At 40.5% G+C, this 57,671-nt stretch carries 39 protein-coding genes and 2 tRNA genes (2 of these 41 cut by a window edge); 35 read left to right on the plus strand and 6 right to left on the minus strand.

What is annotated here, in order from left to right:
* Window positions 1-4,750 carry the 3' portion of a GA module-containing protein gene (locus GAVG_RS01520; RefSeq protein ID WP_048653118.1) on the plus strand. Its footprint begins 1,520 nt before the window's first position, so only the last 4,750 of its 6,270 coding nucleotides appear in the window; its start codon lies off the left edge, out of view; the stop codon is at window positions 4,748-4,750.
* 705 nt (window positions 4,751-5,455) lie between these two features.
* Here GAVG_RS01520 and GAVG_RS01525 read toward each other — a convergent pair.
* The 3 genes from GAVG_RS01525 to GAVG_RS01535 all read right to left on the minus strand — a co-directional run bounded on the left by GAVG_RS01525 (window position 5,456) and on the right by GAVG_RS01535 (window position 8,627).
* Window positions 5,456-6,286, minus strand: a complete 831-nt coding sequence (locus GAVG_RS01525) for a carbohydrate ABC transporter permease (protein ID WP_004115716.1) — start codon at window positions 6,284-6,286, stop codon at window positions 5,456-5,458.
* On the minus strand, window positions 6,286-7,230 hold the full coding sequence (locus GAVG_RS01530; protein ID WP_004112250.1) for a carbohydrate ABC transporter permease: 945 nt from the start codon (window positions 7,228-7,230) through the stop codon (window positions 6,286-6,288). The genes GAVG_RS01525 and GAVG_RS01530 overlap by 1 nt, the downstream gene beginning before the upstream one ends.
* A gap of 143 nt (window positions 7,231-7,373) precedes the next feature.
* Entirely contained in the window at window positions 7,374-8,627 is a 1,254-nt protein-coding gene (locus GAVG_RS01535) for an ABC transporter substrate-binding protein (RefSeq protein ID WP_009994561.1), read from the minus strand.
* 310 nt (window positions 8,628-8,937) lie between these two features.
* On the opposite strand from GAVG_RS01535, the gene GAVG_RS01540 reads away from it, so the two are divergent.
* The 7 genes from GAVG_RS01540 to GAVG_RS01570 all read left to right on the plus strand — a co-directional run bounded on the left by GAVG_RS01540 (window position 8,938) and on the right by GAVG_RS01570 (window position 18,080).
* Window positions 8,938-10,557, plus strand: a complete 1,620-nt coding sequence (locus GAVG_RS01540; protein WP_004112254.1) for a glycoside hydrolase family 31 protein — start codon at window positions 8,938-8,940, stop codon at window positions 10,555-10,557.
* A 94-nt stretch (window positions 10,558-10,651) separates the two neighbouring features.
* Window positions 10,652-11,764 (plus strand): LacI family DNA-binding transcriptional regulator, encoded by a 1,113-nt coding sequence (locus GAVG_RS01545; RefSeq protein WP_004112255.1) that lies wholly within the window; start codon window positions 10,652-10,654, stop codon window positions 11,762-11,764.
* Window positions 11,765-11,810: 46 nt separating this feature from the next.
* Complete coding sequence (locus GAVG_RS01550) at window positions 11,811-12,545, plus strand: hypothetical protein (RefSeq protein WP_009994558.1); 735 nt, start codon at window positions 11,811-11,813, stop codon at window positions 12,543-12,545.
* Window positions 12,532-15,261, plus strand: a complete 2,730-nt coding sequence (locus GAVG_RS01555) for an HAD-IC family P-type ATPase (RefSeq protein WP_009994557.1) — start codon at window positions 12,532-12,534, stop codon at window positions 15,259-15,261. Before GAVG_RS01550 ends, GAVG_RS01555 begins: the two co-directional genes overlap by 14 nt.
* 145 nt (window positions 15,262-15,406) lie before the next feature.
* Window positions 15,407-16,891: an L-serine ammonia-lyase gene (locus GAVG_RS01560; RefSeq protein ID WP_004112260.1), complete on the plus strand. Its 1,485-nt coding sequence runs from the start codon at window positions 15,407-15,409 to the stop codon at window positions 16,889-16,891.
* Window positions 16,892-17,126: 235 nt separating this feature from the next.
* The gene (locus GAVG_RS01565) at window positions 17,127-17,534 is read left to right on the plus strand and encodes an FKBP-type peptidyl-prolyl cis-trans isomerase (RefSeq protein WP_004112263.1); all 408 of its coding nucleotides are present in this window, start codon (window positions 17,127-17,129) and stop codon (window positions 17,532-17,534) included.
* Between the two features lie 66 nt (window positions 17,535-17,600).
* Window positions 17,601-18,080 carry a GreA/GreB family elongation factor gene (locus tag GAVG_RS01570; RefSeq protein ID WP_004112265.1) on the plus strand — a complete coding sequence of 160 codons (480 nt, stop codon included), beginning with the start codon at window positions 17,601-17,603 and terminating at the stop codon, window positions 18,078-18,080.
* Window positions 18,081-18,247: 167 nt separating this feature from the next.
* Here GAVG_RS01570 and lexA read toward each other — a convergent pair whose 3' ends face one another.
* Window positions 18,248-18,967 carry a transcriptional repressor LexA gene (gene lexA, locus GAVG_RS01575; RefSeq protein WP_004112267.1) on the minus strand — a complete coding sequence of 240 codons (720 nt, stop codon included), beginning with the start codon at window positions 18,965-18,967 and terminating at the stop codon, window positions 18,248-18,250.
* A gap of 171 nt (window positions 18,968-19,138) precedes the next feature.
* Here lexA and GAVG_RS01580 point away from each other — a divergent pair, with 171 nt between their 5' ends.
* From GAVG_RS01580 to nrdR, 3 genes are read left to right on the plus strand one after another with little or no spacing between them, the layout of a single operon-like run.
* Window positions 19,139-19,507 (plus strand): LysM peptidoglycan-binding domain-containing protein, encoded by a 369-nt coding sequence (locus GAVG_RS01580; protein WP_004112269.1) that lies wholly within the window; start codon window positions 19,139-19,141, stop codon window positions 19,505-19,507.
* Between the two features lie 45 nt (window positions 19,508-19,552).
* Window positions 19,553-19,744, plus strand: a complete 192-nt coding sequence (locus GAVG_RS07555) for a hypothetical protein (protein WP_004112270.1) — start codon at window positions 19,553-19,555, stop codon at window positions 19,742-19,744.
* A 53-nt stretch (window positions 19,745-19,797) separates the two neighbouring features.
* Window positions 19,798-20,247 carry a transcriptional regulator NrdR gene (nrdR, locus tag GAVG_RS01590; protein WP_004116911.1) on the plus strand — a complete coding sequence of 150 codons (450 nt, stop codon included), beginning with the start codon at window positions 19,798-19,800 and terminating at the stop codon, window positions 20,245-20,247.
* A 74-nt stretch (window positions 20,248-20,321) separates the two neighbouring features.
* Here the strand turns inward: nrdR and GAVG_RS01595 are convergent, their stop codons facing one another.
* Entirely contained in the window at window positions 20,322-22,598 is a 2,277-nt protein-coding gene (locus GAVG_RS01595) for a HelD family protein (protein ID WP_009994552.1), read from the minus strand.
* 228 nt (window positions 22,599-22,826) lie between these two features.
* Here GAVG_RS01595 and mraZ point away from each other — a divergent pair, with 228 nt between their 5' ends.
* From mraZ to tuf, 16 genes are all read left to right on the plus strand, one after another.
* On the plus strand, window positions 22,827-23,600 hold the full coding sequence (gene mraZ / locus GAVG_RS01600) for a division/cell wall cluster transcriptional repressor MraZ (RefSeq protein WP_009994551.1): 774 nt from the start codon (window positions 22,827-22,829) through the stop codon (window positions 23,598-23,600).
* Between the two features lie 11 nt (window positions 23,601-23,611).
* Complete coding sequence (rsmH, locus tag GAVG_RS01605; protein WP_004116906.1) at window positions 23,612-24,673, plus strand: 16S rRNA (cytosine(1402)-N(4))-methyltransferase RsmH; 1,062 nt, start codon at window positions 23,612-23,614, stop codon at window positions 24,671-24,673.
* Window positions 24,673-25,305: a hypothetical protein gene (locus GAVG_RS01610; protein ID WP_009994550.1), complete on the plus strand. Its 633-nt coding sequence runs from the start codon at window positions 24,673-24,675 to the stop codon at window positions 25,303-25,305. Before rsmH ends, GAVG_RS01610 begins: the two co-directional genes overlap by 1 nt.
* Window positions 25,305-27,398 (plus strand): peptidoglycan D,D-transpeptidase FtsI family protein, encoded by a 2,094-nt coding sequence (locus tag GAVG_RS01615; RefSeq protein ID WP_004116904.1) that lies wholly within the window; start codon window positions 25,305-25,307, stop codon window positions 27,396-27,398. The genes GAVG_RS01610 and GAVG_RS01615 overlap by 1 nt, the downstream gene beginning before the upstream one ends.
* Before the next feature lie 28 nt (window positions 27,399-27,426).
* Window positions 27,427-28,671, plus strand: coding sequence for a hypothetical protein (locus GAVG_RS01620; RefSeq protein ID WP_009994549.1), 1,245 nt, complete (start codon window positions 27,427-27,429; stop codon window positions 28,669-28,671).
* Between the two features lie 93 nt (window positions 28,672-28,764).
* Window positions 28,765-30,495, plus strand: coding sequence for a UDP-N-acetylmuramoyl-tripeptide--D-alanyl-D-alanine ligase (locus GAVG_RS01625; RefSeq protein WP_009994548.1), 1,731 nt, complete (start codon window positions 28,765-28,767; stop codon window positions 30,493-30,495).
* Entirely contained in the window at window positions 30,492-31,595 is a 1,104-nt protein-coding gene (gene mraY / locus GAVG_RS01630) for a phospho-N-acetylmuramoyl-pentapeptide-transferase (protein ID WP_013399489.1), read from the plus strand. The genes GAVG_RS01625 and mraY overlap by 4 nt, the downstream gene beginning before the upstream one ends.
* A 78-nt stretch (window positions 31,596-31,673) precedes the next feature.
* Complete coding sequence (murD, locus tag GAVG_RS01635) at window positions 31,674-33,251, plus strand: UDP-N-acetylmuramoyl-L-alanine--D-glutamate ligase (protein ID WP_009994543.1); 1,578 nt, start codon at window positions 31,674-31,676, stop codon at window positions 33,249-33,251.
* Window positions 33,238-34,566: an FtsW/RodA/SpoVE family cell cycle protein gene (locus GAVG_RS01640; protein WP_009994541.1), complete on the plus strand. Its 1,329-nt coding sequence runs from the start codon at window positions 33,238-33,240 to the stop codon at window positions 34,564-34,566. The genes murD and GAVG_RS01640 overlap by 14 nt, the downstream gene beginning before the upstream one ends.
* Window positions 34,567-34,698: 132 nt before the next feature.
* Window positions 34,699-35,925, plus strand: a complete 1,227-nt coding sequence (locus tag GAVG_RS01645; RefSeq protein WP_009994540.1) for a UDP-N-acetylglucosamine--N-acetylmuramyl-(pentapeptide) pyrophosphoryl-undecaprenol N-acetylglucosamine transferase — start codon at window positions 34,699-34,701, stop codon at window positions 35,923-35,925.
* 2 nt (window positions 35,926-35,927) lie between these two features.
* The gene (gene murC / locus GAVG_RS01650; protein ID WP_004112295.1) at window positions 35,928-37,439 is read left to right on the plus strand and encodes a UDP-N-acetylmuramate--L-alanine ligase; all 1,512 of its coding nucleotides are present in this window, start codon (window positions 35,928-35,930) and stop codon (window positions 37,437-37,439) included.
* 64 nt (window positions 37,440-37,503) lie between these two features.
* Window positions 37,504-38,637 carry a cell division protein FtsQ/DivIB gene (locus GAVG_RS01655; protein WP_004575091.1) on the plus strand — a complete coding sequence of 378 codons (1,134 nt, stop codon included), beginning with the start codon at window positions 37,504-37,506 and terminating at the stop codon, window positions 38,635-38,637.
* Between the two features lie 279 nt (window positions 38,638-38,916).
* Entirely contained in the window at window positions 38,917-39,288 is a 372-nt protein-coding gene (rpsL, locus tag GAVG_RS01660; protein WP_003813881.1) for a 30S ribosomal protein S12, read from the plus strand.
* A 3-nt stretch (window positions 39,289-39,291) separates the two neighbouring features.
* Window positions 39,292-39,762, plus strand: a complete 471-nt coding sequence (gene rpsG / locus GAVG_RS01665; protein WP_004112309.1) for a 30S ribosomal protein S7 — start codon at window positions 39,292-39,294, stop codon at window positions 39,760-39,762.
* Between the two features lie 42 nt (window positions 39,763-39,804).
* Window positions 39,805-41,934, plus strand: coding sequence for an elongation factor G (gene fusA, locus GAVG_RS01670; protein WP_004112311.1), 2,130 nt, complete (start codon window positions 39,805-39,807; stop codon window positions 41,932-41,934).
* A gap of 170 nt (window positions 41,935-42,104) precedes the next feature.
* Entirely contained in the window at window positions 42,105-43,304 is a 1,200-nt protein-coding gene (gene tuf / locus GAVG_RS01675; RefSeq protein ID WP_004112314.1) for an elongation factor Tu, read from the plus strand.
* Between the two features lie 774 nt (window positions 43,305-44,078).
* On the opposite strand, the gene GAVG_RS01680 is transcribed toward tuf, so the two are convergent.
* Window positions 44,079-44,152: transfer RNA gene (locus GAVG_RS01680), tRNA-Lys, on the minus strand.
* 435 nt (window positions 44,153-44,587) lie between these two features.
* Between GAVG_RS01680 and GAVG_RS07475 the strand changes: the two genes are divergently transcribed.
* The 8 genes from GAVG_RS07475 to GAVG_RS01715 all read left to right on the plus strand — a co-directional run.
* Complete coding sequence (locus GAVG_RS07475) at window positions 44,588-48,127, plus strand: S8 family serine peptidase (protein ID WP_230846528.1); 3,540 nt, start codon at window positions 44,588-44,590, stop codon at window positions 48,125-48,127.
* 114 nt (window positions 48,128-48,241) lie between these two features.
* Entirely contained in the window at window positions 48,242-50,602 is a 2,361-nt protein-coding gene (locus tag GAVG_RS07480) for a hypothetical protein (protein ID WP_230846529.1), read from the plus strand.
* 152 nt (window positions 50,603-50,754) lie between these two features.
* A complete protein-coding gene (xseA, locus tag GAVG_RS01690) occupies window positions 50,755-52,110 on the plus strand; it encodes an exodeoxyribonuclease VII large subunit (RefSeq protein WP_042711320.1) in 1,356 nt (451 codons plus the stop codon).
* 109 nt (window positions 52,111-52,219) lie between these two features.
* Window positions 52,220-52,528: an exodeoxyribonuclease VII small subunit gene (locus GAVG_RS01695; RefSeq protein ID WP_004112318.1), complete on the plus strand. Its 309-nt coding sequence runs from the start codon at window positions 52,220-52,222 to the stop codon at window positions 52,526-52,528.
* A 49-nt stretch (window positions 52,529-52,577) separates the two neighbouring features.
* Window positions 52,578-52,650: transfer RNA gene (locus GAVG_RS01700), tRNA-Arg, on the plus strand.
* Window positions 52,651-52,906: 256 nt separating this feature from the next.
* Window positions 52,907-56,317, plus strand: coding sequence for a mupirocin-resistant isoleucine--tRNA ligase (gene ileS, locus GAVG_RS01705; RefSeq protein ID WP_009994615.1), 3,411 nt, complete (start codon window positions 52,907-52,909; stop codon window positions 56,315-56,317).
* A gap of 282 nt (window positions 56,318-56,599) precedes the next feature.
* Complete coding sequence (locus tag GAVG_RS01710; RefSeq protein WP_004115676.1) at window positions 56,600-57,487, plus strand: ABC transporter permease; 888 nt, start codon at window positions 56,600-56,602, stop codon at window positions 57,485-57,487.
* On the plus strand, window positions 57,484-57,671 hold the 5' portion of the coding sequence (locus tag GAVG_RS01715; protein WP_004124746.1) for an ABC transporter permease. The gene runs 820 nt beyond the window's last position; 188 of the gene's 1,008 nt are visible here — the first part of the coding sequence; its start codon is at window positions 57,484-57,486; its stop codon lies beyond the right edge, outside the window. The genes GAVG_RS01710 and GAVG_RS01715 overlap by 4 nt, the downstream gene beginning before the upstream one ends.

Here is a 57,671-nt window from a genome sequence, read left to right on the forward strand (position 1 = left end):
ATACGATGCTAATAAAAATGTAAATGGATTCCTTGATGCTATAAGTAATAATAAAAATAACATTTCGATTGCAACTAATGGTGATGCAACAATTACTTACAAGGATAACGAAAATAGCTTCCCTTCAAAAGATACTATTTCTCACACGTTATTAGTTTATAAGATACCATCTTTATCTGAGAGAGTGAAAATTGCTATGCCAAGCAGACTTGGTGTAAAGAATGCTGAAGATTTATCTTCACCAGAACAAAATGCAATTAAAGATAATATCAAAAAAGCTAATAAAGATCTCGATCAAAATCTTAAGAAAGACGCTAATGCTATTAATGTAGGAAAAGATGGTACTACAACAATAACGTTCAGCGATGATAGTACTGTAAAAATTCGCGGCGAGCGTCTAGTTTATACGCAAGGTAAAAGCACTGCGCAAGGAACTCATAAAGTTACTACTGGAAAGTATACGTACAATATAACTCCTATTAAGGTGACCAATATTAATAATATCGATGGAAATAATTGGGCTGATGCAGCTCGGCGTTTCATGTTCGATAATTATGATTGGACAAATAAAGGAACAGAATTTAATAAAATTAATCATACTGAACCGCTTGCAATTGGTGGTAGTAATATAGCTAGCAACAATAAATGGGATCTAGAAAAACAGGCAAGTATATTCACTCCAAAGAGTGGCACTAACGGATTAAAAATTAATGTTTGGGGTACACTTGGTATAACTAACATTGTGCATGGAAATAGTGGTATTGAGATTAGAGGTGCTAGTAGTACTTGGAATACTGATGATTTGTACTTCACATTATCCAAAGATGATCTTTTCTATGCTGATGGACCAGCGTTTAATCCAGAAGACGAAAAGAAAAAGATTGATGATGCAATAGAGAAAGCTCTGAAAGATAAGGGATTCTCTGGAGATGAGCTTAATAAACTTAAGAATGAAATATCTAAAGATAAAGATGTTTTATCGGATAAAAACGGTATTAAAAAACAAGATGACGTTGATAAGCTTCTTAAGAAAATAGACGAGCTTGTTAATAAGAAGAAAGAAGAATCTGATAATAAAAAGCAGATTGATAAGGCTAAGAAGGATCTTGGTCTTGATGATAAGCAGAAAAAAGAGCTTGATGAACAGCTGAAAGGCGTAACTGATCCTGAAAAGATTCGTGAGAAGATAAACGAATTCCAGAAGAAGCAGGATCAGCAGAAGCAGACTGAGTCTGATGACAAGCAAAAAGAGGCTGATCAAAAGCAAAAGCAGGCTGTTCAAACTCAGCAGAATGCTGATAATAAGACTGTCGACCAAAAGCAGCAGCAAGCTACTCAGGAGGAGAATACTTCTAATCAGCAAGCTGAAAAAGATAAGAAGACTGCTGAGCTTGAGAAGCAAAAGCAGGCTGCTATTGATGAAATTCGCAATGGTGAAGATTATAAAAATCTTACGCCTGATGATAAGAAGCAGTTTATTAAGAAGATTCAGCAGGCAACTGATGAGAATGATATAAATACTATAAAGCAACAGGCTGCGGAAAAGGCTACTCAGAATCAGACTGCTTTTGATAACAGTAATAATAATGGTCTTGATACTGCTAAGCAAGCTGCTAAGGATACTATCGGTAAGCTTACTAATCTTAATGATACTGAAAAGCAGAAGTATCAGGGTGATATTGATAAAGCAAATAGTCTTGATAAAGTTGCAGAGATTCTCAACAAAGCTGAGTTTGAGGATGCTAAAGCTGCAGCTAAGAAGAAGATTGCTGATCTGAAGCAGAAAGGTGATCTTACTGATCAAGAAGCTACAGATCTAAATAATCGCATTGATAAAGCTAATGATTTGCGAGAAGTTGAGGGTATTCTTGAGGAAGCTGAGTTAAATAAAGCTAAGAGTGATGCTAAATCTGATGTAGATAAGCTCACGAATCTTAACAAAGCTCAAAAGGATGCTTTGAAGCAGAAAATTGATGATGTTGAAACTGATCCTACCAGCGATAATTTGAAGACTGTTGATCAGGCTAAGACTGCCATCACTGCTGTTGTTGCTAAGGCTAAAGAGCTTGACAAGAAGATGAGTGATCTTAAGACTCTTGTTGATTTGGTCAATAAACAGAAAGAAACTCTTAAGAAGTCTGATGGCTACAAGGATACATCTAAGAAGAATGCTTTTGACACTGCATTAACAAATGCATCTACTCTTGTTGATCTAACTAAGGGTACGAATGCTGATGGTGCCAAGGTTGATGAGACTAAGAACACATTAGAAAATGCTGTTAAGGATCTCGGTGGTAATACTGTTGACAAGTCAAAGCTTCAGCGTGAAATTGAGACCGCTTATGAATGGCAAGGCAAGAATAAGCAGGGTAAAGATGATTCTTCTATAAAGAAGAATCCAAAGTATGAGAATGCTTCTAAAGATAAGAAGAATGATTTTGATACTGCTCTGTCTAATGCAAAGAAAGTTTATGACCAAAAAGATGCTTCACAGGTGTCTATTAATGAGGCTGAATATAAGTTAAGCAAAGCAATTGATGCTCTTGATGGTCATAATAAATCTGATTTGAATGATGCCATAAAGAAAGCAAATTCAAAGAAATCTGAAATTGTTTACAATAACGCGTCAGAAGATAAGAAATCTGCTTTTGATGAAGCGTTAAGATATGCTGAGGAAATCGAAAAGAAGCTTGGCGCATCAGATGTTGAGATTAGTAAAGCAAAAGACGACTTGGATAAGGCACTTAACGATCTTAATGGTAAGGTTAAAACTTCTGATTTGGAAGCTGCTGTAGAAAAAGCAAAGAAAATGAGGAAGTCAACAACTGATCCTAAATCTGATGGCGATCCTAAGTATGAGAATGCTTCTCAAGAAAAGAAGCAAGCTGTTGATACGGCTCTCAATCGCGCTGAGTCTGCTCTTGCTGACGCTAATAATGATAAGTCAAAGAACACTCCTGAGCAAAAGCAGAAAGCTATTGATGAAGCATTAAATAAACTTAATGATGCTATTAGTAATCTTGATGGTGTTGACAAGACTAAGTTGACAGGAAAGCTTACGGAGGCAAAAGGTAAAAAGGGTACTCCTGCTTATAAGAATGCTTCTAATACCAATAGTAAAGCGCTTGATGACGCTATAGCTTCTGCAGAAAATATCGTAAATAAAGCTGGTGCAACAGAGAAGGAAATTTCTGATGCTATCAATAAGCTTACCAAAGCTATCGATGGTTTGGATGGTCATGATATTTCTGATTTGCATAACGCTGTTGATAATGCCAATACTAAGAAGTCTAAAGTGTCTTACAAGAATGCCAATCAAGATAAGCGAGATAATTTTGATAAGGCTCTGAAAGCTGCTGAAGAAATCTTGAAGAACCCTAATGGTAAGACTGAGCAGGCAATAAAGACTGCTAAGGATAATCTTGAAATTGCATCGAACGAGCTGGATGGCGTTGTTGATACATCTAAGCTGCAGTCTGAAGTTACTAAGGATACTGATATAAAGGATAAGCCGCAGTATAAGAATGCTGATAAAGATAAGCAGACTACTTTTGATCAGGCTCTTATCGAAGCTCAGAATGCTTTGAGTGAAGCGAAGAACAATAAGTCTCAGAAGTCTCCTGAGGATAAGCAGAGTGCTGTTGACAATGCTTTGAAGAATCTTCAGACTGCTGCATCTTCGTTGAATGGTGCTGATATTAGTGCTTTGCAGGAAGAGATTGCTCTTGAAGGCACTGTGAGAATGTCTTCTGCGTACCTCTATGACACTTCGGATAAAAAGACTGCATATAATGATGCTTTGCAAGATGCGCGAGATCTCGTTTCAAAGTTGGCTGATATATCTGGTACTGGTAAAGATCTTGCTTCTAAGACTCAATCAGAGCGTCAAGCTCTTGTTGATTCTGCTTTGAAGAAGCTCCAGCGGGCTAAGAATGCGTTGACTGGTGTAGCTCCTGCTCAGTCTCTGTCTCCAGTTATTCCTGTGAATCCAGAGTTTGAGCAAAAGCCTGTTCCAGTTCCAACTCCCGATACAACTCCAACTCCAGAGCAAACTCGTGATTCTGGTTTTGGTGTGAATGATAATGCGCCAGCTATTGTAGATAAGGGCGAGTTGTATTTGCAGATCGAGGGTGCTGAATCCGATTCGCAATCTAGCGATAATGCAAATGGTTCGCAGCAGAACAATGTGGATGATAACTCTGGCAATTCTATTAATTCAGGGAATGTTAGCAAGAGTACAAATAGTGGTAATGGTGTCACCAGCAGTTCTGCTGCTAAGCAAGATAATGCATCCAATGATAATGGATCACATGATGCAAATATCGATTCTGGTGTAGAGAATTCTCCAGCTGTTAAGCAGGCGGATATTGATGTTTCTAAGGCAAAATCTAATGTTGATAGTGCTTTGGCGGAAGCTAAAAAGGTAGCGGCCGATCCTCATAGCACTCAGGAACAAGTGAATGCTGCTGTTGAGAAGCTGAGTGCTGCGCGTAAGGCTTTGCTTGCTGCTAAGTCTCGTGCTTCGCAGGTTCGTGATGAGGTTCGTGCTCAGGTTATTAAGAATTCTAAGTCTGCTGGTATGCGTGCTTATTCGAATGCTGAAATGAGTAGTGATAGTAATAAGCGTGGAGAAATCAGTGGCATGAATACTGGTTCTGTTGTTGCTCCTACTGGGCTGCTGGCATCGCTTCTCGCTGCTGCTGGAGCGCTATTTGCTGCTCGTCGTGGTGGATTGCGCAAAAATAAGTAGGCAGTTTTAGCAGTGTAAATTGGTTGCTCGGTTTTATAGCTTTTTGCTTGTAGCTGAGCAACTTTTTTATTCTCGTAACCTGTATGGCTGACTAGTTTATAACCGTATGCACTTATGCAGGTCATTTTTTACTTGTATTTGTACGTGCTATGGGGTGAATATGGCGTAGGGTGTGTTTCGACGTTAGCGCGGTTTAAGTGCGCTCACGTCTTTGCCGCACGTAAAGTCCACTGGACTTTACGTTTGAGCGGCTCAGCGCTCCGAATTGCCTTCGCGCGCTACGCTTTAAGCGCGAAGGCAGGTCTCGCGCCCGCGTTTGTTGTCGTATTTGCTCAAATGATAAACAAACTTGGGAAAATATTCCTTTAGGATGCACGTAAATTAGGTCAAATCTGGTATAAAGTGCGCAATAGTTCGCGTATATTATGTAACGCTTATGTAATAAATGTTTTTGCTTATAGTCGAAAGCGCATCAATCTTTTAATATTTGATTTGGATCAAATATTAATAAGTACAGTGTCTCTATTCTCAAATGTACGGCTATGCTTAGAATTGATTTCTAAACTGTTTGCCACCGAAAACCAGTTACTTTGTACAACACATGTACTTATACATATGGCAGAAAATATGCACATGCACTTTTTATTAAAATTGATTATCTTCATTGATTATCCTAATTATGTAAAAACATTTATCTATAAATATTTAGCCCTTTACTGATCCAGCTAAAAGACCAGAAACTATCCACTTCTGGCAGAAGCAGAAGAAAATAAACACTGGAATCAAAGCTAATACAGTCGTTGCCATGAACAAAGGCCAGTTTGTTGTGAATTGTTGTACAGCATTGTAAACCTGTAAGACAACAGTCTGTTTGTCTGTTGATGATAAGAACACGCTTGGTAAAAGAAAGTCATTCCAAGTGCCCATTGTTTGGAAAACAACTACGGCTACAATAATTGGACGTATAAGAGGCAGAACTATAGTCCAATATATTCGGAATGGTCCTGCGCCATCAATTTTTGCTGCTTCAAATAATTCTTGTGGAAGAGCTTTCATATAGCCAACAATAAGGAAATAGCAAAAGACGCAGCTACCCATATATAGTGCTACAAGACCTGTAAGAGTATCTGTTAAACCTATTGAAGATTCCATACGGTATAAAGGCAATAAAGTCGCTTGTACTGGTATTGCAAATGTAATCATTAGGATTGACCCAATAATCATAGTAAAAAGAGATTTTTTCTGTACTACACCATAAGCTGCAAGTGATCCGATTAATACTTGCAAAATAACAGCAACAGCAGTCACAATAATTGTGTTTATAAATGCTTGAATTATTGTTCCATCTGCAAATGCATCTATGTAATTATTCCATAACCATTGTGTTGGTAGCTGCAATGGGTGTTTAATCATGTCGATAGGTGTTTTGAATGAACTGATTACAACGTAGTACAGGGGGACAGCGCATATTAGAGCAATTGTCCAAACAACTATAGTTCGAACTGTTTGAGATACGATTTTGTGACGCTTATTCATTATTGGAATCTCCTTGCAACTGTGCTTGATACCTTCATTTGGATTGCAATAACAATTACGCAAGCAATCGTGAATAATGTAGATAATGCTGATGCTAAACCAACGTCAGATTGTCCCATGCCGCGCATAATTATCGCTTGAGTTATGGTATTTGTGGAATGACCAGGACCTCCAGCGGTCAATGTGTATGGTAAGTCGTATATTTTCAAAGCAGTTGTCATCAATAAAAATGTTGAAACAACCATTCCTGGAATTAACTGTGGCAAAGTTATATGAACGAATCGCTGTAAACCATTCGCACCATCTACTCTCGCTTGTTCATAGAGATCTGCTGGAATTGCCTGAAGCCATGCGATGTATAAAGTAGCATGCCATCCAACTTGCATCCATACTGCTACGAACATTACGCAAAAACGTGCCCAGTTATCTTGAGAAAGCCATTGAATAGAAGGTAAGCCAAATGTGTGTAAAACTTGATTGGCGACTCCAGAATCTAGAGGAGAAAAAATGTATTGCCAAATTAGACCAATTACCGCTTGTGCTGGTACTCCTAGGAAGAAGAATAATGATCGCAAAAAACTCTTACCAATCATTGCTTGATTTAAAACAACGGCTAGAGGAATTGCCAGACATGTAACTACGATGGTAACGATGAATGAATACATCAATGTAAAAATTAATGCTGAAAGTAATGATGTGTCAGAAAAGACTTGTTGATACTTTTGCAAGCCGATGAAGTGAAAATTTAAATCGTAGCCATTGAAATCAGTAAATGAGTAAAAAATTGATTGCATTAAAGGAATTAAAGTTAACACAATAAAAATAATCACTATTGGCAATAGGAACCAAAATGAAGTTAAATTATCTTTAAAGGCAGCTGAAGATACAGAAAACTTATGTCTTATTTGCTCAGAATTGCTGTTATTGTTTGGTGAACACCTCATAGTAATGCCCCCTCTATGATCTACAAATCTGCTATTGCTAACAGGATTACAGATGCAAATTACTCTCGTCAATGAAAACGGGTTGCACTCTGTAACAGATTTTACTGATTTAAAATTTCAGAGTGCAACCCATTCTGCTTATACTATTTCATCGAATTCCATTTATCGTCTAACAACTTAGTGAATTCTTTTGGAGTGATTTTTCCTTGAACTAGCTCTTGTTGACGAGATGCCATTTCTGTCATCATTGCGCTAGGAGACTTGGAGAAGTTCACCCAGTAGAATTTGTTATTTTGGAAATAATCTTTAATAACTCCAGCAAGTTCAGCAGGAGGATCTGCGCGATACTTATCAGATAATGACAAAGTTCCAGCATTTGTTGTGAACGTCTTAAGACCATCCTTGCTGTTCAAATATGCTAAGAATGTTTTTGCTGCTTCTTGCTGAACTTTAGATGCTTTAGCTGCAATAGCGAATCCTTGGTCAGGGCCACCATTAATCCACTGCTCTCCATTCTTATAAGAAGGCATAGGAGCAACACCAAAATTAATTCCAGAGGCTTTTACATCTGCCAAATCCCAAGGACCAGAACGCATAACTGCAAGATTTCCAGTGACAAATTCTTGCTTTACCTGATCTGCTGTTAGGCCAATGCTCTTATGAGGAATGACTTTTGCGTCTATAGCTTTAGCCCATTCGCTCAATGCTGGAGTCCACTCTTTACTAAATGTTGAAGATCCGTTCCAGATTACTTCGTCTTGCTTATCGTTTTTGTCAGAAGCATATTTACTTGCTAATAATGCCTCGAATGTGCCAGATGGCTGTGTGTTAAAATCTTCCAAGAATGCGACTTTACCAGAATCATTAATCTTCTTGCCCATAGTAATAAAGTCGTCCCATGTCTTAGGGAATTCAGTGTATCCAGCTTGCTTCAAAATATCTTTATTGTAAAACATTGCACCAACCCAAGCAGAAACTGGCATGCCATATGTTTTACCGTTGTGTTGGAATAGCTTGAAGTTTGATTCATCAATTCCAGAGAAGAATTTTGATCCTGAAATATCCAGAGCTTGACCAGATTGCATTATGTCAGTGCGGTTATCCATTGTTAAATTGAAAATCGTCGGAGGAGTGCCGCCAGCTAGTCGAGTTTGCAGAGTTTGGATGTATTGCGTTGAATTTTGACCATATTGCGCATCAATCTTAATATTTGGATGTGCTTTTTGAAATGCTGAAATTACATTGCCTATCTGATTTTTCTTGAAGTAAGAATAAAACGAAATAGATACTTTTCCAGCAGAATTTCCATTGCCACATGCTCCCAATGGTAATAACACTGTGGCGAGTGTCACCAGTGCCACCGCCGTGCGCTTTACATTTCGAAACCCACACCTCATTGTGATTTCCTTTCTTTGTGATAGCAAATCTTCTACCATCTTTTCAATACGTATTAGTACTGATAGGTACAGTATGACACATATCTTATAAAAATGCAACTTAAATATAGTTATATGTGTTTTTAAAAAGATATATAACAAGCGTAAAAATAGTGATTTATTAAGGGATTTCGTTATTCATGAGCAGGATAAACTTGTATGGATAAAGAATATTTTATATATATTAGACAATATCCATTATTAATATTATAGTAATAATACGTATTAGTAATAATTGAATGTATACAGATAATATTTTTTAGGATGCAAGATGAACGTGGAAATTAGTCGCACAATGGATGTGCTAAACACAGCAGACGCAACAAAAACAGATGTAGTTTCAAATGTAGTCGATAAATTTGTAACCACAATTAGGTTGCTCGAAGGGGAGCGCTGGTGGGGTGGAACAGTAATTGATGGGATATATGAACCATTTGGGAAACAAGTATTTACAAGAGATTTGTCTGAATGGACTCAAAAACTAAGAGAAGTTCCTGAAGCCTCAAATCAATCTTCTCCGCTACTAATATCTACGTGTGGACGATATGTATGGTGCAAAGAACCTTTCAAATTTACATTCGCAGATAGAACTCTATCGATAGAACATTCATCATCTCTAACGTTTACCAAAGTTGGAGATAAATTATCTGATGCTTATAAGTATGCTTGCAATAAATATTTTCCACCAAGCGGTAGAAGTATACCTGCAGATCTTATTGATAAGCCGCAATATAATACTTGGATCGAAATGCCTTATGCTCCAACGCAAAATAAAGTAGAAAATTATGCGCGTCAGATTCTTGAATTAGGAATGCCATCTGGAATCATTATGATTGATGACAAATGGTCACCTGATTATGGTGATTGGACATTTGATATTTCGCGTTTTCCAAAACCTCGTAAAATGATTGACTCATTGCACGAACAAGGCTTTCGTGTAATGCTTTGGCTCGTGCCTTTCATTAGTCCTGATTCTGAAAATTTCCGTTATTTGGAAAAAGAAAATCTTTTATTGAGAAGTGTAAATGGGGAAACAGCAATACGACGATGGTGGAATGGCTTGAGTGCTGTTTTGGATTTGTCGCATCCAAAAGCAATCTCTTGGTTAGAAGAGAAGCTTGATGCTCTTAGACAAATAGGTGTTGATGGGTTTAAATTCGATGGTGGTGATTTTTATGAGTGTCATAACGATGACATTTCATACGAATCAATGACGTCTGCAGAATTTTGTGAGCGATGGGCGAAATTCGGGTTGCGCTACTCTTACAACGAGTTTAGAGCATGTTGGAAAATGGGTGGTCAGCCTTTAGCGCAGCGCTTACGAGATAAGCCACAATCGTGGGGGGTTGAAGGTCTACAATCGCTTATTCCAGAAATAATAGCTCAAGGTCTTATTGGTCACGCATTCACATGTCCAGATATGATTGGTGGAGGCGAAATTGAATCTATGCAAAATGCTAATAGTATAGATCAAGATTTCTTTATTCGGTATGCACAGATTGCAGCATTATGTCCTATGATGCAATTCTCTACTTTACCTCACCGTGTTTTAGATAAAGAGCATATGAAAGCTCTAATTTGTGCTATAAGAACGAGAGAAGCACATTTGCCGACGATACAAAAGTTTGCATTAAATGCTGCTAATACTGGTGAGCCAATAGTACGACCAATGTCTTACCACTACGATCATTGTGAAGATATAATTGATCAATTCTTACTTGGAGACAGAATTATAGTGGCTCCAGCTCTTCATAAATATCAAAAACAGCGTTCTGTTTATATTCCTGATGGAAGTTGGGAAAGTGATGATAAAATTATTTTTGATGGACCAACTACTATCATTGTTGATACGCCGTTGGATCGAATTCCAATATTCACAAAAAAAATGTAGAGTATATTTTGTATATACTATATATTCTGTATATTTTGGGATTGATGGCAAGTAGTACAAAGGTTGTAATTGCTTAGCGATAGGTTGTAATGCAATGAGAATTTCACAAGACGGATTTGCCTACAAAGCTCCTACAAGTAAAGATGTAGCGACTTTAGCTGGAGTTTCGCAAACAACTGTTTCGTTTGTTATTAATGATAAAAACGGGATTGCTCCTGAAACACGTAACCGTGTACTCAATGCAATGCGCACACTTAACTATCATCCTAACGCTGGCGCTCGCATTCTTCGAACATCTAAGACGAACATTATTGCACTATTTGCAGAGATGCGTAGCAATAAAGATGCAAATGAAACTACTCCTTACATAGATACCATAGTTCGTTATGCTGAAGAACATGGATATGATGTTATTCTTAACACAACTGCACATGATTCAAAGAGTATACAAAGATTAGCTAATAAGACACTTTGTGATGCTTTTATCCTTATGGATATTGAGACTAATGATCCTCGTATACCAGTAGTTTGCCAATTGACTCAGCCAACAGTGCTAATTGGAAGACCTAGAAATGCGCAGGGCTTGGATGTCGTAGATTTAGATGCTCGTATTGCAGGACGCATGGCAGTTGATGAACTATATGAGACAAATCATCATCATATTGCTGTAATAGGGGAGCCTGTGAGTAACCCGTACTCTATAGACTTTGAAGAGCCTGAAAACATGTTCTTTATTCACGAGTTCCATATGGCCATACGTCAAGAATGTGAAAAGCTTAATATTCCGTATTCTATAATCCCAAGAAAATCTCCAGACTGGACAGGTTTTGTTGAATGCGCTGACAGATTATTGAAGTACAAAGATGATAGACTTGGTATTATTGTTCGTCAGCCTAGTGTGGCTCAGTGGTTGTTATGGTATTTGAAAGAACGAAATATTCAGCCTGGGAAAGATTTATCGGTTATCGTACATTGTTCTGATGATTATGCAGAGAGTTTCCCAACGCCTATTACTAATATTTCAACTGTTCCAAGAGAAGTTGCAAAAACTGCGATTCAACTAGTACTTCAGAGACTAGATAGTGAATCCAATCAACAGCATTCTGAATTTAAACAAAATAAGATTATTCCTAATCGCACTAATCGTGAGATACTTGTAGCTCCATCTAATATACATAGGAGAGCAACGACTGTTACATCATGGTAATACGCCTTTTAAGTATTTCATATGCAATTTGTGATATAAAAGTATTATGTCTCTTATGCGCAAAACAAAGCACGTGCTTATGAATAAACTTAAACGCGTGACATGTTTATGCGCAGCTGCGTCGATTTCTCTATTGGCGGTAGCGTCTTTGAGTGGGTGTGAGCCTAATAATCACGCGGTTGGGGATACGGGTAAGGCAGACGACATAGTTCACGATGGCATTGACGTAGAAGATATCAAGCTACTTATAGTTGGGTCAAAATCCGCATCTCTTGATTCCAAGCTTCTTCATTTATGCGAAAAATCTGGTTTGAGTGCAGCTTATGCTTCTGTGTCGGATGTTAAGAACGCTAATGAGGCTGCAAGGGATGCGATTAAGTCTGCTTCCGAGCAGCCTGTTTCTATGATATTGATTAACAACATCAATATTGATGCTTCAGATTCTACAGATTTAGGTGTTAAAAGCAATGCTGGTGGAGCGCATGTAGATTTAAAGGCTCGTGAATCTTGGATTGATGCGATTAAATATGCTCGTTTTGCTGGAATACCAGTAGCTCTTGTGAATCCTAAAAATCCTCCGAAGGATTCAACTTTGTACGCTGCAAAATTGTATATTTTCAAGGATTTAGACAATCAAGCTTTGTTTGAGTTTAATAGGGATAATAAGTCGAATGTAGATAAATCGGGAAAAATTCAACATTCATCTCTTCTAAAAATCGTTCAAGCCTTAATCGATAATACGCCTCACAGCAGGGATGTGATTATAAATGACAAGAACTAGCGTAATTAAGAAAGATTTACCAGATTTACCAGAAGTTGACGAGTCTGGTTTAAATGCAGATGAAGTTTCTTATGCTGTGGAAAATGGCGACGTTAACATTACGACTAATCGAACATCTAGGTCTGTGCTTTCTATTGTGCGCGCCAACGTGTTTACACTTTTTAACGCGATTATCTTCGTGGCAATGGTGGTTGTGCTCGCTACTGGATCTTGGAAAGATGCCGTTTTTGGATTTGTTATTTTGATTAACACTGGTATTGGCGTTGTTACTGAGTTGCGTGCAAAACACACGCTTGATAGGCTTTCGATTCTTGTGGCTTCGCGATCGATTGTGCGACGAGGCGGAAAGAACGTTTTTATAAACCATTGCGATATTGTGCTTGGTGATTTGTTATGGGTTCGTGCTGGAGACCAGGTTCCTGCAGACGTGCAAGTGCTTGAATCTTGGGGTCTGGAGATGGATGAGTCAATGCTTACGGGCGAATCTGCAACTGTACGTAAGTCTGCAGAGGATCGTGTATATTCTGGCTCTACCGCTGTTTCTGGTGTTGCTTTGGCTCGTGTTACGGCTGTGGGTGGCAACAGTTATGCTGCTAGATTGGCTGCTCAAGCAAAGGTCTACACTAAAACAATTTCGGATTTGAGCCGCGGAATTAACACGATTTTAAAGTGGATGACGATTGTTGTTGTGCCTCTTTGCGCTTTGCTTGTATGGTCTCAGATTAGTAAGGTTGGTGGTTTTGCGCTTGCGTGGCAGACTGGCAATTGGCGTAGTGCCGTGGTTTCTGCTGTCGCTGGTGTTGTTGGCATGATTCCAGAAGGTCTTGTGCTTTTAACTTCGCTTAATTTTGCTGTTGCTGCTATGCGCCTCGCTCGAAAAAAGACTCTGATACAAGAGCTAGAATCTGTGGAAACTTTGGCGCGAGTGGATTGTTTGAATTTAGATAAAACTGGCACTATTACGGATGGTGGAATCGCATTTGTAGGCGTGGATTTGCTTGATGACAATTTAAGTGATGTTGCAAAGCAGAGCAGCGCGGATGCTTTCGACTTGAATGATGGTTTGCGCGGTTTTGTAAATCAAGCTTTATTTGATTTGTCTAATGAAGAAAATCCAAATGCTACTGGTATAGCAATTATGGAAGGTCTTGGTAGTAAAGATACCTTTAGCAAAGGTCTTAATGATAAAAACGTTGAAAATCAGGGTGTATTCTCTGGCTGCGTAATAAATAATCGTCTTCCGTTCTCGTCTTCTAGAAAATGGAGTGCTATTAATTACAAGCATAAAGATGGTAGTTTTGAAACTTGGTACATGGGTGCTCCAGAAGTTTTGGTTAGTGCGATCTGTGAGTTTCGTGATTGTTCTGACGGCAATTCTGATTCTAACTATTCTAATATGCGCTCGCATGAGCAGTTTGATCGTATTTTGCATACTGTAAACGAATATGCTCAAAAAGGTGAGCGTGTGCTTCTCCTTGCTTTAGATGACAGCGATTCATGTGATTCTACTTTTTCTGATTCTCCTACTATTTCTTCTAATGCGCGTCCTGTTGCCTTGGTTCGCTGTTCGGAGAAAATTCGTTCGGATGCTAGACAAACGCTCGCATGGTTTAGGAAACAGGGAGTTAGATGCCGTGTTATTTCTGGCGATAATCCTATAACAGTTGCTGCAGTGGCTGAAAAAGTTGGATTAACCGGCGATTCTAAGCCTGTTGCTATGGATGCTAGGAATCTTCCTAAAGATGTTAATCAGCTTTCTCAGGTGCTTGAGAATGTTGATGTTCTTGGTCGTGTTTTGCCAGATCAAAAAAAGGCGATTGTTCAGGCTCTGCATGCTAAGGGTCATGTTGTTGCTATGACTGGCGATGGTGTTAACGATACTCTTGCGCTTAAAGAAGCGGATTTGGGTGTAGCTATGGGGAATGCTGCTCCTGCGGCTAAGGCTGTGGCTCAAGTTGTGCTTGTTGATTCGCGTTTTTCGCATCTTCCAGACGTGGTTGCTAGGGGTCGTCAGGTTATGGCAAATATGGAGCGTGTTGCAGGATTGTTCCTTGTTAAAACTGTGTATTCAGCACTTATTTCGGCTGGTGTTGTTCTTCTTGGTCTTCACTTCCCGTATTTGCCTCGTCACATAACTTATATTGGCTCGTTAACAATTGGTATTCCAGCGTTTTTGCTGGCTTTGGCTCCTAATTCAAGACGTTATATTCCAGGGTTTTTGCATCGTGTTGTGCGTTTTGCTCTTCCTAATGGTGTGGCTGTTGCTATATCTGTGTTGGTTACGGCTGTTTTTGCTCCTATGATGTTGGTGCGTGGTTTAGATGCTTCTGGTGTGAGTGCTTCCAAGCTCATTGTTGGTGCAGCCAAGTCTTTGGATGTGACTCGTAGTATTTGTGCGGTTGTTGTTTTTGCGCTTGGTGTAGTGGTTTTAGCTACTGTTTCTAAACCTATTTTTTCTTGGCGTGGAATAATGGTGTTGTGCTTTGCGCTGGCTGGTGTTGTGGGTGCGTTTATACCGTTTGTCGCTCATTTCTTTGATTTGCACATTCCAACTAATGGGAACGATATGTTTGTTATGATTTGTGCAGTAATGTTTGCTTTTGTTGTGTGGATGCTTTTACACTTATTTAGCAGACTAATCGTAAGTTGGTTAGACAACAGTCATTCTTCTGATATTTCTGCTGCAGATATTTCTATGGATGAAGATGCTGATTAGCTTTTATTAGCTTTTATCAACTTTAGTTGGTTTTTGGGTTTTGTAGTGCATTTTATTTTTATGTTGAACGCAACGTATATCGAATCGCTGCGTGTCGTGACTTTGAAATTATGCTTACAATGTATATGTGTTCAGTATTTTAGAAATGTTTTCGATTGGTGTAGGACCTAGTTCTTCTCATACTGTTGGTCCTATGCGCGCTGCGAACGCTTTTGTTACTTCTTTGAAGGAAAGTGGAAAGCTTAATAATGTTGCGCGAGTTCATGTTACATTGTACGGTTCTTTGTCTCTTACAGGTTTAGGTCATGGCACGGATCGTGCTTCTGTTGCAGGTTTGGAGGGTAATTTACCTGACGATGTTGATACAGAACACATGATGACTATTCGCGAATATTGTAAGAAAACTGGTACTTTGACTCTTGCTCATAGTCATACTATTGAATTTGATTACGATTCAGACGTGATTTTTGAAAAGTGGAAGCGCATGGTTGCACACCCTAATGGCATGAGGTTTGTGGCTTTTGATTCTCAAGGTAATACTGTTGACGAGCAAGTTTGGTATTCAATTGGAGGTGGTTTTATTCGCAAAGGTAACGCGAATGATGCAATGGTTGGGTTGCATGATCGCGTTTTAGACGATGCGAATAATGTTGATGATTCTAAGTCTGACTCGACAAATAATTCTGTAAATGGCGATTCTTCCGTAAATTCTTCCAATGATTCAACTGTTCCTTATCCTTTCTCGACTTGTAAAGAGCTTATTTCAATTTGCAAAAAAGAACATAAGAATATAAGTGATATTGTTTGGCAAAATGAGCTTGCTTTGCATGAGGGAGATGCGCATTACGTTCGCTCCTATTTGCTACATGTGTGGAAGGTTATGAGCAAGTGTGTGGAAAATGGTTGTAATTCTAAACAGGAGATTCTCCCTGGAGGACTTGATGTTCCTAGGCGTGCTCCCAATATGTATGCTCGTCTTGCTGCTAATTCAGATATGCTTCGTCAGAATCATCGTAGGGCTGATTCAGCTTTAGAAAGCTCCGATTCTGCGTGGGTTAATCTTTTTGCACTTGCTGTGAGTGAGGAGAATGCTGGTGGTGGTCGTATTGTTACGGCTCCTACTAATGGTTCTGCCGGAATTATTCCAGCTGTTTTGCAATATTATTGGCGGTTTGTAGATAGTGCTAGTGAAGATGGAATTGTAAGATTCCTTCTTGCTTCTGGCGCTGTTGGATACCTGTTTAAACGCAATGCTTCGATTTCTGGTGCAGAAGTTGGATGCCAGGGAGAAGTTGGTTCCGCGTGTTCTATGGCTGCTGCTGGATTATGTGAGGTGCTTGGCGGCACTCCTGAACAGGTTGAAAATGCTGCGGAAATTGGTATTGAGCATCATCTTGGTTTGACTTGTGATCCTGTTGGCGGTTTGGTGCAGATTCCTTGCATTGAGCGCAATGCTATGGCTGCTAATACGGCGATTAATGCTGTGAGAATTGCTCTGCTAGGTGATGGTTCGCATATTGTTAGCCTTGATAATGCGATTAAAACAATGAAGGAAACTGGTCAAGATATGATGTCTAAGTACAGGGAAACATCTAAAGGTGGACTCGCCGTAAACGTTGTTGAATGTTAGATTGAATCCTAAATTAAATTTTGGATTAGATTAGGATTTAGATTAGGATTTAACTTTATATTATTGGCATAGGTAGCGGTTGAGTGCTAATCTAAATCACGCTATAAGATTACAGAACTGTTATAATGTTTGAAGTTTTTGGATAATGCTATTAAACATTAGTTGATTTTTGCAAATGTTTTAAGCATTTACATATGGCTGTAAGGGATTGGAAAAGATTATAAAGGAGGGCAATATGGCACAGGATATGCCAGAAGTAGTTGCGGAATTTGGTACTACGCCAACGGTGACGTTCCCAGCGTCTGAGCCGCCAGCGGGGCTTAAGGTTGTTGAGTTAGTAGAAGGTAATGGTCCTTTAGTTCGCGCTGGAGATACTGTGACTGTTAATTATCATGGTGTTGTTTGGGGTGCGGATAAGCCGTTTGATTCTAGCTTTGATCGTCATAGGCCAGCAAGTTTTGGCATTGGCGTTGGTCAGGTGATTCAGGGGTGGGATCGTACTGTTCCAGGTCATAATGTTGGCTCTAGGCTTCTTGTTTCTATTCCGCCTGAGTATGGTTATGGTTCTCGTGGAGTTCCTCAGGCTGGAATTGGTGGTTCAGACACTCTTGTGTTTGTGATTGATATTATTTCTACGCGATGAATATTGCGTGTGGTTGATTTTTAATTTGCTGTTTTATTCTTTGTTCTTTATTAAGGAGATTACAAAATGGCTGAAGAAAAAACGATTTTGTTGACTAAGGAAGCTTACGATAAGCTCAAGGAAGAATTGGCTCATCGCGAAGGCGAGTATCGTGATGAAATTACTGAACGTATTGCTGCTGCGCGAGCTGAGGGCGATTTGTCTGAAAATGGTGGTTATCAAGCTGCTCGTGAGGAGCAGGGCAAAAATGAGGGTCGTATTAACGAGCTTATTGTTAAGCTTCGTAATGCTAAGATTCTCGAAGCTCCAGAAGCTGGCAGTGTTGGGAATGGCTCTCTTGTAACCTTGGAGCTTGCTGGCCGAGAAATGACTTATGTACTTGGCTCTCGCGATATTGCTGTTGCTACAGATTACGATGTTATTAGTCCAGAATCTCCAATTGGTGCTGCAATAATGGGCGCTAAAGCAGGTGATACTGTTAGCTATTCTGCTCCAAATGGTCGTGAGATTTCTGTAACTATCAAGGATTCTCATCCTCTTGCATAATAAATTTTATGTGACAGGAAAGTTCGTTTTTTTTTTAATCGCTGTGATTTTAAAGCTCTTATAGCTGCTAATCACAGCGATTTTTTTATTGTTTGTTTTACATATTGAGAGAGTATTTGTAATGTTTTGCGTTTGCTAGAAATTTAGTTCTAGTTCTGCTTAAAACGTTAAATTTTTCTTAAGATAGTAACAACTTTACCCATTATTTTTGCGTGTGATCCATCTATAGGTGAATACGCTGGATTGTGTGGCATAAGCCAGACGTGACCATTGTCTTTTCTAAACGTTTTTACAGTAGCCTCATTATCTAGCAGTGCGGCAACTATATCTCCATTTGTTGCTTCATTTTGTTCTCGTACAACAACGTAATCTCCATCGCAGATTGCTGCATCGATCATTGAATCTCCATGCACTTCTAGCATAAATAGATTTCCGCTTCCAGTAAGTCTTTCTGGCAATCTCATAACATCTTCAACGTGTTGCTCTGCTGTTATAGGTGTTCCAGCTGCAATTCTCCCAACAAGTGGTACGTCGTGTGAGTGAATCAATGAGTCGTTGTTGTATATGCTTACATCTACTGCTGATTTTGTAATCAGTGTATGAGCTTTCTCCTTATTTTTCTTTAAGAAATCTCCAATAACCTCAATGGCACGCCCTTTATTGGCGCTTATTCTTATTAGTCCTTTCATTTCTAAGGCTCGCAATTGATGTTTTACGGAAGAAGGACTTCTTAAGCCTACAGCTTCGCCTATTTCTCTAAATGATGGAGGAAATCCATGTTCTTCAAGGCAATTTTGTATGGCATCCATGATTTTGCGCTGACGATCTGTTAGCGGTTCTGTGTTGTGCGCCGCGGAATCACTAATCTCGTTTGTGTTGATATTCATGGTGTCTCCTTTCGATGATTTTATTCTATGACAAACTTGCAAAAAAATCAAACATATGTTCGACACGCCGTTGCATCTTTAGAACAGATGTGTCAAGATTGATACACCTGTTCGATAGAACAAATGTTCATATGGATTTATATTGATTTAAATTTGTGAGAAAGGGTAATTATGCATAAGAGATCAAAAGCAACTGGTGCTTTATATAGTCAGTTTGCGAACAACGGTACTTGCGTAGATAAAACTTGTTTAAAGCGAAATAAGTATAGTAAATCTTTTATTAGATTTATTGTTTTTGTTGCTTTAGTGTGTTTTGCATGGATTATTTTTACTCCAAAGCCAGCAGTTTCTGCAGTGTCAAAATCTTTTGTAACATACACTGTTCGTCCTGGAGATACTTTATGGAGTTATGCAAAAACTATAACAAACAAAGACAGTAATATTTCTGATTCTGTAGATTATCTCATGCAAATTAATAATTTAGATTCAGCAGATTTAGAAGTAGGTCAGTCTATAAAAGTGCCGTTTATATATGATTAATCAATGTAGATAATTTTATTCGATAGTTAAAATATGGAGGTTTATATGGATTGGATTTGCGAATGTGACTCGTATGATGAAGATCATAACAATGTTGTATTTATGGCTTCGTCGATATATGAAACAAGGGTACGAGTAATTGCAGATATGGTTTTATATCCATCAATTCAGGTATTTATTGGTAAAATTTATCAAGAATATGGACAAAAATATGAAAAAATCGATTTATTTATATAACAAATATTAAAGCATATATAACATATTTTAATAATTTTTAGTATGCTAGATGTATGCATTGTCCTTTTTGTAAGAATTCCGATACTAAGGTTATCGATACGCGAATTAGTGAAGATGGATATTCGATTCGTCGCAGACGTGAATGCCAGATGTGTGGCAACCGCTTTACGACAGTTGAAACTACTCAACTGCTTGTTATGAAACGATCTGGTTCAATTGAGCCATTCGACCGAGCAAAGGTGGTTGCTGGTGTAGGAAAAGCTTGTCAGGGTAGACCTATAGACTCTGAAGCTTTAAAGACGTTGGGAATGGAAGTTGAAGCTGATTTGCGTGCTCGCGGATTAGCGCAAGTTACATCTGAAGAAGTTGGAAAAGCAATATTGAAACCATTGCGAGAACTGGATGAGGTAGCTTATCTTCGTTTTGCTAGTGTATATCAGAACTTCGCTGGCTTGAAGGATTTTGAACAAGCCATTGAGGATCTTAAAAAGAGTAAGCAATAACCCTTCTTGTTTGACCCATATATTTCAATAGATCAAACAATGTACTAGTTTATTCGGGTTTAGTGTTTTTGTGTTTATTTTGAAAAATCAGCGTCATCTTGTGTGCGCAAGATGACTAATCGCTGTGTTGGTCTTGTCATAGCAACGTACAGATTTGCTGCTGCTGTAAGCATAGATGCTGCTTCTTGTTCTATTTTAGAAGGTTGCATCAGAATTACGGCATCGTATTCTAATCCTTTAACGTATTCAGGCGTGCAAACGCTAATCTGACTATCGTCTGAATTCTGTTGAAGTATACGATTGTATTCTTTATCGGAAAGATTTTTACGAAGAGTATCTTTAACGATTTTATCAGTATGGTCTAATAGTTCATTAGGAACTATTATCGCTACGCGACCACTTCCATCTTCTGATACGAATTCTTTAAACAAATCAATGCAATATTTTGAAAGTGTTCTATCTAGTTCATCTTGATGCTTAAGTGTATGGGTAACAAGAGAATCAGGAACAGATCGTACAGCATTAACTGTGGAAATGTACAATCCAGAGTTGTTTGCCACTTTTCCTGCAGCATCTGAAACTTCTTTAGGGTTACGATAATTAATGGTCAACTCGTAAAGATCCCAGTTTGCATCTCCAAACAGTGAGCTCATATTCTTTTGCCAATGATGCGTTCCACCTAAAGCGGATGTTTGAGCAACATCACCAACGATTGTAAATGATCTAGAAGGGCAGCGACGGATTAGCATTCGCCAATCCATTGCTGTAAGCTCTTGAGCTTCATCTACAACCACATGACCATAAGTCCACTCTCTATCTGACGCAGCAAGATTGGCTACAATGCTTGTATCGTCACCTTGAATGTTCTCTATGAGCATATCTGCGGTGACGATTCCATTTCCAATGCCATTTTGAGCAAGTGTTTCAGAAGCGTATTGCTGCTCTTCGAGCTTTTTGCGAGCATTTGCAGCATTTTGTGCCTCAACTTTTGGATCTGCACCTAGAAGCTCCATAGCCTCATCAAGAAGCGGTATATCAGAGCGAGTTAGAGGACTACCTTTTGGTCTAGTTAATACACAAATATCGTCTTCACTTAACCAAGGAGCATATATGCGAAGTTGTTCAGGTTTAGAAAACAGCTGGTCAATAAGCCACGTGGCAGTCATAGGGAGCCAAGCAAGATTCAGAGTAATCTTAAGTTTCTCTTCCATACGAAGCTGAGATGTAATATCGGATATTTCAGACTGCGAAGGAGTGTAATCTAACTGTTCTAGGTATCTATTTCTAAGTGAACTTATAACTGACTTTACGAAGGTTTTGCGAGCCTGATTATGAGGTTGGTGTGTTCGTTGAGCATCTGATTGTGCAAGCTCAATATCCTCTTTTTTGAGTTGTACAGCAAACCCGTTTATGCGTAGCGTTGGTAAATCTTTAGGAACACGTATTCTTGCACAAACAGCGTTCTGAATAACGTTTTTCATGCGATACATTCCCTTAAGCTTTGCCGCATGTGGAGTATCTTCTGCAACAGCATGAACATTTGGGATCAAATCAGAAATTGTTCTACTTACAACACCAGTTTCACCCAAAGAAGGCAAAACTTGATCTATGTATCTTAAGAATGCCGAGCTTGGTCCTACAATCAGAACGCCTGATTTTTCAAGCTTTCTACGATGTGTATAAAGAAGATATGCTGCCCTGTGCAATGCTACTGCGGTTTTGCCAGTACCAGGCCCACCTTGTACAACAATAGTATGGTCAAGAGGAGCGCGAATAATGCGGTCTTGTTCAGCTTGAATAGTTGCAACAATATCCGTCATTTTTCCAGTTCTACGAGAACCTAGTGAAGCTAGTAAAGCACCTTCGCCTGTTAGAGTTCCCTGCTTAGAAGCCTTGTTTATCTCGTCTGCATGAATATCAAGAATCTCGTCTTCAACTCCAACAACCTCGCGGAATTTAAGAGTTATATGCCTACGCATAACGATGTTTCCATGGTGACGTGGCGTTGCCTCATAGAATGGTCGCGCAGCTTCTGCTCGCCAATCTGTAAGAATAGGATCGTGATTTTCACTGAGTAGACCAATCCTACCTATGTAGTGTCTTGTTCCTTCGCGATCATCAAGTCTTCCAAACACAAGTCTGTCTTCTACGGCTCTAAGTTGAGTTAACCGATCCTCATACATTGTTGCAAATGAATCACGTTCGGTGCGCTGAGTAGGCGACCCGTGTGATCCTGCAGCTCGTACAGCGTCAAGTCTTGTACGAACCGTAGAACGCAAGTCATCCAAGCGTCCGTAAGCGCAATCAACTGCTTGTTGTTCTTCGCTAAGTTGTGAGGAGTACGTAGACATTTGTGTCCGTTCTTCTTAAATGTTGAGCTAAAAACTAGGCGTTTAAGTATATCTCGAGGCTTATACACGGTATTTTCTAAGAAAGTTTTTGCGACGAATGCATAAAGTGGCACTTTTATGAAAAAAAATATTATTTTTTTATAAAAAGTGGGGATTTTTGGTGAGGAATGGGGTAAAATGGTGAACGATGTGCAAGTGGCATATTGCATGTTGAAAAGGAGGTGAGTTATGGCTCGTAATAATGCGGATGATAATGCGCAGAATAAAGCCAATTCCTCCTTTATGCATGCTCAAAATCTCTCTGACAGTGATTCACAAAATATTGCTCAAGCTAATGCTCAGGAAATGCATATGCCAATGCAAAATCCTCAAGCGTACGCTCAGCCTTATTATGTGATGCCACAGATGTATCAGCCACAGCAGATTCCGCCAATGCAGCAGATTCCTTTTGCGCAACCCATTAACCAGGCTCCATATTCGGCTTTTAATTCCACTCCTTTACCGAATAATGAAGATTCTCGTGGTAATGGCATAAGCAATCAGAATCAGCAACAGAATCAAACCCCAATTCTTCTTGGTACATATGCTCCAAAAATTGATGGAAAAGGTCGTGTAGCTTTACCAGCGAAATTTAGATCTCAATTAGGGAATGGTTTTGTTATGGCGCGTGGTCAGGAACGTTGCGTATACGTACTGCCAATGCAAGAGTTTCAACGTATTACAACGCAGATTCAGCGCACATCTATGAGCAATAAGTCTGCAAGAGACTATTTGCGAGTGTTTCTTTCTGGCGCTGTAGATCAAGAACCAGATAAGCAGGGACGCATAGTAGTTCCACCAATGTTAAGAGATTACGCAAATCTTGGAGACGAGATTGTTGTAATTGGTGTTGGCACTCGCGCAGAAATATGGAATAAGTCTGCTTGGAACGAATACCTTGCAGATCGTGAGCAAGATTATGCAGATATTGCAGATGATGTTCTTCCGGCGGTGACCCAATGAAAGGTGATCCGATGAAGGACTTATCTACAATACACGCACCAGTATTGCTCGACGATTGTGTAAATCTAGTATCTCCAGCGTTAAACCACAAGAATTCTGTTGTTGTGGATTGCACGCTGGGTCTTGCTGGTCATGCAACAGCTTTTCTTAAATCGGCTCCTCTTGCAACGCTTGTAGGCATAGACAGAGATGGCGAAGCTCTTGAGCTAGCTATAAAAAGAATGCGTGAAGAAGGATTAGACGAACGTTTTATTCCAGTACATGCAGCATTTGATGAAGTCGACAAAGTTCTTGAAGATTTAGCAATCTACCATATTGATGCAGCATTTATGGATTTGGGACTTTCTAGCTTGCAAATAGACGAAGAAGATAGAGGATTCTCATATTCTCACAACACTGCATTAGATATGAGAATGGACACTACACAAAGCATAACAGCTGCGACTATTCTCGCGACTTATGATTCGCATAAGCTTGCGAATATTTTCCGAGAATATGGTCAAGAGCGTTTTTCTGGTCCAATAGCTCGCAAAATTGTTCAAGTTCGTGAAGAGACTCCGATTACCACATCTGGTCAGCTGGTTGAATTAGTTGATAACGTCATTCCTCGTTCTCATCGTGCTCCAGGAAACCCAGCTAAGAGAGTTTTCCAAGCTCTTCGCATTGAGGTTAATGGAGAATTAGACAAACTTGCTAGGACATTACCAAAGTTGGCTCTGCGTTTAAATCAAGGTGGCAGGATTGTTGTTGAATCTTATCATTCGCTGGAAGATATTGCGGTTAAAAGATTCATGAACAATGGCTTAGAAGTAGATGTTCCAGCGAATATGCCTATTGTTCCAGCAGATGCACAGCCTTTCTTTAGGTCGCTAACTAGAGGAGCTGTGAAAGCATCTAAGGAAGAAATAGCAAATAATACTAGGTCTTCGTCTGTTCGCTTGCGTGCAGTGGAACTGATTCGAGATATTCCAGAACGTTGGATTAAGGAATTTGAATCTATTTCTAAAGGTATTGAAGAATCATCTAATTCTTCGACTATACGATTTGCACATAAAAAAGGGGGTAGGTTCTAATGATTAAGCAATTAAAAAACCGTGCTCCTGGATTGTCTACTGTTACTGCAACAGCAGCTCCTGCAGGTCGTGTAAAAGAAAAAGTTGTTGGAGATTCAAGGAAAAATCGTGTTCTAAAATCCCTTCCATTGGTATTTAGTGCATCAGACCGCAGATCTTACACAGTAATGAACCGCTTGCATAAGGTTATAGAGTGGAGCAATACTCGTAAAGCGCCTCTTTTTAATGTGATTATTGTTGTTTTGTTCTTAGTAATCACTCCTACAACATCTCTATTGTTGCGCACAAAAATGGCAGAAATATCTTTTGAACAAGCTGCTACACAATCGAGTATTTCTAGGCTTCGTCAAGATGTAGAAACAGCTCAAACAAAATTAGATACTTTAGAGGCTGATCTTCCAGCAAAAGCGCAAACGATGGGAATGGTTCCGCAGCAAGGTGCAATAACCGTTGATTTAAGCGATTATGCAAATAAAAAGAAAGCTGAAAAAGCAATGCTTGATGCTAAGAAAGCTCAAACACAGGCTAATCTCAAGAATCAAAAGTCGCAGCCCAAACAGCAGGCGCATGATTCACAACAATCTAAACAACAATCTAAACAGCAAAAACCAAAGGATAAGGAGAAACATTGATGAGCCGCCAAATCAAGCAACGTTTCGCCAAATATTCAGGCAAAGTTAATGGAGTTGTTAATTCTATTAAAGACAAAGTTAATAGAACAAGCAATTCCAGTGGATTTTCAAAAACCAGTAAGTCTCTAAAAGACGGTACTAGTAGCGTTTTTAGCTTACTGAAGCTGATTAAAAGAAAATCGCAATTTACAAGGTTTAAAAAGTCCAGCACATACAATGCGAATTCTTATGAAGCTTACGGATCCTATAATAGGTCTGCTGCTAATAAGACTGCTGCGATGAATAGCACAGTTTTTGCAAAGAAGTGCGTAATTGTTGCAATTATTTTTGCGTTTGTTGCAACATGTGCAATAGTAAAACTTAGTTTTATACAGCTTATTAATGCTCGTTCTACTGCTCAGGCGGCTCAAGCAGAACGTATTAGGACAAAACCAATTCTTGCTAGAAGAGGTCGTATTTTAGATACAAACGGTTCAGTTCTTGCTCAAAGTGTTGAAAGATACAATATAATTGCTGATCCTATGAATGCGCAGGCGTTTAAACCTACTCCTTGCACAAAACAAACTGCTGGTAATTGTCATTCGATTAGTGGTAAGGATGTTGAAGGTACTGGTGCCGTGGCGGTGGCACGTCTTTTAGCTCCAATTCTTCATATGAGCTCTGTTGAAATCGGCGGAAAGATTTCTGGATTGGGTCGTTACGCAGTTATCAAGAGGAATGTGAAGCCTTCTGTTAAGCGTGCAATTGACAAACTCAACCTTTCTGGTTGTGTTTATGCAGAAAACAGTAGCGAACGAGTGTATTCAAGTGGTCCTATTTTGGGTGCCCTAATTGGTTCTGTCAAAGATGCCGAAGAAAGCTCTAGACCAGAGGCAAAGGGTAGAAGAGGTGAAATAGGTGAATCTGGATTAGAGCTTTCGCAAGATAAAGTTTTAACTGGTACAGATGGATATCAAAAGTATCAGGGAAACAATGTTGGAAATGAGAAAATTCCTGGCACTGTTAGCGAATATAAAGACGCTGTAAATGGTAATGACATAAAGTTAACCATTGACAGCGATGTAGATTGGTACGTTAAAAAAGTTCTTCTCGACGGAATGAAGCAGTACAAAGCTGGATGGGGAATTGCTGTTGTTCAGGATATTCGCACTGGTGAGATTCTTGCGTTAGAAGATACTGACGATATTAAAGCTGGTTCTTCAGCTGCTAGAGCATCTGTTTCTAAAGCGGTTAGCCAGACCTTTGAGCCAGGTTCTATAGGCAAAGTGTTTGCCATGGCTGGAATGGTTCAATCTGGTGCGCGTCAACTCAGTGACAAATTCTCAGTTCCAGGGACAATAGACAAACAAGGTCAGGTTTTCCATGATTCTCACAGTCATGGTATTGAACGTTTAACATTAGCTGGAATTTTAAAGGAATCTTCTAATGTTGGCATGATTTTAGCTGGCGAAAAATATCCTAATAACAAGCGTTATGAGTTTTTGTCTAAGTTTGGAATTGGGCAATATACTGGTTTAGGTTTACAAGGTGAATCTCCTGGTCTTCTTCCAAGCGTACAAGCATGGGATGGTCGTAAGCAAAACACTGTTTTGTTTGGTCAGGGTTATGCCACTAACGCTTTGCAAATTACTAATGCTATTGCGACTATTGCGAACAAGGGTGTAAGGCTCCAACAGTCAATAATCAAATCTGTAATAGATCCTCATGGACGTGTCTCAGAGCACAAGAGACCTCAGGCAACTCGCGTTTTGGATGAACATGTAGCATCGCAAATGTTGAATGCTATGGAAAGCACAGCAGAATCTTACAAGAACTTTATATCAATTAATGGATACCGTGTTGCTGCTAAGAGTGGTACTGCAGAAGTAGCGGGATTCGGTGGAGGATTAAGTTCTATTGTTGCAGATTGTGCTGGAGTAATTCCTGTGGATAATCCACGATTTGCTATTACAGTGGCATTAAGTAATCCTCAGGGAACTTTCGGCGTTGTTACAGCAGCACCTCTTTTGAAAGCAATTGGAGAATTCTTGATGCAAAAGTATGATGTTCCAGTTTCTACTCCTCGTAGCAACCCTATTGCTGTAGAATGGTGATATACAACAAATAAGGGCGAGTACGAGTATGAATGCTGTTGATGAATTTTCCAGAACCAGAGTGACGCTTGGTTTTGCTGCTGAACAGTATGGTTTTGAAGTAATTCCTTCCTTTGCATCTGGTGTGACTATTACATCATTAGCTTGTGATGTTAGAAGTGTTAAACCAGGTTGTCTTTTTGTTCCTTCATCTCGAGTAGATAAAAGACAATTAGAGGCTGCTAGAGATGCTGGAGCGTATGCTGCAATGGTTCCTCCAGAGTTTAGATCTGAAGCAATGAGTGTAGGCATTCCTCTGCTGGTATCTTCTAATAATCCAATAACTCTCGGTAAGCTAGCTTGTGATGTTAATTGCGATCCGTCATCTTTTATAGCAACTTTTGCAGTTGCTGGAGATAGTGATGATGAGATTTATGCAAATGTTATACGTTTGGCTGATTTTCTTCATATGCTCGGCAATCCAGTCGGTATTATTAGTGCAGCTGGGTCTAGCTCTCTTCAAAGAGAGCTAGATTTAGAGTATCCTATGGGAATAATTGATATACAGCATAACTTGTCTGTGTGTGTAGAAGATGGCGCTGCAGCTGTTGTAATAGCATTAAATTCTGCAACTCTTAGTAAAGATGCATTGCAGTCTGTTAACGTTGATGTTCTTGGAGTTGAAAGCAATAATGCTCTAGCAATGGCTGGAAGCCTTGACTTATATGCAAGCGACTCTTCTTATTCTGATTCTTACTCTAATACTTCAAAATTTGATAGTCATGCAAATCATGCAAGTCATGCAGATGATAATGCAGATAATCATTCATATAATAAAAAGAAGTATGATTCTGATACTACATTAAATCAGAATTCAAAATCGCAGCAAAAAGTCGAATCACTTAATTCCGATAGTGAATCTCATAGTGAATCCGATAGTGTATCTGATATTTCTTCTTCTAGAACTTCTGCTAATAAATCTGATAAACATTACGACAATAGTTTTATCAAAAATCAAAATGATGATTCCGCTATAGATGAAGAAAGTATGAAGTCCGCTCGACCAGTAATAAGTTTTTATACTCTTCAACAACGTTATGGGTTTGTAAGTCATGAAAGATCTTATTGCGTTATGCGTTCTCGTGAATCAGATGAGTTAGCTGCTTTAGCAGATCAGATTGGTGGTAAGGATGTTCACAAACATCTTTCTCTTTCAATAGCGATGGTTCTTGCAGCTGGAGTTAGAAGAGGAACTATTAAAAGCGCGTTACGAGTGTCTCATGAATTAAAGTAGTGTTAATTAAAGTAGTGTTCAGAAACGTGTTGATGATTAATAGATTTGTTGCAAAGCAAATGAAACCAATGTTGGGAAAATAACGAGGTTATGATGCAAAATAAGACTTTGGGCAATAATACAACGACCAATAATATGCGTATGATGCCTATGAGTGTTAAAGAAGTAGCTGCTGCGGTTAATGGCAGACTTTTTATAGGTGGTTGTTTAGTAAAAGAAAACCACAGTGTTACTTCTGAGAAATTTTGCATAACAGATAATGATGTTGTTATTTCAGATAATGATGTTGTTATTTATGCAACAAGTGATTCTCGTAAAGTTGTGGATTCTTCCATATTTGTAGCAATACCAGGCGATCGTGTTGATGGTCATGATTTTGTTCAAAAAGCTGCAGAACTTGGTGCAAAAATCGCAATAGTGGAGCATTTTGTAAAGTTAGATGAGTCTAATAATAGTAAAATTGCTCAAATAGTTGTTGAAAATTCGGTTGAAGCTCTTGGACTTTTAGCAAAACACAATCTTGAGCGTCGCCGCGCGTTAAATACACCGTTTAGTATTATCGGCATAACTGGTTCAGTAGGAAAAACCACTACAAAAGATATGCTCAAGGCTCTTCTTTCAACGCTCGGTAACACTGTTGCGCCAATTGGATCTTTTAATAATGAAATTGGTTTGCCGTTAACATCTTTGCAAGTAAATGAAAACACGAGATTCCTTATTGCAGAAATGGGAGCAAATCATGTTGGCGAAATCGCAAAACTAACCACAATAGCTCCTCCTGATTTAGCTGTTGTATTGAAGGTGGGTGTTGCGCATTTAGGTGAGTTTGGTTCTGTAGAAAGAATTGCTCAGGCAAAAAGTGAGATTGTTAGAGGTCTTGTTGCACACGGAATAGCAATTTTAAATGCTGATGATTTTCGAGTATCTGCAATGCGTTCTTTAGCTGATCAAGATAAATTGCGTTGGTTTGGTAAAAACAGCAATACGGAAGGTGATTTTGACGCATCTAACAATGGCAATTACCAATTGTCTGCAAGTGATATTTCATTAGATGAAATGGGTTGTGCAGAATTTGTTCTTAATGAGAAGAATGAGGATAAGTCTAAAAACTCAGTTAGAGTCCATCTTGCTATACAGGGACAGCATAATGTTATGAATGCAATGGCTGCTTCTAATGTGGCAAGATATTTTGGAATGAATCTTGATAGTATTGCTAAAGTTTTGCATGAAGTTTCGCATATTAGTCCGCATAGAATGCAGCTTTCTAAAATTTCTAACAATAATAATGTTTTTACGCTTATTGACGATTCATTCAATGCAAATCCTGATTCCATGAAGGCTGGAATTGATGGATTGTGTTCTTATGAAAATCATGACTTACATGATTTAAACGTTAATACTGAAGAAGATCTAACAAGTAAAAAGAATAATATTTTTAGAATAGCAGTTCTTGGATCTATGTTAGAGCTTGGTTCTAATGAGAATAATATGCATGAATCAATAGGCGAATATGTTGCAAAGCATAATATTGATGCACTAATAGCTGTTGGTTCTAAATTTGATAAAAAATTAGATGAACTAGCTGGTTGCATTTATAAAGGTGCTAAAGATAATTGGCAGAATAAGAGCCTTGATGTTGAAAATGGCGTATATTTTGTTCATGATTGCACTGAGGCGGATAACGTTGTGTGGAATCTTGTGGCCGCGCATTCGAGTAGTGTTGTGTTATTGAAAGGGTCTCATGCGTCAGGCTTGAGCGTGTTAGCTGAACGCTGGTCTAAACTTAATGAGAGTCTTAGTGAACATACGGAGGTTAACCTGTGATTGCGCTTATCGTGGGAATCGTGGTATCGCTGATTGTTACTATTGTCGGTACGCCGCTTTTAATCCGCTTAGTACACCGTTTAAATTACGGTCAGTACATTCGTCAGGACGGTCCACAATCTCATTTAGTTAAACGTGGAACTCCTACAATGGGAGGTGTTGTTATAAACCTTGCTGTTGTAGTTGGTTGGGCTGCTTCTGCTCTTTACAGATACTTCTCTGTTGGACGTACACCATCCTGGTCTGCGGTTCTTGTGCTTTTTGCAATGCTTTCTATGGGTTTTCTTGGGTTCATTGATGACTTTGCAAAGGTTCGTAAAAAACAGAATCTTGGTCTTTCGGTTCGTGCAAAGCTGATTGGTCAAATTATTTTTGCAAGCATTTACGCACTTTTGGCTCTAATGCTACCAACTCAGTCTGGTATTGCTAGTGCTCAGGCTGGTATGAGCTTTATTGAAAAACCATTTCTTGATTTTTCAATGTTTGGGCAAGTCGTAGGAATTGTGGTTTTTATTATTTGGGTTAACTTCTTGATGGCGGCTTGGTCTAATGCTGTAAATCTTACAGATGGTTTAGATGGTTTAGCTTCTGGCTCTTCAATGATTGCTTTTGCTGGTTACGCTATGATTGCGTTCTGGGAAAGTTACCACGTTAAAGGTGGCGGTCATTTTGGTTTCTCGTACGCAGTATCTGACCCTCTTGATTTGACTATTATTGCTGTTTGTGCAGCTGTTGCCTGCTTTGGATTCTTATGGTACAACGCAAATCCTGCTCAGGTATTTATGGGAGATACGGGATCATTGGCATTAGGTGGTCTTTTTGCTGCTCTTTCGATAGCTACTCATACCGAGTTTCTAGCTGTTATTTTGGGCGGATTATTTGTTATAGAAGCATGTAGTGATGTAATTCAGGTTGGATGTTTTAAGCTTACGCATAAGCGAGTGTTTAAAATGGCTCCTATACACCATCATTTTGAGCTTGTTGGCTGGGCGGAAGGTAAAGTCGTTGTTCGTTTTTGGATGATTGAGCTTATGTTTGTACTTTCTGCATTGATGATGTTTTATGCGGATTGGGCTGGTCATTCTGGGTTACTGATTTAACGATTAGTTCTGACTTAACGATTAGCATTGACTTAGTAATTGAGTATCTACTTGGTAATTGGTGAGGGTTAAATAAATATGAGCAGCGTTGCAGAAGATTGTTTGCTTAGGGAATTGTCGTTCCACAAGAAGTTCCCATTCAATAATGTTCTTGTGGCGGGTCTTGGTGTTTCTGGCATTGGTGCTGTAGAAGTGCTTAAATCCGTTGGTGCTACAGCGATTACTGCAGATGAGCGTAAGGAAGAGGCTCAGGTACACGATTTTTCCAAGATTGATTGGGATAATATAGATGCTGTTGTAACATCTCCTGTTTTTAATCCTCGTACACCTTTTATTCTAGAAGCGCAGAAGCGTAATATTCCAGTTATTAGTGAAGTGGAGCTTGCTTGGCTTGTTCGTGTAAACTCAGATAAAACCAATAATCCTGCACCTTGGGTTGGAATCACTGGTACGAATGGAAAAACTTCCACTACAGAGATGACTTCCGAAATGCTAACTGCTTGTGGTTTTGATGCTCCTGCAGTAGGAAATATTGGAAAATCGGTTTCTCACGCTGCTATGGAATCAGAACATGATGTTTTGTGTGTAGAATTAAGCTCTTTCCAGCTTCATTTTACTAATTCGATGAGATTAGATTGTGCAGCTATTACTAATATTGCTGCGGATCATTTAGATTGGCACGGTGGGATTGAAGCTTACGCAAAAGACAAGTCTAAAGTTTTTAATGGGGTTAAAAAGGCTCTTGTTTATAATGCTCAGGATTCTAGAGTAAGTGAACTTGCAGCTAACGCTCAAGTAGAAGATGGTTGTAAGAAAATTGGCTTTACACTTGAACCTCCAGAATCTGGAGAAATAGGTGTTGAAAATGGTTGGATTGTAGATAAGAGTGGTGTTGCTGGCGGAAAAGTTGGAGATCCAGTTAAATTAGTGGAGCTAAGGGATCTTAAGCATTTATGCGAACCAGACGGAAGCGTATATCCTCATCTTCTTGCAGATGCTTTGACTGCTTTAGCTCTTACATTAGGGTTGAATCCAGATGTTGAAAATGCTGTAAAAGCTTTGTGTAACTTTGCTCCAGGAGGTCACAGGATTCAAACTGTTGCAACTTTAAATGCTGACGATAATCTTCCTGAACACTCGATTCGTTTTGTAGATGATTCAAAGGCTACTAACGCTCACGCTGCAGCAGCATCTATTTCTAGTTTTGGTAAAAAATCTGTAATTTGGATCGCTGGGGGGCTTGCAAAAGGCGGTTGTTTTGAAGATCTAGTTAAAGATAATAGAAGTATTATAAAGGCTGCTGTTGTGATTGGTGTAGATCAAAAACCGATTATAGAAGCTCTTAATGCTAATGGAAAAGATATTCCAGTAACTATTGTTTCTCCAGATGGAACAGGTTGTGAATCTTTTGATTATGCGGATGATTCTGTTCTTAAAAAAGTGGAAAACGATAAGACTATTAGCCCAGATCCTTCTCTAGGTCAAAAAGTTATTTCTACAGCAGTTGATGCTGCCGGACGCTATGCAAAACAAGGAGATGTTGTGTTGCTGGCTCCAGCGTGTGCATCAATGGATCAGTTTGTGTCTTATGCGGATCGCGGATCTCGTTTTGCTAAAGAATCTGAGCGATGGGTTAATAGTCATGAACGTGAATAGCAAAAAATCTAATCCTAACAATGCTAATAAAAAGCCTTTGCGATTGTTTTCTTCTAGTAAAAAACAGCGTTCTACTAAATCGTCAAGAGCGTATGAAACTTTTAATGAAAACAGTCATGCTTTTAAACAATACGTTGGTATTCGTAGCATATTTAATCCATTATGGTGTTTGTATGGTTTAAGAATATCTGTTGCAATGCTTTCTGTTTTCGGCTTATTTATGGTTTTTTCAAGTTCCTCAGTGACTATGATTACTTATGGAGCAGGTCCTTGGGGTTCTGGAATAAGTCAATTGATTTATTGCATTATTGGATTTATTGGTTATTTGATTGTTTCTCGTCTTCCAGTCGATTTCTATAAAAGTAAGATTATTGTTATTTACGCAATATCTGTTTTTATGCAATTTTTGACTTTTGTGCCAGGAATTAGACATGAGGTTAATGGTAATGCTAGCTGGATTAAAATAGGTCCTTTTACAATGCAGCCCGCAGAAATAACCAAGTTAGCTATATGTATTTGGCTTCCTATGGCTCTTGTACTGGCTAAAAAAGCTTATGAGCGTGTTCAAATGCGCGCATACATTCCGTCTGTAGTGGCTCTCGGAGTTTCATTGCTTCTTGTTGTTGCTGGTAAAGATCTTGGTACTGCGTTGATTATTCTTCTTATAGCCGTAGTCGCATTTTATATAGGAGGATTCCCTACAAAGTGGCTCGTTATCGCTCTTATATCTGCATCTGCAGCTGTTTTATTGTTGGTTGTTACTAGTCAAAATCGTATGAGGCGTATTCTTGCGACTATCCATGGTTGTGATGCTAAGTCTATAAAAGGCGTGTGCTTCCAAGCTATTCATGCGCAATATGCTATGGCTTCTGGTGGTCTTATGGGTGTTGGCATAGGTAATTCTCGAGAAAAATGGAATTATTTACCTTATGCTCATAATGATTTTATTTTTGCGATTATCGGCGAAGAAATGGGATTTTTTGTAGCGTCTTGTGTGATTCTTCTTTATATTGTTATTGGATGGTGTTTGTTAACTTCCGCATTGCAATCTCATAGTAAGTTTGTTTCGATATCTCTTATAAGTATTGCTACATGGATTGTAGGTCAGGGTTTAATAAACATATTGGTTGTGGTTCAAGTTCTTCCTGTTATGGGTGTTCCTATGCCGTTTATTTCTGCTGGTGGTTCGTCTTTAGTTATGTGCTTGTTGAGTATTGGTGTTGCGGACTGTTTTATTAGAAGTAACCCTTATATTAAGCCTAGTGTTAATAGCAGTATTAAGTCAGTTTCTAGTGAGGATGACAATAAACGTTAAAGTCTGGTTATTGTCTAATTGTTTAGTCTTAGATTAAAGTTTTAGATTAGGTTAGAAATTATTATAATTAGTGGTTTTAGATTGATTTAAATTTATTTTAGATTCACTCTAGCTCGAATGTAGGTGGTTTATATGGAAGATGTGAACTCTGATTCCTCTGTCGATAATGTCGATGAAGATTCTTTGCATGTTGTTTTAGCAGGGGGCGGAACAGCAGGTCATGTTAATCCTCTTCTTTCTGTAGCTAGCGCGTTAAAAGATTTAGATGAATCTGTAAAAATTAGTGTTATTGGAACTAATGTTGGATTAGAAAAGACTCTTGTTCCACAAACTGGTTTATCGCTTGATGTCATTGAGAAAGTTCCTTTTCCTAGAAAACCTAATTTATACATGTTTAAGTTTCCTTTTAAATGGGTTCGTGAAAAGAATAAGGTTCGTGAAATACTGAAAACAAGACGCGCTGATGTTGTTGTTGGTTTTGGTGGTTATGCTTCTGCTCCTGTTTATTCGCAAGCTCACAGCATGAGATTGCCTATTGTTATTCATGAGCAGAATGCTCGTGCTGGAATGGCAAATAAACTTGGTGCGCGTTGGGCTAACATGATTGGTTGTGTTTATGATGGCACTGGTTTATGCTCAAAATTAGGTTCGTGCACAAAAGCGTTACGAGTCGGTTTGCCTCTTAGAAAAGCGATATCTGATTTATGCGCACAAATTACACAAGATTCTGATTTAGCTAGGATAGAAGGTGCTAAAAAGCTTGGATTAGATCCAAGTAGACCTATTGTACTTGTTACAGGTGGGTCTTTAGGTGCTAAAAGTTTGAACGATTCTGTTTCTATTGCTGCTGGCGATTTGCTTAAGTGTGCTCAAATAGTTCATCTTACGGGTTCTGGAAAGTCTAAAGAAGTTAAAGATAATGTTGCGCGAGTGGCTGGTCTTAATCAAATAAACGACGTTAAGCCAGAGCATGCAGGTTTAGGTGATTATCATATTTGTGAATATTTGGAGAGGATCGACTGGGCTTTTGCTTGTGCAGACTTGGTGATTTGTAGGTCTGGCGCTGGTACTGTTGCAGAAATATCTGCTATTGGTCTTCCTGCAATTTACGTTCCGCTGCCGATTGGTAATGGTGAGCAGCGTTTTAACGCACAGCCTGTTGTGGATGCAGGAGGAGCGATTATGGTTAGCGATTCTGATTTTACTGTTGATTGGATTCGTGACAATGTGTTGAAATTGCTTGACAATACAAATCGTCTTGAACAAATGCGTGAAAAATCTTGGAAATATGGCATTCGTGATGCTGCGAGTGTAATGGCAAAATATATTCTTGATATTGCAAAAGAAAGCAGAAGATAATTATGGATATTAATATGAATCCTATGCGCTCAGCATTTGAAGCAGACCAGACTATATCTTCGTTAGGCTCTGTTCACTTTATTGGAATAGGCGGAGCTGGAATGAGCGTTTTGGCAGAAATGCTACACGAAGAAGGGGTGGAAGTAAGTGGATGTGATTGTCAAGAAAATGACCACACAAGACGCTTAGAAGAACTTGGAATAAATGTAAAAATAGGTCAAAGTGCAAGTCATATAAAAAATTCCGATATTCTTGTGTATTCTAGCGCGATTAAGCCGAGTAATCCTGAAATTATTGCTGCTTATCAAAATGGTGTGAAACTTGTACACAGAAGCGACATCTTATCCTTGCTTTTAAGTGCTAAAAGGGGAGTAACTGTTGCTGGAGCGCATGGCAAAACTACAACAAGCTCACTTTTAGCACATATTTTGCGAGTTTGTGGTAAAGGTGATCTAGCAGACCCGAGTTATGCGATTGGTGGATCTATTCAAGCACAAGATGGTGGTGAAATAGACGGAGGGCATGCTGGCAGCGGAATCGTTATGGTTGCAGAGGCGGATGAATCCGACGGCAGCTTTGAAAAATATAATCCGTATATTGCAATTGTTACAAATGTTGAAGCGGATCATTTGGATCATTATGGAAATGCGCAAAATTATCGCTCGGCTTTTGTTGAACATTTAAGCCATGCTCTTGGGCATATTGTGATTTGTGCAGATGATGATGGCGCTCGTGCCGTTTTAGATGCTTTAAGCGATGATTCTCTTAAAAAAACAATCGTTTACACAAGTAATAAAGATAATGTTTCTTTGCTGAATGATCGAGTGAAAAGTTTTGTAAAATTTGCCTTTATTGAGCATGAAAGTGAAAAAACGGGTAGCGGAAGTGAATCGTTTGTTATTGAATTTAATGGCGATTTTATAGATGTTAATCTTATAATTCCAGGATTGCATAATGCTAGGAACGCATGTGCTGCTATTATTGCTGCGATGCTTTTAGGCATGAGCCCTAAAGATGCGGCAGATGGTGCTTCTAGTTTCCGTGGGGCTTCTAGGCGATTCGATATTCGTGGGTGTGTTAATGGAGTAACGGTTGTAGACGATTACGCGCATCATCCTACGGAAATAGATGCTCTTTTGCGCGCTGCAAGAAGAAGATATCCGAATGCTAGTATTCGTGTTCTTTTCCAGCCGCATCTGTTTTCTAGAACTCGCTCTTTTGCGCATGAATTTGCATCTGCATTATCTCTTGCAGATGACGTGATCGTCACTGGAATTTTCCCAGCTAGAGAAAAACAGGAAGATTTCCCAGATATTCACGCGTCAACTATTGTTGATGTAGCTAGGAAAGATGATATTACGTCTAATATCGAGGCAGTGGAAGATATGCGTGAAGGTGCTCTAAAATTGGCTAGTCGAGCAAAAAATGGCGATGTTCTGTTTACTGTTGGAGCAGGAAGTATCACAGCTATGACATCTGTTATGCTTGAAGCATTGAGTTACAAAAGTTTGTGAGTTTATAAGAGTTTATAAAATTTTAAAGCAGATAAAAGTCGTAAGCTGATTTAAGAGGTAGTGTATGGGGCGTGTGATTTTTAGCAAGTCTGAAGGTCGTACTGTATCTAGTACGACTGGAAACGATGCGGAAAATCGTAACCTGATTTCTAAAAAATCATTGCGCAAAAAAGGTAGAACAGCAAAATCGAATTTAACTACATCTGATAGTTCTATTGAGTTTGTTACATCTTCCGTGCCTACAACTGCATCTAAATCTTCTGCGTCTTCTGTAACTGCAGAGTTTTCTGTATCGGGTGAATCTACAAAAAATAATGCTTCTAAGAACACTTTTGTAGATGCTAGGAGACTTTCTGTAGTTGATTTTGTAAAACAGACTTTGCGTTCAACCGCTGGGCCATTAGGTATTGTTTCTAGGCCTAAAGTTATAGATTTCAGTGCTAGAGAAAAAGAAAAAAAGTTCGCTAGTTTACGTACGATTCTGTTGAGATTTCTCTATAGTTTTCTGATAATTGCATCTATAACATTGCTATGTTGGGTTCTATTCTTTTCTCCTGTATTTAGACTTAAGTCTAAAAATATTAGTATTTTTGGCTCTAACGAATGGGTTAGTGAGCAAAAAATTTCGTCTATTGCATCTAATCAGGTAAATAAATCGCTGTTTTTAGTGTCATCTCAAGAAATAATTGAGCAACTTAATAACATACCTGGTGTTACAGAAGCTAAGGTTTCAAAAAAATTCCCTCAAGGATTGCAAATAACGGTTAGAGCGCAAAAGCCTGCTGCGATACTTAAATCTCACGGTAGTGAAAAATTAACAGCTGTTGACGTTAAAGGTAGAGTTCTTAATGCAGTTGAAAATGTTCCTACTACAGGAATTCCAGTTATTGAAGTTACAGACGTTCACAAGAGTTTGAGCAGTAAGGCTGTACGTGAGGCGTTGAAAATTGTAAGTTCTTTGTCTGAAGATTTTCGTTCACATGTAATGCGAGTTAGTGCCAGAACTCAGGATTCTGTTGAAACTGAGATTTCTTCCACTGTTTCTAACGTAGAAATTCATCGTGTAATTGTTTGGGGTGATTCTTCAGATTTAGATCTTAAAAAGGCGATTGTAGACGTGATTATCAATGATCCTAGCAAAATTGGAAACAGGCAACGTCTTGATGTTTCTGCTCCCGCAAGACCTATTTTAAAGTAGTTCGTTTAAGCGGATCTTATTTAAGCGTATTTTAATTGTCAAGCAAGGATGTATAATAGTAGTTCGTGTGTGCCAACGGTGCGCCTTATGTTATAGGTGTTCTCGTTGGGATATCCCAAGTGCCAAGGATAGCGCGCAGTAATGCGTGGCTGGAGGCATGAGGGCCATCGGGCCGGTGGACTGTGGCTTTTACTCTTTTAACCGATTCATGGTTTAAGGTGTGCTGCAGTGTGGCGGTTTTCACCAAATAGAAGATAACAATGAATCGGAGAACTTAAGTTGCCTACGATTGAACAACTCGTCCGTAAGGGACGTCAGGCCAAGCCTAAGAAGTCAAAGACTTTGGCCTTGAAAGGTAGCCCGTTGCGTCGTGGCGTGTGCACTCGTGTGTACACCACCACTCCTAAGAAGCCAAACTCTGCGCTTCGTAAGGTTGCTCGTGTGCGCCTCAGCTCGGGTATTGAAGTAACCGCCTATATTCCAGGCGAAGGTCATAACTTGCAGGAGCACTCCATTGTGCTCGTGCGCGGTGGCCGTGTGAAGGATCTCCCAGGTGTGCGTTACCACATCGTGCGTGGTGCTCTCGATACCCAGGGTGTTAAGGACCGCAAGCAGGGTCGTTCCCTGTATGGAGCAAAGAAGGCGAAGTAAAACATGTCACGTAAAGGACCTGCAAAAAAGCATCAGCTGCTTCCTGATCCAATCTACGGCTCGACCGTCGTGGCTCAGTTGATTAACAAAATTCTTCTCGATGGCAAGAAGTCCATCGCAGAAAACATCGTCTACACTGCTCTTGAGCAGGTGAAGGCAAAGACCGAGCAGGAGCCAGTTTCTGTTTTGAAGCGCGCTCTCGATAACATTCGTCCAAGCCTTGAGGTTCGTTCCCGCCGCGTCGGTGGTGCAACCTACCAGGTGCCAGTCGAAGTTAAGCCTGCTCGTGCAAACACTTTGTCCTTGCGCTGGCTTACAGACTTCTCCCGCCTTCGTCGTGAGAAGACTATGGCTGAGCGTTTGGCTAACGAAATTCTCGATGCCTCCAATGGCTTGGGTGCTTCTGTAAAGCGCCGCGAGGATACCCACAAGATGGCAGAAGCAAACAAGGCTTTTGCTCACTATCGCTGGTAATCCACAAGATAATCGGTATCTTAAAGAGCTAAGGATAATAATATGGCACAAGATGTGCTTAACGACCTGAATATGGTTCGTAACATCGGCATCATGGCGCACATCGATGCTGGTAAGACTACTACCACCGAGCGTATTCTTTACTACACTGGTAAGAATTACAAGATCGGTGAAACTCACGATGGCGCATCCACCATGGACTTCATGGCACAGGAGCAGGAACGCGGTATTACTATTCAGTCTGCTGCAACCACTTGCTTCTGGCAGCGTCAGACTCATGACACTGACGATCGCTACCAGATCAACATCATCGATACACCAGGACACGTTGACTTTACCGCAGAGGTTGAGCGTTCTTTGCGTGTTCTCGACGGTGCTGTTGCAGTGTTCGATGGTAAGGAAGGCGTGGAGCCTCAGTCTGAAACCGTTTGGCGTCAGGCTGATAAGTATAGTGTTCCACGTATTTGCTTCATCAACAAGATGGATAAGCTTGGCGCAGATTTCTACTATTCTGTTAAGACCATTAAGGAAAAGCTTGGTGCTAAGCCTCTCGTTATTCAGCTTCCAATCGGTGCTGAAAACGACTTCCTTGGTGTTGTTGACTTGATTCGTATGAAGGCTTACGTCTGGAATGACGTTAAGGACGATATGGGTGCCCACTACGACACCGTTGACATTCCTGCAGACCTGCAGGAGCGTGCAGAAGAATATCGTGCCGAGCTTATGGATCAGGTTGCAGAAGCTGACGAAGAGTTGCTTGAGAAGTACCTCGAATCTGGAGAGCTTTCTGAAGAAGAAATGCGCGCGGGTATTCGCAAGCTTACTATTGCTCGCGAAGCCTTCCCAGTAACTTGCGGTTCTGCATTCAAGGATAAGGGCGTTCAGCCAATGCTGGATGCTGTTGTTGACTTCCTTCCAAGCCCAGAAGATGTTCCATCTATTAAGGGCTTTGATCCAAGCGACGAATCTGTTGAAATTGATCGTAAGCCAGTAAACACCGATCCATTTGCAGCTTTGGTGTTCAAGATTTCAACCCATCCATTCTATGGAAAGCTTGTGTTCGTGCGCGTGTATTCTGGTGAAGTTAAGCCAGGCGATTCTGTGTACGATTCCACCAAGTCCAAGAAGGAACGTGTTGGTAAGATCTTCCAGATGCACGCAGATAAGGAAAATCCTGTAGATTCTGCAGAAGCTGGAAACATTTACACCTTTGTCGGTTTGAAGAATGTCAGCACTGGTGATACTTTGTGCGACGAAAAGAACCCAATTTCTTTGGAATCCATGACCTTCCCAGATCCTGTTATCGAGGTTGCTGTGGAGCCAAAGACGAAGGCAGATCAGGAAAAGATGAGCTTGGCTTTGGCTAAGCTTTCTGATGAGGATCCTACCTTCCAGGTTAAGACCGATGAAGAGTCTGGTCAGACTTTGATTTCTGGTATGGGCGAGCTTCAGCTCGACATTATTGTGGATCGTATGCGCCGCGAGTTCAAGGTCGAAGCGAATGTTGGTAAGCCACAGGTTGCTTATCGTGAAACCATTCGTAAGGCTGTTATGAACCAGGAATACACCCACAAGAAGCAGACTGGTGGTTCTGGTCAGTTCGCAAAGGTTTTGATGAACTTCGAGCCAATCGATCCAGAATCTGGCGAAGTCTATCAGTTCGTTAACGAGGTCACTGGCGGCCACATTACTAAGGAATTCATTCCTTCCATCGACGCAGGTGTGCAGGAAGCTATGGAATCTGGCGTTTTGGCAGGCTTCCCAGTGGTTGGCGTTAAAGCAACCGTTACCGACGGTCAGACTCACGACGTTGATTCTTCGGAAATGGCCTTCAAGATTGCAGGTTCCATGTGCTTCAAGGAAGCTGCTCCTAAGGCTCACCCAGTAATCCTCGAGCCAATTATGGCAGTGGAAGTTCGTACTCCAGAAGAGTACATGGGTGACGTTATGGGCGATTTGAACTCCCGTCGTGGAAACATTCAGTCTATGACCGACGCTACTGGCGTTAAGGTTATTGACGCTAAGGTTCCACTGAGCGAGATGTTCGGCTACATTGGTGATCTTCGTTCCAAGACTCAGGGACGTGCAATGTTCACCATGCAGATGGACTCTTACGCGGAAGTTCCAAAGGCTGTTTCGGACGAGATTATTAAAGCCCAGCGCGGCGAGTAAAAGCGCACGCTACTTCGGTGTTTTGTGTCCCTAGTCAACGCTAGAATTTCGTACGTTGACTGGGTTCTGGCACCGAAGTGGCACCTAACCCAGAAACCCAGTAAATATGTAGCGAGAGGCTTCACATAAGGTTGTGAAGCAAACTACGAGACGTCCAGGAGGACAAACACATGGCAAAGGAAAAGTACGAGCGTACTAAGCCGCATGTTAACATTGGTACCATCGGTCACGTTGATCACGGTAAGACTACCTTGACCGCGGCTATTTCTAAGGTGCTGCATGGCGAGTATCCAGATCTGAACCCTCAGTATGACTTCGATCAGATCGACGCCGCTCCAGAAGAGAAGGAGCGCGGCATTACCATTAACATCGCCCACATCGAGTATCAGACGGCTGCACGCCACTATGCTCACGTGGACGCCCCAGGCCACGCTGATTACGTTAAGAACATGATCACTGGTGCCGCTCAGATGGATGGCGCAATCCTCGTGGTTGCTGCTACCGACGGTCCAATGGCTCAGACCCGTGAACACGTCTTGCTTGCTAAGCAGGTCGGCGTTCCAAAAATTCTTGTTGCTTTGAACAAGTGCGATATGGTTGACGACGAAGAGCTTATCGATCTCGTTGAAGAAGAGGTCCGTGACCTCCTCGAAGAAAACGGCTTCGATCGCGATTGCCCAGTCATCCGTACTTCCGCTTACGGCGCTTTGCATGATGACGCTCCAGACCACGACAAGTGGGTAGAGACCGTCAAGGAACTCATGAAGGCTGTTGACGAGTACATCCCAACCCCAACTCACGATCTTGACAAGCCATTCTTGATGCCAATCGAAGATGTGTTCACCATCTCCGGTCGTGGTACCGTTGTCACCGGTCGTGTTGAGCGTGGTAAGCTCCCAATCAACACCCCAGTTGAGATCGTTGGTTTGCGCGATACCCAGACCACCACCGTCACCTCTATCGAGACCTTCCACAAGCAGATGGATGAGGCAGAGGCTGGCGATAACACTGGTCTTCTTCTCCGCGGTATCAACCGTACCGACGTTGAGCGTGGTCAGGTTGTGGCTGCTCCAGGTTCTGTGACTCCACACACCAAGTTCGAAGGCGAAGTTTACGTCTTGACCAAGGACGAAGGTGGCCGTCACTCGCCATTCTTCTCCAACTACCGTCCACAGTTCTACTTCCGTACCACCGATGTTACTGGCGTTATCACCTTGCCAGACGGCATCGAAATGGTTCAGCCAGGCGATCACGCAACCTTCACTGTTGAGTTGATCCAGGCTATCGCAATGGAAGAGGGCTTGACCTTCGCAGTTCGTGAAGGTGGCCGTACCGTTGGTTCTGGTCGTGTGACCAAGATTCTTGCCTAGTATTTTTTCTAACTGAAGATATTAGTTAAGTCTTAGAAAAGACCCCATGAGGAAAATCGTGGGGTCTTTTTGTATTTTCTGTTGAAGAATTACACATAGATCGTTTTGTGTTGTTTGGTGTGTTGTTTGGCGTTGTTTAGCGTGTTTTGAATTTTTACTTTTTTATAGTTATCACAAAAATTATCACAACATTGTTTTTTTTTTAAATGTTATTGTGTAAATGGCGAAAGTGTGTCTGAGAGTCAGTCTTTTGTTGGAATATTGGGGTTATAGGCCAAAAAGTGTGTAATAAATCATGTCTCACGCATTGCAATACAAGGGTTTTGCGGTAATCAAATCTGTTTTCTGCACATTCGCCACCCGGATAAAAAGTGTGTAAAAAATAAGCTCATAACCCTTATAGCAGTACGGCTCGCGGCATATCGAATGTGGGTTATTTCTTATGTTCTTTGGTGTTCGAAACATGTATTATCTGAATATTTAACAATAAATCGTCAAACGCTGTTACTGTCGCAGATTACGTACTGCACTAGTAACATATGACCGTTACTTTCTCAGTTGGCTGACTGAGTTATTAACAGTGTCGTGCCTATTACCGTTATTTTCTCAGTTCGTTAACTGAGTTATTAACGGTGTGTGTACTGTGGCTTATACGCCAGAAGATTAATCAGCTTAGCTTTACACACTTTTTGGCCTATAGCCCATAAATCATATGTGAATAATGAAAAATCTAAATACGAAAAAACCCAAGCCGCAAAGCTTGGGTTTTGTTTGTGCCCCCTCAGGGATTCGAACCCTGGACACGCTGATTAAGAGTCAGCTGCTCTAACCAACTGAGCTAAAGGGGCGTTGGTCATTTCTTGAGCCGAGTAATAACTATACTCAGAATCGATTTATTTGCAAGTTACGGCGTGTCGTGTTTTGTTATTAGTGCTATAACACTTTTTGGTTTCACATTTTATATTTCGGAAAAATTTCGATAAGAAGTTTATCTAAAGTAACATATGTTTATAAATATAAGCAATATTTATAAAAAATAGTAACAAAAAACGAGTTTTGAATCTTTTGTGTGAACAACATGTTAATTTATAGTTGTATAATCAACGCAATTCTGAAAAATTTTCTCTTTAGAAATGGCTATATTTAGCCGTTCTTTGTGGGTTGATTCGTATTTTTTAACTGTTTATGCATAAAAATTTACATATTTATGTTTTTTTTATTTTCCTCAATGCTAGGCTTGTGAAAAATATTTTATAAGTATTTCATTGAAGGAGAGCGTATTTATGAAGTTCAAAAGAGCATCATATTTAACTCGCTTAGCTGCATTAGGAGTTGCTACAGCAACCCTTATCGTGCCGCTTTCCGGATTAACTACAGCATACGCAGAAACTGTATCAAACGTAAATGTTAATAAAAAATCTGATAAAACCACAATTTCTGGTGCAAATAAATTGCTCAGCAAAGCTGCTGATTCAGGTCATGTGCCTACAGAAGCAGAAATTAAAAGAGCTATTAAAGATTTTGCTGAAAATAAAAAGAATGAAGGTACGGAAGAATCTTATAAAGGTTCATTGCTTGAAAAAGCTATAGAAGATTATAAAAAAGCGTATAAAAACGAATTTGACTTTAATTCTAAAGAAGAAGTAAATGTTGTAGTTACTCTTAAAGGTAAAGGTGGCATTGGAAAAAGTGTTGCTTCAGAACGTAAGAATCAACAAAATAAACTTCTCCCTCAATGGTGCAAAAAATATAAGATGAAGGTTCGCCGTCAGCTTGGATACTTGGTGAATGCATTTGAGGTAACCATGCCTCAGAATATGGTATTAGAACTTAGAAAAGAGCCTGAAATTGAATCTGCTCACAAAGCACGTAAATTCCGGACAATGGAAAACAATGCACGTGTTTTACAAGGTGTAGGTGAGGCTTTTAAAAAGTATAAGCTTGATGGCACTGGTATGCTAGTTTCAATTATTGATACCGGTATTGATATGAATCAGCCAGATATGAAGCTCGATGAATCTGCAAAAGCTCATATAAAAATGAAACCTAAGCCTGGTTTTACAGATAAAGTTCCTGACGGCTATAATTTTGCAGATCAAAACGATAATGTTAGAGATGATATTAGTGAAGAACAGCATGGCATGCATGTAGCTGGTATTGTGGCTGCTAATGGAGATGAGACAGGTAAACCAGCAGACAAGAATTGGCGTGTAGATGGTGTTGCTCCAAACGCACAGCTACTTGCTATGAAAGTGTTCTCGAATGAAGCTAGCAGATCTGGCGGTGCTGATGATGCTGATATTGCTGCTGCTGTTGAAAAATCCGTTGAGCTTGGTGCGGATATTATAAACATGTCGCTTGGTTCTATCAACGGCTTTAGTGGAGCCTCAAATATTACAGGTTTGGCATTAAAGAAAGCTAGAGCTGTTGGTGTGCTTCCAGTTATTTCTGCCGGTAATTCAGGTTTGAATTTTTCGTCTAATGGTGAAATAGATGATGTTTTTGGAAAGTTAGATGATGCGACTCTTGGTACGCCTTCTGCATTCCCTGAAGCTTTCAGTGTTGCTTCTGTTGAAAATTCAGTTATGACAGAGAAAAAAGCAACTTATAAAGTAGATGGTTCCAGTAAAGGTACAGATATACTTTATAGGTTGGCTACAGGCAAACCTGATGGTCAAGAGCGTGAAGTCGTTTCTGTAGGATATGGAAGATCATACGATGATGATTCAGATGATCCTGATATAGATGAGTACGATAGCGTAAATGTTCACGGTAAATATGTATTAGTTGAGCGCGGTAAAATCAATTTTGCTACAAAATTCAAGCATGCTTTTGAAGCTGGTGCCGCAGGTATACTTGTTTACAATAATGATAAAGGTACAGAACAATTCCTTGGTATGGCTGGTATTGAAGGATTTGGCAAAAAATTTGGAGTGTCGATTAGGCGTACTGACGCTTTAAAAATGCTCGATGATCTTAAGCAAAATAAGAAAGTTAAGATTTCTTTCAGCAATGATTATGTAAGCGCTCCAAATCCTGATAGCATGCATCCTTCAGGATTCTCTTCGTGGGGTTCAACGCCAGAGCTCGACTTTAAGCCTAATATCGCTGGTATCGGTGGTAACGTATTTTCTACTCAGAACGGTAAAGGCAATTATGTAAACATGTCGGGTACCTCTATGGCTGCTCCAAATGTTTCAGGTCTTTCTGCACTTATGGTGCAATATTATAAGAATCGTTTTCCTTCTATTAGTAGAGTAGAACGCGCAAAGAGAGCAACTCAAGCGTTGATGAATACTGCGAAGGTTCTTACTGATGATGGTAAAGATACGGGCGTTCCATATGTTCCTCGTCAAATCGGTGCTGGCTTGGCACAAGTTGACAAAGCTATGGATACAAATGTTATTGCTACTGTTAACGGTGAATCTTATGTTCCTCTTCGTGAAGTTAATGGTGAAAGAACTATTAAAGTAGATTTGCACAATTACGGAAGCAAAGATTTAACTTTCAACGTTCCAACTCAACAAGTATTAAATGAATCAAACGAAGCTAATAAAAATACTGTTACAAATATAAGTAAGAATGAGGATTTGACTCCTCAAAATTGCAATGGCAGTATTTTAGTAAAAGCTAATAGTGTTGCAACAGTTGAATTTAAGCTTAAGCCAAACACTAGTAGGAATCACTATATTGAGGGTTATATTCGATTTGAATCAAAAGATTCTAATCAACCAAACATCTCAGTTCCATATCTAGGTTTCGTTGGAGATTGGAATAAAGAGCCAATTCTTGTTGATCCTAGTAAGGAGTATTCTTCAGATATTAAAGCAAGTACAACTCTTGTTTCTGCGGTAAGTAATACTAATAAAGTAAAGGTGAATCGTGAGGGTGAAGCTACTAAATTAGGTTCATTCTCTCCTAACAAAGATAAGCTTTTAGACACTATCATTCCATCTGTAATGATGTTCCGTAGTGCTGAAGAAGTCAGATATTCTATATATGACAGTAAGGGCAACCTTGTTAAAGATTTAGGTTATGACAATTATCTTAGCCGTAGTGATTACAGGAGCCTTAAAGGAAATGCTCATGGTAATGAGAGTTCTACTGGTGAATGGGATGGTAGTGAATACGATCCTAAAACCGGTAAAGAGGTAATTGCTCCTGATGGAATATATACGTACAAGGTTACAGCAAAATTGTCTAAGAATTCTGATCGTTCACAAACCTACACTATGAAGGTTGGTCTTGATACCAAAGCTCCTAAGATTAAGGTTTCTGACCGTGACTCTAATGGTGATGTGATTATTACTGTCACTGACGATTTGAGCGAAACTTATGTGCCTGATATTCATATAAATGGCAAATGGTCTGCAGTTAGAAATGTAGATAAAACATGCCAGGAAAAAGATGACAAGGGTGCTTGTAAGTTAAACTTTGATCCTTCTAATCCTGCGACAAAGCATACTTATAAAGTTCATATTGGGTCTGATGCTAAATTCCTTTATGTCTCAACTAAGGATTCTGCTGAAAATAAAAGTGGTTATGTTTATAAGATTTTTAAGGATTCTAAGGATTCTAAAGATGTTGTTATAAATGGAGCCTCTAAGCTTGCAAGTAAGACTATGGCCATTAGATTCATGTCTAAATTCGATGGTGACAATAATCTTTATCTTCCTATCGGCGGTTATGCTTCCGATGATGTGAAAGATATTAAAGTTTCGGTTACCTATAAAGATAATGGGAATAAGACTGTAACTGTTGATGATGAGCATAAGAAATTCTTCAAAGATAAGTCAGCTTTTGCCGCCTATGTTCCTCTTTAGAACGGTGTTAATCATATTGTTGTTACAGGTTTAAACAATGAACGTAAGCCAATTGGTAATGATGAAGTTGATGTAACTTTCAATGCTCATGCTCCAAATATAACAGTAACCAATTTGAACAAAAATAATAATCTCGATGTTCTTAAAAACGGTGAGGTTACTATTAAGGGCAAAGTTACTGATGATAAAGGTGACAAGCTTTCGATGCATTTGGATTATGTTAAGACAGCGCAAACTCCTGATGGTGGTGTTTCCGTTGGTAGCGGTTCTTCTTCTGGAGAATTTGTAGATCCTGATGATGTAAAGCTTAATGATGACGGTTCATTCGAAGTTACTATTAAACCTGATGCTACTGCTTATACAGTTACTTTAACTGCATCTGATGGTGCGAATGATTCTTCTAAAGTGTTTGCTTTAGAAGGTCGTACGAAGCCAGTAGATAAGTTTGATAGTGAAGTTCATAGGATATTCAGCAAGGATTATGACTTTGAAATAGATAAGGAATCCGCAAATAAGTTTGAAGGAATTAACACTTATATAATTCAACCAAAATTGAAAGACGGTAAGCCAAATCCTAATATAAGTGGTAATTCCTTTACAGTAACAGGTAAAGTTGGACCTAAGATTTCAAACATAGTGTTCACGCCTTCTGCTGAAATAGTTGACGGTCATATGAAATTGAAAGATCCTATTGTTGCTGTAATTAAAGATGGTCGTTTTTCTGTGACGCTTCCTATGCGTGTTGGAATAAATGATTTCCGTATGCAACTTAAAGAAAAAGTTAAGAAAGAAGGGTCAACAGAGGAATTAGAGAGAAGCTTCCTTGATACTAAGGCAAGATTCTACTTTGACGTAAATCCAGCTAAGGCTGTGTTTAACGAACCTATTGTTTACGGTAATACATTGTTCACCAATAAAGATTCTGTGGACTTCAAGGGTTCTATGAGCCAGGATTGCTTTGGGTATTCTCTGTTTATAAACGGAAGTATAGTTAGTGAATTCTTCTCAACAGATGGTGGTGGTGAAAAGGTAAACAAGTCATTGTTTAACAAGAATTTTGCTGTAAAAGATAAGGATATTATTCATGTAGAAGTGAATAATACAACTGCTTCATCTTTGGAAACCTTCATACCTGTAGTTGTTGATAAGAAGGATCCTGAAGTTAATATTGGTGTGGAAAGCAATGAAACTATTAGTGATAATAGATCCATCAAGGTGAAGGTCAAGGATAATAATCTTCAACTTGCAAAAGTATATGTTGATGGAAAAGTTGTCGCTTCTGCTAAAAATAATCTAGTTAAGAAGAATATAGAAGATATTCTTGTAGATTCTGATAATAGTAAAGATAATGCTGCTGTTGTTGCTAGCAAGCCGGGTGAGACTGAATTCAGTCTTGATATTCCAACTGCTGATTTAAATAACGGTAGTCATACTATTAGAGTAGAGGCTGTTGATTACGCGGGTAATATTACGACTAATACGAACGCTGATAGTGATACGGTTTCTAAGGTAATTGTGATTGACAGAAAGAAAGATACGCCTCAAGGTCCATCTGAACATTCTGGCTCTTCTAATACTTCTGTAAATCCACCTGCTGAGTCGACTTCAGCGCCTAAGGCTCCTGAATCAATAGCAGATCTAAAACAATCACTTAAAGGTGATCTTGTAGTTGGTAATCGCTTGAATAACGTTGCTCGTGCTGGTAAGAGCAATCCTGTTGTTATGCTGATTGCTGGAATGAATGATTCTGCTGAATCTGGTTCTGAGTCTCCTAATGCTAAAGTTTCTAGTGATACAAGTGCATTCATTAACCAACTTAAGAAGAATAAGTTAGCTTATGCTTATGCTTACATTTATTCTTCGCCTGTGCTATTGCATGGTAAAGATGGATCTAAGTATGTAACGGTAACGTTAGGTGATGATGGGTTGCCTCGCTTCGACGCTAAGATACCAGAAGGATATTCAGGTGAGTATACGATTGTTCTTCTTGATGAAAATGGTTCGCAGATTGCATGGACTAATGTGTGGGTTATTCCAGCTAATGCAACTTCATCTGAAGAAACAATTGCAGAATATAATCAGAAATATTCTGAAAATAATTTCGGAAGTGTTTTGGGAAGTTCTTCAGGATTTGGATTTGATTCATATTACGAGAATTATGAATCTTCTAGCAATGCTGCCAATGATTATTTGAGCTCTGGTTACGCAAATGCTAGTGGATCTGCAAATGCAAGCAATGCTGATGCCAACGGTAGCGGAAGTAAGAACGGAAGCGGATCTAAAGCTAATGGTGCTGCCAATTCTGGTGCAAGCAATTCTGCATCTTCAAAGGAAGCTAATGCAAGTAGCATGCTTTCAAAGTTAAGTGCAACTGGTGTTGGAACAGTTTCCACTCTGGTTACAGTTACTTTGTTGATGCTAATTAGTGCTTTTGCGTTAATTGCTAGCAGATTGCGGAATCGAAGTATTAAATAATTGAATTTTAGATTCTGAAGTTGAATTTTAGATTCTATGATTCTAAATAATTAAGTACTCCTCATGCTTAATCGCATGGGGAGTATTTTATTGTGGGCACTACTGTCGAGAGTTATCGCGTGTTTGTCCCTCTTTGCAGTCAAGCTGTAAACATGACCTCGTCAAATATGATGCCGCAATTATTCCAGGATGATGCTTCGCAAGATATGCCGCAAGATTCGCAGCAGACGATTATGTCGCAGCCGCGCCAAACGTTCGTTCAGTCGCAGCCGCAGCCGCGCCAGCTTCCTCTGAAGGCAGCCGACACGACTGCCGAAAATCCTTGGCCGGTAAGCGTTATAAGCCAAAAGTTCCATGGTGCTGTAGAAAAGTGGCCTGCAGCTTGGGTAGAAGGTCAGATTGTTGAAATCAACATGAGAAGGTCTACGTCTGGCTACATAACGCTCAGAGACAGTAACGAAGACATTTCAATCTCCATAATGGGCTTTAGCAAGTTTGTTCAGCAATCGAAAGATTTGCGGCAGGGCGATAGAGTAGTAGTTCACGGCAAGGCGGATATTTGGGTAAAAGCAACGCGATTGAGCTTTGTTGCAGACGAAATTAGACGTGTTGGCGCTGGCGACTTAAAAGCGCAAATAGATGAGTTGCGCAAAAAGCTTAAAGGCGAAGGCTTGTTTGACGTGGAGAATAAAGTGCCTCTGCCTGAGTTCCCAAAGTGCATTGGTCTAGTGTGTGCGCCTCAAGCTCGCGCCGAGGGGGATGTTATTACAAACGTCAATTTGCGCTGGCCTGTAACGCGTTTTAAGGTGGTTCACGCGCATGTTCAGGGTGTGCAATGCCCAGCGGACGTAATTGCGGCCATTAAGCAGCTAGACGCAGACCCAGAGGTTGATGTGATTATTGTTGCGCGCGGCGGCGGTAGTTTTGAAGATTTGATTGGATTTTCGGACGAAGGCGTGGTTCGCGCTACGGCTGCTTGCGTAACTCCGATTGTTTCTGCGATTGGTCACGAAGACGATTGGACGCTTATTGATTTGGCTGCAGATATGCGAGCCTCTACTCCTACAGATGCAGCAAAGCGCGTTGTTCCAGATGTTAACGAGCAATGGCAGTTGATTGATAACGCTTTGCAACACGCGCGTATGAGGATTTCTGCGCGAGTTAGCAACGAGATTCAGCTTATTGAAGGCTACGCGAATCGTCCTAGCCTTACTAGACCTAGCACTATGCTGGAGCCGCATGAGTTGTTTGTGCAGCAGGCCGTTGAACGCATGAGGCATGGTTTGGTGCGGCTGCTTGACGACGCTAGTTTGACTGTTGAAAAAGCGCATGCCAGTATTACGGCTCTTAGTCCGCAATCAACGCTTAATCGAGGTTACGCAGTTGTGCAAATTAGCGGTGGGAAAGTACTCGATGATTCTAGTCGTGTAAAAACTGGCGATGATATAACTGTTACTCTTAAAAGTGGATTGATTACAGCTAGCGTTACTTCTGTAGAAAAGTCGTAAAGTTGTAAAATCTAAAGCTGTAAAGTCGTAAAATCTAAAAGTCTTAAAAATAAAAACGCAAAAATTTTAAATAAAAAAATCTTAAATAAAAAATTAGAAAAGGATAATTATGAGCGACGAAACAAAAGACGCAGGTGCAAAAGTTGACGCTATTAGCACGCTTAGCAGTGAAGAGCGGGCTGCGATTAACGCAATGCCTTACGAAGAGGCGCGCGAAAAGCTTGTGCAAGCTGTTAAAGCACTTGAGGCTGGCGGTTTGACTTTGGATCAGTCTATGCATCAATGGGAGCTTGGAGAAGCGCTAGCAAAGCGTGCGCAGGGCTTGCTTGCATCGGTTCGCGCTAAGTTGGACGCGGCTCAAGCGGAGCAGTCTGCTACGGCTGCAACTGCTGGAACGCAGTCTAATCTTGAATCTTGAGCAGGTTATAGCGTGTAAACCACGCTATAGTGTATAATTGCCATTTGTTGCCTCGGTAGCTCAGTGGATAGAGCACCACTCTCCTAAAGTGGGTGTCGTCAGTTCGATTCTGATCCGGGGCACTTTTTGCTAATGTTAGGGGATAGTGTTAGATTGTTTCTAACTTAAGCGATGATCCGTTATCGGCGGGGAGTTTTCGGAAGAACGGCGAGGATTCGTAAGATCCTCGCTTATTAGAACCGACGGGGTTGGCCCGTATAGCCAAACACGAGAGGCTGCAAGAGTTGCGTAAGCATCTTGCAGCAAGCGAGGTGGTACCGCGGCAATAACTGTCGTCCTCGCAGGGAAATATTCACCCTGTTGAGCGAGGAGAGCACAGTGAGCGAATCCACTAATCCAGCAACTAGCGCGTGCGCAAATACGTCTGCAAATCACGTATATCCGAAAGCAAATGTAACTGCATCAACGCAAGAAAACGCCGGCGCGCAAGTTGCACCAAATCCTTCCTTCCCAAAGCTTGAAGAATCAGTTCTCCAATACTGGGATGCAAACAACACTTTCCGCAAGTCAATCGAATACCGCCCGTCTGGCAAAGGTAGCCAAAACGAGTTTGTGTTCTTCGATGGCCCTCCATTCGCAAACGGTCTTCCTCACTACGGCCACCTTCTCACAGGCTATGCAAAAGACGTGGTTCCGCGCTATCAGACTATGCGCGGCCGCAAAGTAAACCGCGTTTTTGGTTGGGACACTCACGGACTTCCAGCAGAGTTGGAAGCGCAGAAGGAACTCGGCATCGAGTCGGTTGAGCAAATCGAAAAAATGGGCATCGCGAAGTTCAACGATGCTTGCCGTGCCAGCGTTTTGAAGTACACGAACGAGTGGCAAAACTACGTACATCGTCAGGCTCGCTGGGTTGATTTCGAGCGCGGCTACAAGACACTGAACATTCCATATATGGAATCCGTAATGTGGGCATTTAAGCAGCTTTACGATAAGGGCTTGGCTTACAAGGGTTACCGCGTGCTTCCGTACTGCCCGAAGGACCAAACTCCACTTAGTGCCCACGAGCTTCGCATGGATGCGGATGTGTACCAGAATCGTCAGGACACTACCGTTTCCGTGGCTGTTAAGCTTCGCGACGAAGACGATGCTTACGCAGTATTCTGGACCACTACTCCTTGGACAGTTCCAACAAACTTCGCAATCGTAGTTGGTGCAGATATTGATTACGTGGAAGTTCGCCCAACTGAAGGCAAGTTTGCTGGCAAAAAGTTCTACATTGGTAAGCCTTTGCTTGGTTCCTACACTAAGGAACTTGGCGAAAACTATGAGGTTGTGCGCGAGCTTAAGGGCGCTGAGATGGCTGGCTGGCGCTACTATCCAGTGTTCCCTTACTTTGCAAGCGATTCTGCGCTCGCTGAGGGTGGCACTCCTGGTCCTAACGCTTTTACGATTTTCACAGCAGATTATGTTGACACCGCTGAAGGTACTGGCCTCGTTCACCAGGCTCCTTACGGCGAAGACGATATGAACACGCTTAACGCGCACGAGATTCGCAGCGTTGACGTGCTTGACGCAGGCTGCAAGTTTACAAGCGATTGCCCAGATTACGAAGGCTTGTACGTTTTTGACGCGAACTTGCCAATTTTGCGCAACTTGCGTGCAGGAGACGGTCCGCTTGCTCAAATGCCGGAAGATCAGCGCGCGTTGCTATTCCAAGAAAAAAGCTACGTGCACAGCTATCCTCACTGCTGGCGTTGTGCAACTCCGCTTATTTATAAGCCTGTTTCTAGCTGGTTTGTGTCTGTTACGAAGATTAAGAAGCGCTTGCTTGAGCTTAATCAGGAGATTAATTGGATTCCTGGAAACGTTAAGGACGGCCAGTTTGGTAAGTGGCTTTCTAACGCTCGTGATTGGTCTATTAGCCGTAACCGATTCTGGGGCTCGCCAATTCCAGTGTGGGTGAGTGACGATCCAAAGTATCCTCGCGTAGACGTTTACGGTTCGTTGGATGAGCTTAAGGCTGATTTTGGCGACTATCCTCGCGACGACGACGGCAATGTGAATATGCACCGCCCATATATTGATCGCCTTACTCGTCCAAATCCAGACGATCCTACTGGAAAGTCGCAAATGCACCGTATTACGGATGTTCTCGACTGCTGGTTTGAGTCTGGTTCTATGCCTTTCGCGCAATTCCATTATCCTTTTGAAAATAAAGACTTCTTCGAAGAGCACTTCCCATGCGATTACATCGTTGAATATATTGGTCAGACTCGTGGATGGTTCTACACGCTTCACATTATGGCTACGGCTCTGTTCGACCGTCCAGCTTTTAAGAATGTGATTTGCCACGGCATTGTGCTTGGCTCCGACGGTCAGAAGATGAGTAAGCATTTGCGCAATTATCCGGATGTGAACGGTGTTTTCAACGAGTATGGTTCAGATGCTATGCGTTGGTTCCTTATGTCTTCGCCAATTTTGCGCGGTGGCAATTTGATTGTGACTGCAGACGGCATTAGGGATACGGTTCGTCAAGTTATGCTTCCAGTTTGGAGCTCATATTACTTCTTCACTTTGTATGCGAACGCTGCAAACGGTGGTAAGGGTTACGATGCTCGCAGGCTTCGCGCGGACGAGGTTGCAGGACTTTGCAACATGGATCGTTATTTGCTTGCTCGCACGCGTTTGCTTGTTGAGCGCGTAGAAAAATGCTTGAACGAGTTTGCAATTAGCGATGCTTGCGCGGCAGTAAGCGATTTTATTGACGTGCTTACGAATTGGTATATTCGCGGCAGCCGCGACCGATTCTGGAATGAAGACGAGACTGCTTTCAACACGCTTTACACTGTGTTGGAAGTGTTTATGCGCACGATTGCTCCTCTTGCTCCTATGGAAGCAGAGGCTGTGTGGCGTGGTCTTACTGGCGGCGAATCCGTGCATTTGGCTGATTGGCCTTATTTGGTTGAGCCGCAAATGCTTTCAGATGGCGAGAAGAACCCTAAGGCTGGCGAAGTCACTGAGCTTGGTGCTGTTCTTGCGCACGACGATGCTTTGGTTGCTGCTATGGATAAGGTTCGCGAGGTTGTGTCTTCTACGCTTTCTTTGCGCAAGGCGGAACAGTTGCGTGTGCGCCAGCCGTTGGCAAACTTGACTGTTGTTGCAGAAAATACTGCTGCTGTAGAGCCTTACGAGCAGGTGCTTGAGCGCGAGCTTAACGTGAAGAATGTCACATTCTGCACTTTGCAAGATGCAAGCGAACACGGTTTGAAGATTGTTCACGAGCTTAAGGTTAACGCTCGCGCGGCTGGCCCTCGTTTGGGTAAGCAAGTGCAGTTTGCTATTAAGGCTTCTAAGAGTGGCGATTGGCGTGTTAACGAGTCTGGCGCTCCTGTTGTTATGACTCCAAACGGCGAAGTTGCGCTTGAACAAGGCGAGTATGAGCTTATAAATCGCGTTGAGTCTTCGGATGCTCAAGCGGCTGCGAATACGGCTTCTTCTGCAATGCCAACTGGCGGTTTCGTTATGCTCGACACTGCTTTGACTAGCGATTTGCTTGCTGAAGGTTACGCTCGCGACGCTATTCGCGCTGTTCAGGATGCTCGTAAGGAGAACGGTTTGGATGTTACAGACCGAATCGCTTTGACTTTGAATGTGCCTAGCGTGGACGTTGCTAAAGTTGAGCAGTTCCGTGATTTGATTGCTAACGAAACTCTTGCTACAAGCTTAGAAGTTACTGAGGCTGATTCTAGCGCAACTGAGCTTAGCGTAAGTCTTAAGCGCGCGTAAAAAACACAACTAACAGCTAATTAACTAAACAAAAAACGTGCCGTTGTATGATTCATACGTCGGCACGTTTTGTTTGTCTTCGGATTTCGCATAAGTGTAGGCGAAATCGGGGTCGCGATACGCTCTAAGCGAAAAGTGAAGCAATGCGACACTCTGATTTTCTACACTTCCATACCTTCATATAAATTCGTTATGACAATAATACAAATTTATTCATGTTTGTATTTGTTAGTTTTATAGAAAAATTGCAATACGAAAGTGCAGGTAACGAAATGAGTGGCGATGAAAAGGGGCGGTGTATTTTATTCGCGTAGTAAGCGCGACTTATCAAGTGTTACCGCAATTGTTGGAATTGCAATAATATCACTGTTTGTTTTATTGGCGATTTTTGCCGACCTTTTTACTCTTATTACAGGTAATGATCCATATAGCGAAAATCCCGATGTTTTGTCGGATTCTTCGTTGCCTACAGGCATAGGCGGAATAAGCTCAAAACATTGGTTTGGCGTAACGCCATTGCGCGGAATTGACTTATTTGCAATCATCTCTCACGGCGCAAGAATCTCTCTTGGAATTGGCTTAGCTTCTACTGCAATCTCCGTTGTTTTAGGCGTTGTAATTGGCGTTATTGCTGGTTATTTTGGTGGTTTTGTTGATTTTGCAATTTCTCGCATTATGGACGTGTTCTTTGGGTTTCCGTTCCTAATCTTTGCGATTGCGCTTTCTGCGATTGTGCCTCAAACTTTCCCGCGTCCGCTTCTTTTAACTCTTATAATCGGCTTTTTTGGTTGGCCTAGTATGGCGCGATTGGTTCGCGGCGAAACACTTAGCCTTAAAAATCGCCATTTTGCTGTGGCTTCTAGAGTTATGGGCGCTAGTGCTTTTCATGTTTTGCGCAATCAGATTTTGCCAAACATGCTTCCAATAATCATTGTTAATACAACACTTTCTATACCAGGCCGTATTGCACTTGAAGCGGCACTTTCATTTCTTGGCGTTGGCATGAATCCGCCTTCGCCTTCGTGGGGACGCTCAATATCCGACGCAGTGCAGTGGGCATTGGTAGACCCGTGGTATTTAATATTCCCAGGTTTATCTTTGTCCCTGCTTGCGCTCGGGTTTAATATGCTGGGCGATTGGCTTTCTTCAAAAATGGAGATAGCAGCATGAGCGTTTTTCTTTACATTATTAGGCGCGTTGCAAGCGCTTTGGCTGTTATTGCTGTTATTGCAATGGCAATGTTTTTGATTTTCTTTATGACTCCAACAAATCCTGCTCAGCTTATGTGCGGCAAACCTTGCACGCCTGAGCGTTTAGCACAAGTTTCTGCGTTTATGGGAACTGATTTGCCTTG

The sequence above is a fragment of the Gardnerella vaginalis ATCC 14018 = JCM 11026 genome (assembly GCF_001042655.1).
GTDB lineage: Bacteria > Actinomycetota > Actinomycetes > Actinomycetales > Bifidobacteriaceae > Bifidobacterium > Bifidobacterium vaginale.

What these genes read in the sequence shown, in the direction of transcription:
- GAVG_RS01525 (WP_004115716.1), bottom strand. Translation starts at nt 6,286, where the DNA reads ATGAATAAGCGTCACAAAATCGTATCTCAAACAGTTCGAACTATAGTT.
- GAVG_RS01530 (WP_004112250.1), bottom strand. Translation starts at nt 7,230, where the DNA reads ATGAGGTGTTCACCAAACAATAACAGCAATTCTGAGCAAATAAGACAT.
- GAVG_RS01535 (WP_009994561.1), bottom strand. Translation starts at nt 8,627, where the DNA reads ATGAGGTGTGGGTTTCGAAATGTAAAGCGCACGGCGGTGGCACTGGTG.
- GAVG_RS01540 (WP_004112254.1), top strand. Translation starts at nt 8,938, where the DNA reads ATGAACGTGGAAATTAGTCGCACAATGGATGTGCTAAACACAGCAGAC.
- GAVG_RS01545 (WP_004112255.1), top strand. Translation starts at nt 10,652, where the DNA reads ATGAGAATTTCACAAGACGGATTTGCCTACAAAGCTCCTACAAGTAAA.
- GAVG_RS01550 (WP_009994558.1), top strand. Translation starts at nt 11,811, where the DNA reads ATGTCTCTTATGCGCAAAACAAAGCACGTGCTTATGAATAAACTTAAA.
- GAVG_RS01555 (WP_009994557.1), top strand. Translation starts at nt 12,532, where the DNA reads ATGACAAGAACTAGCGTAATTAAGAAAGATTTACCAGATTTACCAGAA.
- GAVG_RS01560 (WP_004112260.1), top strand. Translation starts at nt 15,407, where the DNA reads ATGTTTTCGATTGGTGTAGGACCTAGTTCTTCTCATACTGTTGGTCCT.
- GAVG_RS01565 (WP_004112263.1), top strand. Translation starts at nt 17,127, where the DNA reads ATGGCACAGGATATGCCAGAAGTAGTTGCGGAATTTGGTACTACGCCA.
- GAVG_RS01570 (WP_004112265.1), top strand. Translation starts at nt 17,601, where the DNA reads ATGGCTGAAGAAAAAACGATTTTGTTGACTAAGGAAGCTTACGATAAG.
- lexA (WP_004112267.1), bottom strand. Translation starts at nt 18,967, where the DNA reads ATGAATATCAACACAAACGAGATTAGTGATTCCGCGGCGCACAACACA.
- GAVG_RS01580 (WP_004112269.1), top strand. Translation starts at nt 19,139, where the DNA reads ATGCATAAGAGATCAAAAGCAACTGGTGCTTTATATAGTCAGTTTGCG.
- GAVG_RS07555 (WP_004112270.1), top strand. Translation starts at nt 19,553, where the DNA reads ATGGATTGGATTTGCGAATGTGACTCGTATGATGAAGATCATAACAAT.
- nrdR (WP_004116911.1), top strand. Translation starts at nt 19,798, where the DNA reads ATGCATTGTCCTTTTTGTAAGAATTCCGATACTAAGGTTATCGATACG.
- GAVG_RS01595 (WP_009994552.1), bottom strand. Translation starts at nt 22,598, where the DNA reads ATGTCTACGTACTCCTCACAACTTAGCGAAGAACAACAAGCAGTTGAT.
- mraZ (WP_009994551.1), top strand. Translation starts at nt 22,827, where the DNA reads ATGGCTCGTAATAATGCGGATGATAATGCGCAGAATAAAGCCAATTCC.
- rsmH (WP_004116906.1), top strand. Translation starts at nt 23,612, where the DNA reads ATGAAGGACTTATCTACAATACACGCACCAGTATTGCTCGACGATTGT.
- GAVG_RS01610 (WP_009994550.1), top strand. Translation starts at nt 24,673, where the DNA reads ATGATTAAGCAATTAAAAAACCGTGCTCCTGGATTGTCTACTGTTACT.
- GAVG_RS01615 (WP_004116904.1), top strand. Translation starts at nt 25,305, where the DNA reads ATGAGCCGCCAAATCAAGCAACGTTTCGCCAAATATTCAGGCAAAGTT.
- GAVG_RS01620 (WP_009994549.1), top strand. Translation starts at nt 27,427, where the DNA reads ATGAATGCTGTTGATGAATTTTCCAGAACCAGAGTGACGCTTGGTTTT.
- GAVG_RS01625 (WP_009994548.1), top strand. Translation starts at nt 28,765, where the DNA reads ATGCAAAATAAGACTTTGGGCAATAATACAACGACCAATAATATGCGT.
- murD (WP_009994543.1), top strand. Translation starts at nt 31,674, where the DNA reads ATGAGCAGCGTTGCAGAAGATTGTTTGCTTAGGGAATTGTCGTTCCAC.
- GAVG_RS01640 (WP_009994541.1), top strand. Translation starts at nt 33,238, where the DNA reads ATGAACGTGAATAGCAAAAAATCTAATCCTAACAATGCTAATAAAAAG.
- GAVG_RS01645 (WP_009994540.1), top strand. Translation starts at nt 34,699, where the DNA reads ATGGAAGATGTGAACTCTGATTCCTCTGTCGATAATGTCGATGAAGAT.
- murC (WP_004112295.1), top strand. Translation starts at nt 35,928, where the DNA reads ATGGATATTAATATGAATCCTATGCGCTCAGCATTTGAAGCAGACCAG.
- GAVG_RS01655 (WP_004575091.1), top strand. Translation starts at nt 37,504, where the DNA reads ATGGGGCGTGTGATTTTTAGCAAGTCTGAAGGTCGTACTGTATCTAGT.
- rpsG (WP_004112309.1), top strand. Translation starts at nt 39,292, where the DNA reads ATGTCACGTAAAGGACCTGCAAAAAAGCATCAGCTGCTTCCTGATCCA.
- fusA (WP_004112311.1), top strand. Translation starts at nt 39,805, where the DNA reads ATGGCACAAGATGTGCTTAACGACCTGAATATGGTTCGTAACATCGGC.
- tuf (WP_004112314.1), top strand. Translation starts at nt 42,105, where the DNA reads ATGGCAAAGGAAAAGTACGAGCGTACTAAGCCGCATGTTAACATTGGT.
- GAVG_RS07475 (WP_230846528.1), top strand. Translation starts at nt 44,588, where the DNA reads ATGAAGTTCAAAAGAGCATCATATTTAACTCGCTTAGCTGCATTAGGA.
- xseA (WP_042711320.1), top strand. Translation starts at nt 50,755, where the DNA reads ATGACCTCGTCAAATATGATGCCGCAATTATTCCAGGATGATGCTTCG.
- GAVG_RS01695 (WP_004112318.1), top strand. Translation starts at nt 52,220, where the DNA reads ATGAGCGACGAAACAAAAGACGCAGGTGCAAAAGTTGACGCTATTAGC.
- GAVG_RS01710 (WP_004115676.1), top strand. Translation starts at nt 56,600, where the DNA reads ATGAAAAGGGGCGGTGTATTTTATTCGCGTAGTAAGCGCGACTTATCA.